The sequence below is a fragment of the Leclercia sp. UBA7405 genome, assembly GCF_037152215.1.
Taxonomy (GTDB): Bacteria; Pseudomonadota; Gammaproteobacteria; order Enterobacterales; family Enterobacteriaceae; genus Enterobacter; species Enterobacter pneumoniae.
Window position 1 is genome coordinate 397,651 of sequence record NZ_JBBCMR010000003.1, and the last position, 56,518, is coordinate 454,168.

Annotated in this window: 56 protein-coding genes and 1 other RNA gene (2 of these 57 running past the window's edge); 28 read left to right on the top strand and 29 right to left on the bottom strand. The window is 55.4% G+C overall.

Going from position 1 to position 56,518, the window contains the following annotated elements; all coding sequences use genetic code 11:
• Both lsrK and WFN75_RS17230 read left to right on the top strand, forming a co-directional pair.
• Positions 1-537, top strand: partial view of an autoinducer-2 kinase gene (gene lsrK / locus WFN75_RS17225; RefSeq protein WP_336996581.1) — the final stretch only. The gene continues 1,098 nt to the left of window position 1, outside the view; 537 of the gene's 1,635 nt are visible here — the last part of the coding sequence; the start codon falls outside the window, past its left edge; the stop codon is at positions 535-537.
• 166 nt (positions 538-703) lie between these two features.
• Entirely contained in the window at positions 704-2,725 is a 2,022-nt protein-coding gene (locus tag WFN75_RS17230) for an NADPH-dependent 2,4-dienoyl-CoA reductase (protein ID WP_336996582.1), read from the top strand.
• A 96-nt stretch (positions 2,726-2,821) separates the two neighbouring features.
• On the opposite strand, the gene rlmG is transcribed toward WFN75_RS17230, so the two are convergent.
• On the bottom strand, positions 2,822-3,958 hold the full coding sequence (gene rlmG, locus WFN75_RS17235) for a 23S rRNA (guanine(1835)-N(2))-methyltransferase RlmG (protein WP_040073942.1): 1,137 nt from the start codon (positions 3,956-3,958) through the stop codon (positions 2,822-2,824).
• 83 nt (positions 3,959-4,041) lie between these two features.
• On the opposite strand from rlmG, the gene WFN75_RS17240 reads away from it, so the two are divergent.
• The 4 genes from WFN75_RS17240 to sstT all read left to right on the top strand — a co-directional run bounded on the left by WFN75_RS17240 (position 4,042) and on the right by sstT (position 8,341).
• Entirely contained in the window at positions 4,042-4,545 is a 504-nt protein-coding gene (locus WFN75_RS17240; RefSeq protein ID WP_046885815.1) for a YgjP-like metallopeptidase domain-containing protein, read from the top strand.
• Positions 4,546-4,615: 70 nt separating this feature from the next.
• Positions 4,616-5,614 (top strand): Gfo/Idh/MocA family protein, encoded by a 999-nt coding sequence (locus tag WFN75_RS17245; RefSeq protein ID WP_207292441.1) that lies wholly within the window; start codon positions 4,616-4,618, stop codon positions 5,612-5,614.
• Between the two features lie 252 nt (positions 5,615-5,866).
• Positions 5,867-6,835 carry a TerC family protein gene (locus WFN75_RS17250; RefSeq protein ID WP_207292442.1) on the top strand — a complete coding sequence of 323 codons (969 nt, stop codon included), beginning with the start codon at positions 5,867-5,869 and terminating at the stop codon, positions 6,833-6,835.
• A 264-nt stretch (positions 6,836-7,099) separates the two neighbouring features.
• Positions 7,100-8,341: a serine/threonine transporter SstT gene (gene sstT, locus WFN75_RS17255; protein WP_336996583.1), complete on the top strand. Its 1,242-nt coding sequence runs from the start codon at positions 7,100-7,102 to the stop codon at positions 8,339-8,341.
• Positions 8,342-8,357: 16 nt separating this feature from the next.
• On the opposite strand, the gene WFN75_RS17260 is transcribed toward sstT, so the two are convergent.
• From WFN75_RS17260 to uxaC, 3 genes are all read right to left on the bottom strand, one after another.
• A complete protein-coding gene (locus tag WFN75_RS17260; RefSeq protein WP_233800519.1) occupies positions 8,358-8,912 on the bottom strand; it encodes a YgjV family protein in 555 nt (184 codons plus the stop codon).
• 74 nt (positions 8,913-8,986) lie between these two features.
• The gene (locus WFN75_RS17265; RefSeq protein ID WP_046885810.1) at positions 8,987-10,474 is read right to left on the bottom strand and encodes a UxaA family hydrolase; all 1,488 of its coding nucleotides are present in this window, start codon (positions 10,472-10,474) and stop codon (positions 8,987-8,989) included.
• A gap of 17 nt (positions 10,475-10,491) precedes the next feature.
• Positions 10,492-11,904 carry a glucuronate isomerase gene (uxaC, locus tag WFN75_RS17270; protein ID WP_207292444.1) on the bottom strand — a complete coding sequence of 471 codons (1,413 nt, stop codon included), beginning with the start codon at positions 11,902-11,904 and terminating at the stop codon, positions 10,492-10,494.
• A gap of 475 nt (positions 11,905-12,379) precedes the next feature.
• On the opposite strand from uxaC, the gene WFN75_RS17275 reads away from it, so the two are divergent.
• The 11 genes from WFN75_RS17275 to WFN75_RS17325 all read left to right on the top strand — a co-directional run bounded on the left by WFN75_RS17275 (position 12,380) and on the right by WFN75_RS17325 (position 19,647).
• The gene (locus tag WFN75_RS17275) at positions 12,380-13,678 is read left to right on the top strand and encodes an MFS transporter (RefSeq protein ID WP_046885808.1); all 1,299 of its coding nucleotides are present in this window, start codon (positions 12,380-12,382) and stop codon (positions 13,676-13,678) included.
• 120 nt (positions 13,679-13,798) lie between these two features.
• Positions 13,799-14,575: a transcriptional regulator ExuR gene (exuR, locus tag WFN75_RS17280; RefSeq protein WP_336996584.1), complete on the top strand. Its 777-nt coding sequence runs from the start codon at positions 13,799-13,801 to the stop codon at positions 14,573-14,575.
• Positions 14,576-14,923: 348 nt separating this feature from the next.
• On the top strand, positions 14,924-15,586 hold the full coding sequence (gene yqjA / locus WFN75_RS17285) for a DedA family general envelope maintenance protein YqjA (RefSeq protein WP_336996585.1): 663 nt from the start codon (positions 14,924-14,926) through the stop codon (positions 15,584-15,586).
• Positions 15,570-15,962, top strand: a complete 393-nt coding sequence (mzrA, locus tag WFN75_RS17290; protein ID WP_336996586.1) for an EnvZ/OmpR regulon moderator MzrA — start codon at positions 15,570-15,572, stop codon at positions 15,960-15,962. Before yqjA ends, mzrA begins: the two co-directional genes overlap by 17 nt.
• A 154-nt stretch (positions 15,963-16,116) precedes the next feature.
• Positions 16,117-16,485, top strand: coding sequence for a DUF1090 domain-containing protein (locus tag WFN75_RS17295; RefSeq protein WP_040073930.1), 369 nt, complete (start codon positions 16,117-16,119; stop codon positions 16,483-16,485).
• A 29-nt stretch (positions 16,486-16,514) separates the two neighbouring features.
• The gene (locus WFN75_RS17300; RefSeq protein ID WP_040073929.1) at positions 16,515-16,820 is read left to right on the top strand and encodes a DUF883 family protein; all 306 of its coding nucleotides are present in this window, start codon (positions 16,515-16,517) and stop codon (positions 16,818-16,820) included.
• Positions 16,821-16,822: 2 nt separating this feature from the next.
• Positions 16,823-17,221, top strand: coding sequence for a phage holin family protein (locus tag WFN75_RS17305; protein WP_040073928.1), 399 nt, complete (start codon positions 16,823-16,825; stop codon positions 17,219-17,221).
• Positions 17,218-17,517, top strand: a complete 300-nt coding sequence (locus WFN75_RS17310; RefSeq protein WP_046885805.1) for a YqjK-like family protein — start codon at positions 17,218-17,220, stop codon at positions 17,515-17,517. The genes WFN75_RS17305 and WFN75_RS17310 overlap by 4 nt, the downstream gene beginning before the upstream one ends.
• A 210-nt stretch (positions 17,518-17,727) precedes the next feature.
• Positions 17,728-18,120: a DoxX family protein gene (locus tag WFN75_RS17315; RefSeq protein WP_040073926.1), complete on the top strand. Its 393-nt coding sequence runs from the start codon at positions 17,728-17,730 to the stop codon at positions 18,118-18,120.
• 68 nt (positions 18,121-18,188) lie between these two features.
• Complete coding sequence (locus WFN75_RS17320) at positions 18,189-19,175, top strand: glutathione S-transferase family protein (protein WP_336996587.1); 987 nt, start codon at positions 18,189-18,191, stop codon at positions 19,173-19,175.
• A gap of 106 nt (positions 19,176-19,281) precedes the next feature.
• Positions 19,282-19,647 carry a DUF805 domain-containing protein gene (locus WFN75_RS17325; protein WP_046885802.1) on the top strand — a complete coding sequence of 122 codons (366 nt, stop codon included), beginning with the start codon at positions 19,282-19,284 and terminating at the stop codon, positions 19,645-19,647.
• A gap of 37 nt (positions 19,648-19,684) precedes the next feature.
• On the opposite strand, the gene WFN75_RS17330 is transcribed toward WFN75_RS17325, so the two are convergent.
• Positions 19,685-20,581, bottom strand: coding sequence for a LysR family transcriptional regulator (locus WFN75_RS17330; protein ID WP_040073923.1), 897 nt, complete (start codon positions 20,579-20,581; stop codon positions 19,685-19,687).
• Positions 20,582-20,686: 105 nt separating this feature from the next.
• On the opposite strand from WFN75_RS17330, the gene WFN75_RS17335 reads away from it, so the two are divergent.
• Entirely contained in the window at positions 20,687-21,388 is a 702-nt protein-coding gene (locus WFN75_RS17335) for a pirin family protein (RefSeq protein WP_046885801.1), read from the top strand.
• A gap of 49 nt (positions 21,389-21,437) precedes the next feature.
• Here WFN75_RS17335 and WFN75_RS17340 read toward each other — a convergent pair whose 3' ends face one another.
• The 7 genes from WFN75_RS17340 to garP form a co-directional block, all read right to left on the bottom strand.
• Complete coding sequence (locus WFN75_RS17340; RefSeq protein ID WP_336996588.1) at positions 21,438-22,739, bottom strand: L-cysteine desulfidase family protein; 1,302 nt, start codon at positions 22,737-22,739, stop codon at positions 21,438-21,440.
• 20 nt (positions 22,740-22,759) lie between these two features.
• Positions 22,760-24,091 (bottom strand): amino acid permease, encoded by a 1,332-nt coding sequence (locus WFN75_RS17345; RefSeq protein ID WP_046885800.1) that lies wholly within the window; start codon positions 24,089-24,091, stop codon positions 22,760-22,762.
• 322 nt (positions 24,092-24,413) lie between these two features.
• An RNA gene (gene rnpB, locus WFN75_RS17350) (RNase P RNA component class A) lies at positions 24,414-24,791 on the bottom strand.
• 32 nt (positions 24,792-24,823) lie between these two features.
• Positions 24,824-25,969 (bottom strand): glycerate 2-kinase, encoded by a 1,146-nt coding sequence (gene garK / locus WFN75_RS17355; protein WP_212476736.1) that lies wholly within the window; start codon positions 25,967-25,969, stop codon positions 24,824-24,826.
• Between the two features lie 60 nt (positions 25,970-26,029).
• A complete protein-coding gene (gene garR / locus WFN75_RS17360) occupies positions 26,030-26,920 on the bottom strand; it encodes a 2-hydroxy-3-oxopropionate reductase (RefSeq protein ID WP_336996589.1) in 891 nt (296 codons plus the stop codon).
• Between the two features lie 31 nt (positions 26,921-26,951).
• Positions 26,952-27,722 carry a 2-dehydro-3-deoxyglucarate aldolase gene (garL, locus tag WFN75_RS17365; protein ID WP_336996590.1) on the bottom strand — a complete coding sequence of 257 codons (771 nt, stop codon included), beginning with the start codon at positions 27,720-27,722 and terminating at the stop codon, positions 26,952-26,954.
• Between the two features lie 15 nt (positions 27,723-27,737).
• Positions 27,738-29,072 (bottom strand): galactarate/glucarate/glycerate transporter GarP, encoded by a 1,335-nt coding sequence (gene garP, locus WFN75_RS17370; RefSeq protein WP_040073917.1) that lies wholly within the window; start codon positions 29,070-29,072, stop codon positions 27,738-27,740.
• A 410-nt stretch (positions 29,073-29,482) separates the two neighbouring features.
• On the opposite strand from garP, the gene garD reads away from it, so the two are divergent.
• Positions 29,483-31,054 carry a galactarate dehydratase gene (garD, locus tag WFN75_RS17375; RefSeq protein ID WP_040073916.1) on the top strand — a complete coding sequence of 524 codons (1,572 nt, stop codon included), beginning with the start codon at positions 29,483-29,485 and terminating at the stop codon, positions 31,052-31,054.
• 143 nt (positions 31,055-31,197) lie between these two features.
• On the opposite strand, the gene rsmI is transcribed toward garD, so the two are convergent.
• Positions 31,198-32,061 carry a 16S rRNA (cytidine(1402)-2'-O)-methyltransferase gene (rsmI, locus tag WFN75_RS17380; RefSeq protein WP_046885796.1) on the bottom strand — a complete coding sequence of 288 codons (864 nt, stop codon included), beginning with the start codon at positions 32,059-32,061 and terminating at the stop codon, positions 31,198-31,200.
• A 62-nt stretch (positions 32,062-32,123) separates the two neighbouring features.
• Between rsmI and WFN75_RS17385 the strand changes: the two genes are divergently transcribed.
• From WFN75_RS17385 to dolP, 4 genes are read left to right on the top strand one after another with little or no spacing between them, the layout of a single operon-like run.
• Complete coding sequence (locus tag WFN75_RS17385; RefSeq protein ID WP_212476743.1) at positions 32,124-34,289, top strand: penicillin-binding protein activator; 2,166 nt, start codon at positions 32,124-32,126, stop codon at positions 34,287-34,289.
• Positions 34,247-34,642 (top strand): YraN family protein, encoded by a 396-nt coding sequence (locus tag WFN75_RS17390; RefSeq protein WP_263617558.1) that lies wholly within the window; start codon positions 34,247-34,249, stop codon positions 34,640-34,642. The genes WFN75_RS17385 and WFN75_RS17390 overlap by 43 nt, the downstream gene beginning before the upstream one ends.
• Before the next feature lie 21 nt (positions 34,643-34,663).
• The gene (gene diaA, locus WFN75_RS17395; protein ID WP_003861754.1) at positions 34,664-35,254 is read left to right on the top strand and encodes a DnaA initiator-associating protein DiaA; all 591 of its coding nucleotides are present in this window, start codon (positions 34,664-34,666) and stop codon (positions 35,252-35,254) included.
• Positions 35,255-35,263: 9 nt separating this feature from the next.
• Positions 35,264-35,839 (top strand): division/outer membrane stress-associated lipid-binding lipoprotein, encoded by a 576-nt coding sequence (dolP, locus tag WFN75_RS17400; protein WP_040073912.1) that lies wholly within the window; start codon positions 35,264-35,266, stop codon positions 35,837-35,839.
• A 62-nt stretch (positions 35,840-35,901) separates the two neighbouring features.
• On the opposite strand, the gene WFN75_RS17405 is transcribed toward dolP, so the two are convergent.
• Complete coding sequence (locus WFN75_RS17405) at positions 35,902-36,939, bottom strand: permease (RefSeq protein WP_046885794.1); 1,038 nt, start codon at positions 36,937-36,939, stop codon at positions 35,902-35,904.
• A gap of 40 nt (positions 36,940-36,979) precedes the next feature.
• A complete protein-coding gene (locus WFN75_RS17410; RefSeq protein ID WP_046885793.1) occupies positions 36,980-37,624 on the bottom strand; it encodes an NAD(P)H-binding protein in 645 nt (214 codons plus the stop codon).
• A gap of 127 nt (positions 37,625-37,751) precedes the next feature.
• On the opposite strand from WFN75_RS17410, the gene WFN75_RS17415 reads away from it, so the two are divergent.
• Complete coding sequence (locus tag WFN75_RS17415) at positions 37,752-38,270, top strand: type 1 glutamine amidotransferase domain-containing protein (RefSeq protein WP_040073909.1); 519 nt, start codon at positions 37,752-37,754, stop codon at positions 38,268-38,270.
• Here WFN75_RS17415 and WFN75_RS17420 read toward each other — a convergent pair.
• On the bottom strand, positions 38,250-38,684 hold the full coding sequence (locus WFN75_RS17420) for a YhbP family protein (protein ID WP_336996591.1): 435 nt from the start codon (positions 38,682-38,684) through the stop codon (positions 38,250-38,252). The genes WFN75_RS17415 and WFN75_RS17420 overlap by 21 nt on opposite strands.
• Positions 38,685-38,737: 53 nt before the next feature.
• On the opposite strand from WFN75_RS17420, the gene WFN75_RS17425 reads away from it, so the two are divergent.
• Entirely contained in the window at positions 38,738-39,022 is a 285-nt protein-coding gene (locus WFN75_RS17425; RefSeq protein ID WP_040073907.1) for a GIY-YIG nuclease family protein, read from the top strand.
• Position 39,023: 1 nt separating this feature from the next.
• On the opposite strand, the gene WFN75_RS17430 is transcribed toward WFN75_RS17425, so the two are convergent.
• Entirely contained in the window at positions 39,024-39,527 is a 504-nt protein-coding gene (locus tag WFN75_RS17430) for a GNAT family N-acetyltransferase (protein ID WP_046885792.1), read from the bottom strand.
• A complete protein-coding gene (gene ubiT, locus WFN75_RS17435) occupies positions 39,521-40,045 on the bottom strand; it encodes a ubiquinone anaerobic biosynthesis accessory factor UbiT (protein ID WP_212476752.1) in 525 nt (174 codons plus the stop codon). Before ubiT ends, WFN75_RS17430 begins: the two co-directional genes overlap by 7 nt.
• Positions 40,046-40,264: 219 nt before the next feature.
• On the opposite strand from ubiT, the gene ubiU reads away from it, so the two are divergent.
• The 3 genes from ubiU (at position 40,265) to WFN75_RS17450 (ending at position 43,234) form a co-directional block, all read left to right on the top strand.
• On the top strand, positions 40,265-41,260 hold the full coding sequence (gene ubiU, locus WFN75_RS17440) for a ubiquinone anaerobic biosynthesis protein UbiU (RefSeq protein WP_336996592.1): 996 nt from the start codon (positions 40,265-40,267) through the stop codon (positions 41,258-41,260).
• A gap of 7 nt (positions 41,261-41,267) precedes the next feature.
• Positions 41,268-42,146 (top strand): U32 family peptidase, encoded by an 879-nt coding sequence (locus WFN75_RS17445; protein ID WP_336996593.1) that lies wholly within the window; start codon positions 41,268-41,270, stop codon positions 42,144-42,146.
• A gap of 80 nt (positions 42,147-42,226) precedes the next feature.
• Positions 42,227-43,234 carry a luciferase-like monooxygenase gene (locus tag WFN75_RS17450; protein WP_336996594.1) on the top strand — a complete coding sequence of 336 codons (1,008 nt, stop codon included), beginning with the start codon at positions 42,227-42,229 and terminating at the stop codon, positions 43,232-43,234.
• Between the two features lie 46 nt (positions 43,235-43,280).
• On the opposite strand, the gene mtr is transcribed toward WFN75_RS17450, so the two are convergent.
• From mtr to rimP, 11 genes are all read right to left on the bottom strand, one after another.
• Positions 43,281-44,525, bottom strand: a complete 1,245-nt coding sequence (gene mtr, locus WFN75_RS17455) for a tryptophan permease (RefSeq protein WP_207292464.1) — start codon at positions 44,523-44,525, stop codon at positions 43,281-43,283.
• A gap of 143 nt (positions 44,526-44,668) precedes the next feature.
• Positions 44,669-46,597 (bottom strand): DEAD/DEAH family ATP-dependent RNA helicase, encoded by a 1,929-nt coding sequence (locus WFN75_RS17460; protein WP_040073900.1) that lies wholly within the window; start codon positions 46,595-46,597, stop codon positions 44,669-44,671.
• The gene (yrbN, locus tag WFN75_RS17465; RefSeq protein ID WP_097397692.1) at positions 46,590-46,670 is read right to left on the bottom strand and encodes a protein YrbN; all 81 of its coding nucleotides are present in this window, start codon (positions 46,668-46,670) and stop codon (positions 46,590-46,592) included. Before yrbN ends, WFN75_RS17460 begins: the two co-directional genes overlap by 8 nt.
• A 107-nt stretch (positions 46,671-46,777) precedes the next feature.
• The gene (gene nlpI, locus WFN75_RS17470) at positions 46,778-47,662 is read right to left on the bottom strand and encodes a lipoprotein NlpI (RefSeq protein WP_336996595.1); all 885 of its coding nucleotides are present in this window, start codon (positions 47,660-47,662) and stop codon (positions 46,778-46,780) included.
• Positions 47,663-47,772: 110 nt separating this feature from the next.
• Positions 47,773-49,908 carry a polyribonucleotide nucleotidyltransferase gene (gene pnp, locus WFN75_RS17475; protein WP_336996596.1) on the bottom strand — a complete coding sequence of 712 codons (2,136 nt, stop codon included), beginning with the start codon at positions 49,906-49,908 and terminating at the stop codon, positions 47,773-47,775.
• A gap of 241 nt (positions 49,909-50,149) precedes the next feature.
• Positions 50,150-50,419 (bottom strand): 30S ribosomal protein S15, encoded by a 270-nt coding sequence (gene rpsO / locus WFN75_RS17480; protein ID WP_032614416.1) that lies wholly within the window; start codon positions 50,417-50,419, stop codon positions 50,150-50,152.
• A gap of 152 nt (positions 50,420-50,571) precedes the next feature.
• Entirely contained in the window at positions 50,572-51,516 is a 945-nt protein-coding gene (truB, locus tag WFN75_RS17485; RefSeq protein WP_286932042.1) for a tRNA pseudouridine(55) synthase TruB, read from the bottom strand.
• A complete protein-coding gene (gene rbfA, locus WFN75_RS17490) occupies positions 51,516-51,917 on the bottom strand; it encodes a 30S ribosome-binding factor RbfA (protein WP_040073896.1) in 402 nt (133 codons plus the stop codon). Before rbfA ends, truB begins: the two co-directional genes overlap by 1 nt.
• Before the next feature lie 146 nt (positions 51,918-52,063).
• Positions 52,064-54,754, bottom strand: a complete 2,691-nt coding sequence (infB, locus tag WFN75_RS17495; protein WP_040073895.1) for a translation initiation factor IF-2 — start codon at positions 54,752-54,754, stop codon at positions 52,064-52,066.
• Positions 54,755-54,778: 24 nt separating this feature from the next.
• Positions 54,779-56,281: a transcription termination factor NusA gene (nusA, locus tag WFN75_RS17500; protein WP_040073894.1), complete on the bottom strand. Its 1,503-nt coding sequence runs from the start codon at positions 56,279-56,281 to the stop codon at positions 54,779-54,781.
• Positions 56,282-56,309: 28 nt separating this feature from the next.
• Positions 56,310-56,518, bottom strand: the 3' end of a protein-coding gene (gene rimP / locus WFN75_RS17505) for a ribosome maturation factor RimP (RefSeq protein WP_040078388.1). The gene runs 244 nt beyond the window's last position; 209 of the gene's 453 nt are visible here — the last part of the coding sequence; its start codon lies off the right edge, out of view; it ends in the stop codon at positions 56,310-56,312.

Below are 56,518 nucleotides of genomic sequence, written 5' to 3' on the forward strand. Positions count from 1 at the left end.
TCGTTTATCAATCTCTCCATCGACCCGGAAAAGTGCAACAAAGCCACGCTATTCCGCGCGCTGGAAGAGAACGCGGCGATTGTCTCCGCCTGCAACCTGACGCAAATTTCGCACTTTTCCGGGGTGACGTTTGAGAGCCTGGTCTTTGCGGGCGGCGGAGCGAAAGGCGCCTTATGGAGCCAGATTTTAAGTGACGTCACTGGCCTGCCGGTGCGTGTACCCGAGGTAAAAGAGGCGACGGCGCTCGGCTGTGCAATTGCGGCGGGTACTGGCGCCGGGCTGTTTGCGGATATGGCCTCAACGGGGGAGCGGCTGGTGAAATGGAGCCGCGAATTTACGCCGAACCCGGAACACCGGGAGCTGTACGACGGCATGATGCAGAAATGGCAGACGGTGTACGCCGATCAGCTTGGGCTGGTGGATAGCGGGTTGACCACGTCAATGTGGCAGGCGCCTGGGCTGGTGCGGGTATCCCCCTCACCGCGGCCCTCTCCCCAAAGGGGCGAGGGGGAAAACCACATTGAGCCAACACTTTAGGACCGCACCGGTCAGTCCCCTCTCCCCTGTGGGGAGAGGGTTAGGGTGAGGGGGAATATTTGAATCCCATCACAATCACCGCATTCCCCTTTTCCCTTTTACTCTCCGCTGGCTAAATTAGTAACTCATCCGACCACATAACAATAAATTAACACTGGAAGAAAGTATGAGCCGCTACCCGTCGTTATTCGCCCCGCTCGACCTGGGGTTCACCACCCTCAAAAACCGTGTACTGATGGGATCGATGCACACCGGTCTGGAGGAGCGTCCGGACGGCGCTGAGCGCCTGGCGGCTTTCTACGCCGAGCGCGCCCGCCACGGCGTGGCGTTGATTGTGACCGGCGGCGTGGCCCCCGCCCTTTCTGGCGTTACGATGGAGGGCGGCGCGGTACTGAATGACGCCAGCCAGCTTCACCATCACCGCCTCGTGACCGACGCCGTCCATCGTGAGGGGGGCAAAATCGCGCTGCAGATCCTGCATACCGGCCGTTACAGCTATCAGCCGCATCTGGTGGCGCCCTCTGCCATTCAGGCACCGATTAACCGCTTCAAACCGCAGGCGCTCAGCCACGACCAGATCCTGGCGCTGATTGACGACTTCGCCCGTTGCGCCGCACTGGCGCGGGAAGCAGGATATGATGGCGTAGAGGTCATGGGGTCGGAAGGCTACCTGATTAACGAATTTCTTGCCGCCCGCACCAACCAGCGCGACGACGAATGGGGCGGCGATTATGCCCGCCGCATGCGTTTTGCCGTCGAGGTGGTGCGCGCCGTACGGGAACGGGCGGGTGCGGATTTTATTATCGTCTACCGTCTCTCGATGCTCGACCTGGTGGAGGGCGGCGGCACCTTCGACGAAACCGTCCAGCTGGCCCAGGCAATAGAGGCCGCCGGGGCCACGATCATCAACACCGGCATCGGCTGGCACGAGGCGCGCATCCCGACCATCGCTACCCCGGTGCCGCGCGCCGCGTTCAGTTGGGTGACGCGTAAGCTGAAAGGCAAAGTCTCTATTCCGCTGGTGACCACCAACCGTATTAACGATCCGCAGGTGGCGGACGATGTGCTTTCACGCGGTGATGCCGATATGGTCTCCATGGCACGCCCGTTCCTCGCCGATGCAGAGATCCTTTCTAAAGCGCAGAGCGGCCGCGCAGATGAGATCAACACCTGCATCGGCTGTAACCAGGCCTGTCTGGATCAGATCTTTGTGGGCAAAGTCACCTCCTGCCTGGTCAACCCGCGCGCCTGCCACGAAACCAAACTGCCGGTGATCCCGGCGATCGTTAAAAAACGTCTTGCCGTGGTCGGTGCAGGGCCGGCAGGGTTAGCATTTGCGGTTAATGCCGCCGCGCGAGGGCACAGCGTCACGCTGTTTGACGCGGCGGCCGAGATTGGCGGGCAGTTTAATATCGCCAAACAGATCCCCGGCAAAGAGGAGTTTTACGAGACGCTGCGCTACTACCGCCGGATGATCGAGGTCACGGGCGTCGATCTGCAGCTCAACCAGAGAGTGAATGCGCCCGATCTGATCGGTTTCGACGAGGTGATCCTCGCCAGCGGGATTGCCCCGCGTACCCCGGCGATCGCGGGTATCGATCATCCGAAGGTGCTGAGCTATCTCGACGTGCTACGCGATAAAGTGCCGGTGGGCGAAAAGGTGGCGATTATCGGCTGCGGCGGAATCGGCTTTGATACCGCCATGTACCTGAGTCAGCCAGGGGAGGCCACCAGCCAGAACATTGCCGAATTTTGTGTGGAATGGGGAATCGATACCAGCCTGAACCAGTCCGGTGGGTTACGCCCGGAAGGGCCGCAACTGCCGCGAAGCCCGCGCCAGATTGTGATGCTGCAGCGTAAAGCCAGCAAACCGGGTGAAGGGCTGGGTAAAACCACGGGCTGGATCCACCGCGCCACCCTGCTCTCACGCGGGGTGAAGATGATCCCGGCGGTGAGTTACCAGAAGATCGACGACGACGGTCTGCATGTGACGATCGGCGGAGAGTCGCAGCTGCTGGCGGTGGATCAGGTGATTTTATGTGCCGGGCAGGAGCCGAAACGCGATCTGGCAGATCCGCTGCGCGATGCCGGCAAAACGGTGCATCTGATTGGTGGGTGTGATGTGGCGATGGAGCTGGATGCCCGACGGGCGATTGCGCAGGGGACGATGCTGGCATTAAGCATTTAATTTTTCCCCTCACCCCGGCCCTCTCCCCACAGGGGCGAGGGTGTATTCGTCCCCTCTCCCCCGTGGGGAGAGGGGACGGGTGAGGGGGTAATCATCTTACCGACGACGTCCCAGCTTAACCGCTTTCAGCACCACAAACTTATTGTTCGTCGCGATGGTGACGCAGTTACCGAAAATCTTCTTCAGCTTGTGGAAGTAGTCCAGGTGGCGGTTCGCCACGATGTACAGCTCGCCGTTAATTTTCAGGCAGCGGCGGGCGTGGTGGAACATCTCCCACGCAACGTTATCCGTCAGGGCGTGCTTCTGGTGGAACGGCGGGTTACAGAAGACGGCGTTGAAGCGGAAAGGCTCCACGCCCGACAGCGCGTTGTTGATCATAAACTCGCAGCGATCCAGCGCGTCCGGCATGTTGGTTTCGACGTTCAGACGGCTTGATGCCACCGCCATTGGCGACTCATCGCTAAACACTACGCTGGCGTCCGGGTTCTTCGCCAGCAGCGTCAGGCCAATCACGCCGTTACCACAGCCCAGGTCAACGATCTCCCCTTCGAGGTTCTCCGGCAGGTGCTCCATAAAGAAACGCGCCCCAATATCCAGCCCGGTGCGGGAGAAGACGTTCGCATGGTTGTGGATGGTCCAGTCGGTACCCTCCAGCTTCCAGCTCAGGGTTTCGGGTGCGTCAGCCAGTTCCGGTGCGCTGAAGGTGCAGTTGATCAGGCGCGCCTTTTTCCAGGCCAGCGTGGTGGTGGTTGGGCCGAGCACTTTCTCGAACAGTTCCAGCGTCGAGGTGTGGATATCGCGCGCCTTGGCACCGGCGATGATACGCGTTTGCGGGGTGACAACCTTACGCAGCGCGCGCAGCTGCTGCTCCAGCAGCGCCATGGTTTTTGGCACTTTAATCAGCACCACGCCCGGCGCCTGCGGGTAGTCCGCGGTGCTGTCGAGGAACTTCACGCTGCCTTCATCGATATCGTTATGGCGCAGGTTCTCACGCGTTGCCAGCTCGCTCAGGTAAGAGTCGCCGATGCTGTAGGGCGTGTGCTCTGCCAGCGCGCAGGCCAGCGCGCCAAAGGCGTCATTCAGGATCAGAACCGGGCCGCTGATTTCAGTGTCATCCAACTGCTGCAGCAGATAGTCATCCGCCGCTTCCCACGCCTGAAGCGGGTTAACGTCATCCGTTTCCGGGAAACGTTTAAGGTTGAGTGAACGGAAACCGTTGTCTAAGTGGCTCATCGGCCCTCCTGAATGGTAAAATTTGGCGTATCCCTGAAAAGGGTGCGTGAGTATACCCGTTTTATTGTCGATTTGGGGCGTTGATGAACCAACTTACTTATCTCCAGGGCTACCCGGAGAACTTACTGACTCAGGTTCGCAGCCTGATTGCCGAGCAAAAGCTGGGCGCGGTGCTGGAAAAACGCTACCCCGGCACGCACGATTTCGCGACCGATAAGGCGCTCTGGCAGTATACGCAGGATCTGAAAAACCGGTATCTGAAGAGCGCGCCGCCGATCAATAAGGTGATGTACGACAACAAGATCCACGTACTGAAAAATGCTCTCGGCCTGCATACCGCCATCTCTCGCGTGCAGGGCGGCAAGCTAAAAGCCAAAGCCGAGATCCGCGTAGCGACGGTGTTTCGCAACGCCCCCGAGGCGTTTTTGCGAATGATCGTGGTGCATGAGCTGGCGCACCTGAAAGAGAAAGAGCACGACAAAGCGTTCTACTCCCTGTGCTGCCATATGGAACCGCAATACCACCAGCTGGAGTTTGATACCCGGTTATGGCTTACGCATTTATCGTTAAAAGGTAATGCGGAATAGCGCACTCATTTTGTCACGCGGCCGTGCTACAGTGGCTAAAGGTTCCCAGCTACGGAGTACGTAAACGTTTATGATACGTTTCGCAGTCATTGGAACGAACTGGATCACCCGTCAGTTCGTTGACGCCGCCCACGAGACCGGCAAATTCAAACTCACCGCAGTCTTTTCCCGTAGCCTTGAACAGGCCCAGACTTTTGCCGGTGATTATCTCGTCGAACACCTGTTTACCTCTCTGGAAGAGATGGCTCAAAGCGATGCCATTGATGCTGTCTATATCGCCAGCCCAAACTCTCTGCACTTTACGCAAACGGCACTGTTCCTCAGCCATAAAAAACATGTCATTTGCGAAAAGCCGCTGGCCTCGAATATTCAGGAAGTAGAAGCCGCCATTGCGCTTGCCCGCGAAAACCAGGTGGTGCTGTTCGAAGCCTTCAAAACCGCCAGCCTGCCAAACTTCCTGCTGTTGCAGCAGTCCCTGCCGAAAATTGGCAAGGTGCGTAAAGCCTTTATCAACTACTGCCAGTATTCGTCGCGCTATCAGCGCTATCTTGACGGCGAAAACCCAAACACCTTTAATCCGGCTTTCTCTAACGGCTCGATTATGGATATTGGGTTCTACTGCCTCGCCAGTGCCGTGGCGCTATGGGGCGAACCGCACGGTGTAACCGCCACCGCCAGTCTGCTGGAGAGCGGCGTCGATGCCCATGGGTTAGTAGTACTGGATTACGGTGATTTCAGCGTCACGCTGCAACACTCCAAAGTGAGTGATTCGGTGCTGCCAAGCGAAATTCAGGGCGAAAACGGCTCGCTGGTGATTGAAAAAATCTCTGAGTGCCAGAAACTGAGCTTCGTGCCGCGCGGCGGCAAAGCGCAGGAGCTGACGCAGCCTCAGCATATTAACACTATGCTTTATGAGGCAGAGGTATTCGCGCGACTGGTTGAAGACAATGAAGTGAATCACCCGGGCCTCGCGGTCAGCCGCACCACGGCGAAACTGCAGACGGAAATCCGCCGTCAGACCGGTGTGGTCTTCCCCGCTGACGGTCTGAGCGCTGAAGTTACCGCGTAAAGCTATGTAATAAAGCCTGGCAGGAGATTGACGAAATCATTGACCTGACATATTTTGTTACGTGCAAAGGGGAGTAACTTCCTTGCCGGTGGATCGTCATTACGATGCGTGCAAAACCGCATCCGGTCGCCGGGCAACCTTCATGGTTGTAAGTGAGACCTTGCCGAAAGGCGAGGTCTATGCATAAAAAGCTAACGGCTATCGTCTTTCGACCATAGCCGTTTTTGTTTTTTATGTGCGAGGAAAAAAATTATGCACTCTGTCGGCACTCCAATGTTGTGGGGCGGATTCGCGGTTGTCGTGCTCATCATGCTGGCGATAGACCTCTTTTTGCAGGGTCGTCGCGGCGAACACGGCATGACCATGAAGCAAGCCGCCGCCTGGTCCCTGGTGTGGGTCACCCTCTCTCTGCTCTTCTGCGCCGCTTTCTGGTGGTACCTGGCGACAACCCAGGGCCGCGCTGTCGCCGATCCGCAGGCGCTCGCCTTCCTCACCGGTTATCTGATTGAAAAAGCGCTGGCGGTGGATAACGTCTTCGTCTGGCTGATGCTGTTCAGTTACTTCGCGGTACCGGCGGCGTTGCAGCGCCGGGTGCTGGTTTATGGGGTACTGGGTGCCATTGTCCTGCGTACCATCATGATCTTCGCCGGTAGCTGGCTGATTACGCAGTTCGAATGGCTGCTGTATGTCTTTGGCGCGTTCCTGCTCTTCACCGGGGTCAAAATGGCGCTGGCGAAAGAGGACGAAACCGGCATCGGCGAAAAGCCGATGGTCAAGTGGCTTCGCGGCCATCTGCGCATGACCGATACCATCGAGAGCGAGCACTTCTTTGTGCGCAAAAATGGCCTGCTGTTTGCCACGCCGCTGCTGCTGGTGCTGATTCTGGTTGAGCTGAGTGATGTGATCTTCGCGGTGGACAGCATTCCGGCGATCTTCGCGGTGACCACCGACCCGTTCATCGTCCTGACCTCAAACCTGTTTGCGATTCTGGGCCTGCGTGCCATGTACTTCCTGCTGGCGGGCGTCGCGGAGCGCTTCTCAATGCTGAAGTATGGCCTGTCGGTTATCCTGGTCTTTATCGGTATTAAGATGCTGATTGTCGACTTCTATCATATTCCGATCGCCATCTCGCTGGGCATAGTGTTTGGCATTCTGGCGCTGACCTTAATCATCAACGCCTGGGTGAACCATCAGAACGATAAAAAGCAGCAGACGCAGTAAGGTCGGATATCGCCTCCTGACGCGTTAAATTCGACTGAAAACGGTAACCTCCGGGTTGCCGTTTTTTTTGGATATTGCTCTGCTCCGCAAAAATGTAAACAGACAGTTAAAAAACATGACGCAGTGCGTAAATTCCAGCATTTTGCGCTTCCCCCTTACCGCACATTCTTTATACTCAACCAGGCAAACATTTAGTTACATCCAGACACAAACGTGACTGAGATCACGGCCAGGATGGAACGCAATTTCACTTTAGGAATTTCTATGACGACACAATCTTCGGGTCTGCTTCAACGCCTCGTGCATGGCAGCCTGGTAAAACAAATCCTGGTGGGCCTGGTGCTGGGTATCTTATTGGCACTGGTCTCTAAACCTGCGGCAATTGCCACCGGTCTGCTCGGTACACTGTTTGTTGGCGCGCTGAAAGCGGTGGCGCCGGTGCTGGTGTTAATGCTTGTGATGGCCTCTATTGCTAATCACCAGCACGGCCAGAAAACCAATATCCGCCCTATCCTGTTCCTTTACCTGTTAGGCACATTTTCTGCTGCGCTGACGGCGGTCATTTTTAGCTTCCTCTTCCCTTCAACGCTGCATCTGACCAGCGCTGCGGGAGACATTACCCCACCATCCGGCATCGTTGAGGTGCTGCGTGGCCTGCTGATGAGCATGGTCTCTAACCCGGTGGATGCCCTGCTGAATGCGAACTATATCGGCATCCTGGTGTGGGCAATTGGCCTGGGCTTCGCGCTGCGTCACGGTAACGAAACGACGAAAAACCTGGTCAACGATATGTCCAATGCCGTGACCTTTATGGTGAAAATCGTGATTCGCTTCGCCCCTATCGGTATCTTCGGCCTGGTCTCTTCCACGTTAGCAACCACCGGCTTCGACACCCTGTGGGGTTATGCCCAGCTGCTGATGGTATTGATTGGCTGCATGCTGCTGGTCGCGCTGGTGATTAATCCGCTGCTGGTCTTCTGGCAAATCCGTCGTAATCCGTACCCGCTGGTACTGATGTGCCTGCGCGAAAGCGGCGTATATGCCTTCTTTACCCGCAGCTCCGCAGCGAACATTCCGGTGAATATGGCTCTGGCCGAGAAGCTGAACCTGGATCGCGATACCTATTCGGTGTCGATTCCGTTAGGCGCAACCGTGAATATGGCCGGCGCGGCGATTACCATTACCGTACTGACTCTGGCGGCCGTACATACGCTGGGTATTCCGGTTGACCTGCCAACGGCGCTGCTGTTGAGCGTGGTGGCTTCACTGTGCGCCTGTGGTGCATCCGGCGTGGCGGGCGGCTCGCTGCTGCTGATCCCACTGGCGTGTAATATGTTTGGCATTCCAAACGAGATCGCCATGCAGGTGGTGGCGGTGGGCTTCATTATCGGCGTATTGCAGGACTCCTGCGAAACGGCGCTGAACTCATCGACCGATGTACTGTTCACCGCAGCAGCCTGCCAGGCAGAAGAGGCGCGTCTGGCGAAAAACGCCCTGCGCAGTTAACACTCAAGCCCTTCCGTCAACGGACGGAGGGGCGCTCTTCCCGCAAGTCTTTCTCTACTTTAAACGGATCGATTCCCCTGCGCTGCATGCGCCAGAAACGGATGATGTTCAGCCCGTTCATGACCAGAAAACTCCCTTCGATTAAGGTCCCGCCAATCGACCCCAACCAGAAGTTATGAATCACCCAACAGAGCGTGGAGCACCAGATAATGCAGCGCATCGTCAGCCCTTTGCTGCGAAACAGCGCCCAGGTGCTAACGATGGTACTGGCAACCGGCAGCAACTCCATGGGGTGATGGAATTTAGCCAGCCCGATGCCGCCCGTCAGGACAATAAACACCGTCATCACCCACAGACTGCGGGTGCGCAGGGTAATAAGCGTGCGCACGGTATTGAGCATGGCGCTGGAGCCAGCCGGAAAGGCTCCCATCAGAAAGAAATGGATCCCAATAACGGCGCTGTAGAGGGAGAGCTGGATTTTGAATTTCCGCTCGTCGCGGTTGAGGAAGGTGGTAATGCCGATCAGAAAGGCGAAGACACCAACGCCCTGGGCAAGCCAATACGCGGTCATGAAAGTTTCCTGTGGTCAGGCAAAAAGAAACGGCGCTTCCTTAAGAAACGCCGCTTTAATTCGATCCCTGTGATTTACAACGTCACGCCGCTTTTGAAGATCGCCAGCTCACGGAAGTCGTTTTTCTCGTTACAGGTAGATTTGCCGTTTGCAATATCAACAATCAGATCAACAAACTCATCCAGCACCTGGGGCATCCCTTTGCCGTGGATCAACTGGCCTGCGTCGAAATCGATCCAGTGCTTCTTCTTCGCCGCCAGCTCGCTGTTGGTGGCAATTTTCACCGTAGGGACAAAGCCGCCGTACGGCGTACCGCGCCCGGTACTGAACAGCACCATATGACAGCCTGCTCCCGCCAGGGCGCTGGTGGCGACCGCGTCGTTGCCCGGCGCGCTCAGCAAGTTCAGGCCGTGCGTCTTCAGGCGTTCGCCGTAGCGCAGCACATCAACCACCTGGCTGGCCCCTGCTTTCTGCGTACAGCCGAGGGATTTCTCCTCCAGGGTGGTGATCCCGCCCGCTTTGTTGCCCGGCGACGGGTTTTCATAGATGGGCTGGTTGTGGGCGATAAAATACTGTTTGAAGTCGTTGACCATGGTCACGGTCTTTTCAAAGGTCGCTTCATCGCGGCAGTGGCTCATCAGAATACGCTCTGCGCCGAACATCTCCGGCACTTCAGTCAGCACGGTGGTGCCGCCGTTGCCAATCACGTAATCAGAGAAACGTCCCAACATCGGGTTAGCGGTGATGCCGGACAGACCGTCAGAACCGCCGCACTCGAGGCCGAATTTTAGCTCGCTCAGCTTACCTGGCTCGCGTTTATCGTGGCGCATCGCCTCATACAGCTGGTGCAGCTGCTCAAGCCCCGCTTCCACTTCATCATCCTGATGCTGACAGACCATAAAGTGCACGCGATCGGGATCATACTCCCCCAGGGTCTCGCGGAAGGCATCCACCTGATTGTTTTCACAGCCGAGACCTACCACCAGCACTGCACCGGCATTCGGGTGACGCACCATATTTTGCAGCATGGTCCGGGTATTAATGTGGTCGTCGCCCAGCTGCGAGCAGCCGTAGGTATGGCTAAACAGGTGAACGCCGTCGATACCTTCGGCGTTGTTCGTCTCTTTCAGGAAACGGTTCTGCATCTGACGGGCCATGGCGTTCACGCAGCCGACGGTCGGCAGGATCCACAGCTCGTTGCGGATCCCCACCTCACCGCTGGCGCGGCGGTAGATCTCCACGTCGCGATCCGCGGCCTGCTGCTCCCCGGCCTGGAAATCGGGTTGATAGCTGTACTCGTCCAGATCGCTCAGATTGGTGCGGGTATTGTGGGAGTGAATGAATTCACCCGGCGCAATGTCTGCCAGCGCATGGCCGATAGGCAGGCCGTATTTGACGACATTCTCCCCTTTGGCAATCAGGCGCAGGGCAAACTTATGTCCGCGCGAAACAGCCTGACGAAGCGTGACGCTCTGGTTATCAAAAGTCACTTCCGTGCCTTCGGCCAGATCCGCCAGCGCTACCGCAACGTTATCCAGCGAATGGATCTTGATGTATTGCATATCAACCCCTAACGGCCTTAGTTCAGTTCAATGGCGAAGTAGTCACGCGCATTGTTAAAGCAGATATTTTTCACCATTTCGCCCAGCAGCTGGATATCTGCCGGTGCTTCGCCCGCGGCGACCCAGCGGCCGATCATCTGGCAGAGAATGCGGCGGAAATATTCATGGCGTGTATAAGACAGGAAGCTACGACTATCGGTCAGCATCCCGACGAAGCGGCTTAACAGACCCAGCTGCGCCAGCTGCGTCATCTGACGCTCCATGCCGTCTTTCTGATCGTTGAACCACCAGCCGGAGCCAAACTGCATCTTGCCTGGCATCCCTTCGCCCTGGAAGTTACCGATCATGGTGCCCAGCACTTCGTTATCGCGTGGGTTCAGGCAGTAGAGGATGGTTTTTGGCAGCAGGTTCTCTTCGTTTTGCTTGCTCAGCAGTTTAGAGAGCTCTTCCGCCAGCGGGCGGTCGTTAATGGAGTCAAAGCCCACGTCCGGTCCCAGCAGTTTGAACTGACGCAGGTTGTTATTACGCAGCGCGCCAATGTGGTACTGCTGAACCCAGCCGCGACGGGCATATTCCGCGCCCAGCCAGACCAGTACGGCGGTTTTAAACTGCGCCACTTCGTGTTCGCTTAGGGTTTGACCTGCCAGGCGACGGGCCAGAATGCTGTCCAGCTCGGCTTCACTGGAATCGGCAAACAGCACCACGTCCAGCGCATGGTCAGACACTTTACAGCCGTGCGCCGCGAAGTGATCCAGACGTTTTGTCAGAGCCGTTTGCAGGTCAGTAAAGCGACGAATCTCGGTATCAGAGACGTCGCCAAGCTTCGCCATGTAATCGTTAAAGGTGGCCAGTTCAATATTGAAGGCTTTATCCGGGCGCCAGCTTGGCAGCACTTTCACATCAAAGCTGCTGTCTTGTGCAACGATGGCGTGGTGCTCCAGTGAGTCAATCGGATCGTCGGTGGTGCCGACCATCTTCACGTTCATCTGCTTCATGATGCCGCGGGCAGAGAATTTGTCCTGCGCCAGCAGCGCGTTGCACTCATCCCAGATCTCGTCTGCCGTGGTCGGGGACAGCAGTTTGCCTGTGATACCAAACGGACGACGCAATTCCAGGTGCGTCCAGTGGTACAGCGGGTTACCGATGGTGTGCGGCACGGTTGCCGCCCAGGCATCAAATTTCTCGCGGTCTGACGCATCACCGGTGCAGAGGCGCTCGGCTACGCCGTTAGTGCGCATGGCGCGCCACTTGTAATGGTCACCTTTCAGCCAGATGTCATACAGGTTTTTGAAGCGATAATTTTCGGCAACCTGCTGCGGCGGCAGATGGCAGTGGTAGTCGAAAATCGGCTGGTCTTTTGCATAGTCATGATACAGGCGGCGGGCAAATTCGGTATCTAACAGGAAATCGTCGGTCATAAACGCGGTCATATCGTCATCCTCATTACGAGTGCGTCAGAAAGCTTATGTTCAGATGCTGCAAAGTTATCACACCAATTTCCAGAGCCAGAAGATTTTTTCGTGAGTTAGATCAATAAACGCCCACAAAAAAATTACCTCCAAAGGGGCAGAGGCCGCTGGAAGCCGCGCCAGCACTGGCTTAGCTCGCCGCAGATAATGACCTTACAAAGATTCACACTTTTGTGATGTCACTCACCTTTTAAAGTTGTATGACAAGTTATCTTCTCGCCGTCGCAATTTATAAGCCGACGGAATGATTTACCGGTTTCTATCACAACCGGAATACACGGTACGGATACCGACTTATGCACGATTCACTTATGGCAAGGTTCGGGCCGTTCCGGGAGACACTCCCGGTTACGCCCTCCCGTTAAAGAAGCCGCTCAGGTTTACCGAGAGAGGCGCTGCGCCAGAGCGCAGATATAACATAACGATGAGGTTTTACATGCGTAAAATTAAAGGGTTACGTTGGTACATGATCGCACTGGTGACGCTTGGCACCGTGCTGGGCTACCTGACGCGTAACACTGTGGCGGCTGCGGCGCCAACGTTAATGGAAGAGCTGCACATTTCGACCCAGCAATACTCTTACATCATCGCCGCTTACTCTGCGGCATACACCATCATGCAGCCCGTTGCCGGCTATGTGCTGGATATTCTCGGCACCAAAATTGGCTACGCCTTCTTCGCCGTCACCTGGGCAGTATTCTGCGGCGCGACCGCGCTGGCGGGCAGCTGGGGTGGACTGGCGCTGGCACGTGGCGCAGTAGGTGCTGCAGAAGCCGCTATGATCCCGGCCGGCCTGAAAGCCAGCTCTGAATGGTTCCCGGCGAAAGAGCGCTCCATCGCCGTTGGCTATTTCAACGTGGGTTCTTCTATTGGTGCGATGATTGCCCCGCCGCTGGTGGTATGGGCTATCGTGATGCACAGCTGGCAGATGGCATTCATCATCTCTGGCGTGCTGAGCTTTGCATGGGCAATGGCGTGGCTGGTCTTCTATAAACACCCGCGCGATCAGAAAAAACTCTCTGAAGAAGAACGTGAATACATCATTGGTGGTCAGGAAGCACAGCACCAGACCAACAACGGTAAAAAGATGTCTGTCTGGCAGATTCTGGGTACCCGTCAATTCTGGGGTATCGCCCTGCCACGCTTCCTGGCAGAACCGGCCTGGGGTACCTTCAACGCCTGGATCCCGCTGTTCATGTTTAAAGTTTACGGCTTTAACCTGAAAGAGATCGCCATGTTTGCCTGGATGCCAATGCTGTTTGCTGACCTGGGCTGCATCGTAGGGGGTTACCTGCCGCCACTGTTCCAGCGCTGGTTTGGTGTTAACCTGATTGTGTCACGTAAGATGGTTGTGACCATGGGCGCACTGCTGATGATTGGCCCAGGCATGATCGGCCTCTTCACCAGCCCGTACGTGGCGATTGGCCTGCTGTGCATCGGTGGTTTTGCTCACCAGTCTCTGTCTGGCGCGCTGATTACCCTCTCTTCCGACGTCTTTGGGCGTAACGAAGTGGCAACCGCCAACGGCCTGACCGGTATGGCGGCCTGGACCGCCAGCACCCTGTTTGCACTGGTTGTGGGCGCACTGGCAGATACTATCGGCTTTAGCCCGCTGTTCGCGGTACTGGCGGTGTTCGACGTGCTGGGGGCCATCGTTATCTGGACGGTACTGAAAAACCAGTCAGCCGAGGAGCTGGCAAAGAGCACGATAGGCGGCCCCGCCGCCCAGAGTTAGCGAAGAAAAGTGTGAACTAAAGCCGCCTGTCAGGGCGGCTTTTTTGATGGCGAAATCTGGTGGGGGTTTAGCAAAAGTGGTATAACAAATATCATCTGCCGTACCCTGCCTGGAGCGCATATGGAAATCAACGAACCCCGTCGTCTTTATCAGCAACTTGCTGCCGAGCTGAAAGATCGCATCGAGCAAGGCGTCTATCTGGTGGGCGATAAACTGCCTGCGGAGCGTTTCATTGCCGATGAGAAGAGCGTCAGCCGCACCGTGGTTCGTGAAGCTATCATTATGCTGGAGGTCGAAGGTTACGTCGAAGTGCGTAAAGGTTCAGGCATTCATGTTATCTCCAGCCAGGCAAAACACTCCCCGGCACCGGACGAAAGTCTGGAATTTGCCAGTTACGGCCCCTTTGAGCTTCTGCAGGCGCGTCAGCTTATTGAAAGTAATATCGCCGAGTTTGCCGCCACCCAGGTGACCAAACAGGACATCATGAAGCTGATGGAGATCCAGGATAAAGCGCGACAGGAAAAATGTTTCCGCGATTCCGAATGGGATTTGCAATTCCATGTCCAGGTGGCGCTCGCAACGCAAAACACGGCGCTGGCGGCGATTGTTGAAAAAATGTGGACTCAGCGCGTTCATAACCCGTACTGGAAAAAACTGCACGATCATATCGATTTACGCACTGTGGATAACTGGTGTGACGATCATGACCAGATCCTTAAAGCCTTGATTCGAAAAGATCCGTATGCGGCGAAGCTGGCCATGTGGCAGCACCTCGAGAACACTAAACAGATGCTGTTTAACGAAACGAGTGATGACTTCGAATTTAACGCTGACCGTTACCTTTTTGCCGAAAATCCGGTTGTTCACCTTGATACTGCCGCAAGCGGCACAAAATAGTTTTCTTCTCTGCTGGCGGGCGCATCATTGCGCCTTCTGGCGTCTGTGGGTAAGCAAACCTCTATAGTGTCAGCCTTTGTAAATACCCTCGCGTCCCCTCCCTGGGTTAAGCCAAAATCACATCATTATCCTCGCGAAATTCTGTGACGCAGAACCGCGGGGTTTGTTACAATTAGATGCAATTTGCATTTCTGTAAGTTAGTGCTTGCTTACCCAGCCATTTAACAGGGAACAGTTCTGGCCACACAATGTGTCCGCGAGCGATCATAATGTCTTTATAAAAACTATCGCCGTGCTGTTTTGACCCGGTTGACGGGCATGACGTTAACCGATTTCCAGGAACACTGAATGGAACTTTTTACCCAATTACTTAATGCCTTATGGGCCCAGGATTTCGAAACCCTGGCCAATCCTTCCATGATTGGCATGCTCTATTTTGTCCTGTTTATGATTCTGTTTCTTGAAAACGGCCTGCTACCCGCCGCGTTTTTGCCGGGCGATAGCTTGCTGGTGCTGGTAGGGGTGCTCTGCGCAAAGGGGGCGATGGCCTTCCCGCAAACGGTAGTGTTACTGACCATTGCCGCCAGCCTGGGCTGTTGGTTGAGCTACATTCAGGGGCGATGGCTGGGCAATACGCGTATTGTGCAGAACTGGCTTTCGCATCTTCCGGCGCACTACCATCAGCGTGCGCACCATCTGTTCCATAAGCATGGTCTTTCCGCCCTGCTGCTTGGCCGTTTCATCGCGTTCGTCCGTACCCTTTTACCTACCATAGCAGGCCTCTCCGGCCTGAACAGCGCCCGTTTTCAGTTCTTCAACTGGATGAGCGGCCTGCTGTGGGTACTGATTCTGACCACCCTGGGCTATGCGCTCGGCAAGACGCCCGTGTTCCTTAAATATGAAGACGCACTAATGTCGTGCCTGATGTTGCTTCCGGTGGTGCTGCTGGTGTTTGGCCTGATTGGCTCGCTGGTTGTTTTGTGGAAGAAAAAACATGGGAGTCGAGGTTAACGTGCGCCTCTCAATGCGACAGTTTACTTACGCCATGATGGCGCTGTGTATGCTCAGCGCCATGCTGCTGGTCTGGAAAGCGCTCCAGACCCACGAGTCTACGCTGGCGATTCGCCCGGTGATTCAGGGTTCGAGCGTGCCAGATGGCTTTTCCATCTGGCACCATCTGGACGCTAATGGCATTCGATTTAAAAGCATTACGCCTCAGAATGACGTGCTGTTAATCACCTTCGACTCCAGCGCCCAAAGCGCTGAAGCGAAAAAGGTGCTCGACCGTACGCTGCCGCAGGGTTATATCATCGCGCAACAGGATGATCCTAACCAGGCTGCACTCTGGCTAACTCGCCTGCGTGATACCTCTCGCCTGGCGGGCTAAACTTCCAGGATTCTGAATCTTTTCACCCACTTTGGTGATATCGCCGTTTACTTACTATGCTTAAGTACGCGGAGCACCTCTCGATGTACTCCGCAGCACTCTGGAAAATCGGCATTTCGTTAGGATTTGCCGTTAACAATGGAAGGTTTCAATCATGAATTACCGCATCGTTCTGGGTCTTGCCCTTTTTTCAATTAGCACAGCGTCTTTCGCCACTTCCCTGTGTCAGGAGAAGGAACAGGATATCAAGCGTGAGATCAGTTACGCCGAAAAGCATAACAATCAGAGCCGCATCAGTGGTCTGAAAAAAGCGCTGAGTGAAGTACAGGCGAACTGTACGGACAGTAAGCTGCGTGCTGAACACCAGAAAGATATTGCTGAGCAGAAAGAAGAGATTGCCGAACGCCGTCAGGATCTGGTGGAAGCAAAAGCGAAAGGCGATGCGGATAAGATCGAAAAGCGTGAAAAGAAACTGAAAGAAGCGCAGGAAGAGCTGCATGCGCTGGAGTCTCGCGATTATTAAGCCAACGGAAGTCTTAACAGGAGAGAATCATGTCCAAAGATACCACATCGGAACATCTGCGCGCTGAACTGAAATCCCTGGCGGATACCCTGGAAGAGGTGCTGAATACCTCTTCAGACAAATCAAAGGAAGAGCTGAGCAAACTGCGCAGTAAAGCCGAAAGCGCCCTGAAAGACAGCCGTTATCGCCTGGGTGAGACAGGTGACGCGCTGGCCAAACAGACCCGTGAAGCAGCCGCTCGCGCGGATGAATATGTACGTGATAACCCGTGGACCGGAGTGGGCATTGGCGCCGCTATCGGTGTCGTTCTGGGTGTCCTGCTGACGCGTCGTTGATTATGGAAGATCCTCGTCAAGCACAAGGCCCTGCAAAAAACGTCCTCGGCATTGGGCAGCGTATTTTAACCACTCTGGTTGGCATCGTGGAGACACGCGTCAGGCTGGCTGTGGTTGAACTTGAAGAGGAGAAGGCCAACCTCTTCCAGATGCTGCTTATGCTGGGGCTGACCATGCTCTTCGCCGCCTTTGGCCTGATGAGCCTGATGGTGCTGATTATCTGGGCGATTGATCCGCAGTATCGTCTGAACGCCATGATCGCGACTACCGTAGTATTGCTGGTGGCAGCCCTGATTGGCGGGATTTGGACGATGCGCAAAGCGCGTCAGTCAAGCCTGCTCCGTCATACTCGTCATGAACTGGCCAACGACCGGTCTCTGCTGGAGGATGACAAGTCGTGAGTGACAAATCAGATCGTCAACAGCGAAAGGCGTTTCTGCTGAGCCAGATCCAACAGCAGCGGTTGGATCTGTCCGCCAGCCGTCGCGACTGGCTAGCCGTAACGCGTTCGTACGATCGCGGCTGGAATACCTTTCTGAGCTTACGCTCATGGGCGCTGGTTGGCAGCAGCGTGATGGCTATCTGGACGGTACGCCATCCCAATCTTCTGGTTCGCTGGGCACGTCGCGGTTTTGGCGCATGGACCGCATGGCGACTGGTTAAGTCGACACTTCGCCAGCAACAGCTAGGTAATTAGCCCCACTCCGCAGGCCGGGTTAGTCCTTATCCGGCCTGCGCACCCCTTTCTGATTGCTCAATATCTTTGATTAAGATTGACAGTTTTCCTTGCTAACAATTGCCAATCGCCCCATTTAATATCCTCTCCATCGACAGCAAATGCGCGGCAGGTGCCCGGATTTGCGGAAAAATAAAAATCAACAGCCCTTGTGGTTTCGTGGAGAGTAAAATGAAAAAATTAGAAGATGTTGGTGTACTGGTTGCGCGTATTCTGATGCCGATTCTGTTTATTACAGCAGGCTGGGGCAAAATCACCGGTTACGCAGGAACGCAACAGTATATGGAAGCCATGGGCGTACCGGGGTTCCTGCTGCCTCTGACCATCCTGCTTGAGTTTGGCGGCGGCCTGGCAATTCTGTTCGGTTTCCTGACCCGTACCACCGCGCTGTTCACCGCAGGCTTTACTCTGCTGACGGCATTCATCTTCCACAGTAATTTTGCAGAAGGCGTGAACTCTCTAATGTTCATGAAAAACCTGACTATCGCAGGCGGTTTCCTGCTGCTGGGTATCACCGGTCCAGGCGCATTCAGCATCGACCGTGTGCTGAATAAAAAGTGGTAAGCCGATTACCCGAGTAAACTTGAAGCGAGGAGATATCTCCTCGCTTTGGCTATCTGAAGGAGGAAAAAATGGGACAACTTGTTGACGGCGTCTGGCAGGATACCTGGTACGACACCAAATCTACCGGAGGACGTTTTAAGCGTTCTGTTTCTGCCTTCCGCAACTGGCTCACCGCCGACGGCTCCGCCGGCCCGAGCGGTGAAGGCGGCTTCGCGGCGGAGAAAGACCGTTATCATCTCTACGTTTCACTCGCCTGTCCGTGGGCGCATCGCACACTGATTGTCCGCACGCTGAAAGGGCTGGAATCGCTGATCCCCGTTTCGGTCGTTAACCCGCTGATGCTGGAAAACGGCTGGACCTTCGACAAGGATTTCCCGGCCGCCACGGGCGATGACCTCTATCACCACGATTTTCTCTATCAGCTCTACCTGCGCGCCGATCCGCATTACACTGGACGCGTCACCGTTCCGGTACTGTGGGATAAGAAAAACCAGACCATCGTCAGCAATGAATCGGCTGAAATTATCCGCATGTTCAATACCGCTTTTGATGCTCACGGCGCGCGGGCGGGCGATTATTATCCCACTGAACTGCGGGAAAAAATTGATGAGCTGAATAGCTGGATTTACGACAACGTCAATAACGGTGTTTACAAGGCCGGGTTTGCCACCAGCCAGGAAGCTTATGACGAGGCGGTCGAGAAAGTCTTTGAGTCGCTGGAGCGCATTGAGCAGATCCTTGGCCAGCATCGCTACCTCACCGGCGATCGGCTGACAGAAGCCGATATTCGTCTGTGGACAACGCTGGTACGTTTCGATCCGGTCTATGTCACCCACTTCAAATGCGATAAGCATCGCATCAGCGATTATCTGAACCTGTATGGTTTCCTGCGCGACATCTACCAGATGCCGGGGATTGCCGAAACGGTCGATTTTAACCACATCCGCACCCACTATTACCGCAGCCATAAAACCATCAACCCAACGGGTATTATCTCCATTGGTCCATGGCAGGATCTGAACGAACCGCATGGCCGTGACGCCCGTTTCGGCTAAATATTCAGGGCATCAATTGATGCCCTTTTTTTATTCACAATCTCCGTCTATTCTTACCTCGATCGCTTAGAAAACAAGTGATTGACTGATTATTGAGGCAAGATATATGGACTGGTATCTCAAAGTACTGCGCAACTACATTGGATTTGGTGGCCGCGCCCGCCGCAAAGAGTACTGGATGTTTGTTCTGGTGAACTTCATCCTTATCCTCGTGCTGGGCATCCTCGATAAAATGCTCGGCTGGGAGCGCGCCGGGGGCGAAGGGGTGCTGACGACGATTTATGGTCTGCTGGTTCTGCTGCCGTCCTGGGCCGTTCTGTTCCGGCGCCTGCACGACACTGACCGATCGGCGTGGTGGCTGTTGCTGGTGCTTATTCCTATCGTCGGCTGGCTAATTATTCTGATCTTCAACTGCCAGGCTGGCACGCCGGGTGAAAACCGTTTCGGGCCGGATCCTAAACGGCAAGCCTGATACCTTGCCCGGCGGCATTGCGCCACCGGGCATGCACTTATTTGACGGTAAACAGCTTCTGGATCTCGCGCAGGCACCAGGATTTGGCCTCGCCCATGCTGTCCCGACGCCACGCCATAATGATATCCACTTCGCTGGTGTACTCCGGGCTGACCACGCGCAGGCGCCCTTCAGCAATATCTTTTTCCACAAACGGATAAGGCATAGTGGCGACGCCCAGCCCGGCCAACAGCGCCTGGCGTTTATCTTCCAGCGTACTGACGGTGAGACGCGGCTGCTTATCCAGCAGCTGCACGGTCAGTACCGGACGTTCACGGGCGGTATCGGCCACCGCCACACCACGGTACTTCACGCGGGTAACTTCTGAGAGCGGCTCGGGCTCGTCATGAATCGGATGATCCGGGGCAGCAACATAGACATTCATTACGCTATAGAGCTTACGGGAGTTGATCTCAGACGAGGATCGGAAGTGCATGTCCGGCGCAATGACAATATCCGCCCTGCCCGTTTCAAGACGCTCCCACGCCCCTGCCAGCACCTCGGTGATAATCGACAGCTGCGTATTGGCTTTATCCGCCAGTCTTTCTACCAGCGGGAAGAGCGCGTGCGTCGGGACGAGTGCTTCTGTTACCAGAGTGAGATGAGTCTCCCAGCCGCGAGCCAGAGCCTCTGCATCGGTAGTGAGTTTATCAGCCGCCTCCAGCAGTACACGCCCGCGCTCAAGCAACATGCGGCCAACATTGGTGAATTTTGTTCGATGACCGGAGCGGTCAAATAACACCACATCCAGCTCTTCTTCCAGCTTCTGCATGGTGTAACTCAGGGCTGACGGCACGCGCCCCAGCTCGTCTGCAGCCGCAGCAAAGCTGCCACGTCTGTCAATCGCGTCCATGACGCGCAGCGCTTCAAGCGTCAGTGCTCTCTCTTTAGCCATAACGTTATCATTCAGGAAATTTGAACATAGTGGGCAGAATATCTGGCTAACAATGCAGCGTCCATACCTTTACCATTGTTTTAGTGTAAAGAGAGGTCAAGCATTATGATTACTACAAGAACTGCAAAGCAGTGTGGACAAGCCGACTTCGGTTGGTTACAGGCCCGCTATACCTTTTCCTTTGGACACTACTTTGACCCGAAACTGTTGGGCTACGCCTCACTGCGCGTGCTGAATCAGGAAGTGCTTGCACCAGGCGCCTCCTTCCAGCCACGTACCTATCCTAAAGTGGATATCCTTAATGTGATTCTGGAAGGCGAAGCCGAGTACCGCGACAGCGAAGGCAATCATGTCCAGGCGAAGGCCGGTGAAGCGCTGTTGATTGCCACCCAACCAGGCACAAGTTATAGCGAGCATAATCTCAGCAAAGACAAAACGCTGACCCGCCTGCAGCTGTGGCTGGACGCATGCCCGGAGCGTGAAAATGCACCGGTTCAGAAGATGGTATTGCAGGACGGTAAGCAGCAACTGCTCGCTTCGCCGGACGGCAGCCAGGGTAGCCTGCAACTGCGCCAGCAGATTTGGCTGCATCATATTGAGCTGAAGAAAGGCGAGGAGCTTAGCTTCCAGCTGCATGGCCCGCGCGCCTATCTGCAGTCGATTCACGGCACGGTACATGCCGTCACGCATGCGCAAGGGAAAGAAGCGCTGACCTGTGGTGACGGGGCGTTTATTCGTGATGAAGCGAATATTACCCTGGTCGCCGATTCACCGCTGCGGGCATTGCTGATTGATTTGCCGGTGTGACGATAATCCTTGCTGACCCTCTCAGAAAGAGAGGGTCAGGGGAAAGGCGTTACACTTTGCTCATCATAATCTCAATGATCTGCTTATCCGTGGCCTGCATTGAGCGGCATGCCAGTGCGCACAGATTTGCGATCGACTGTTCCACATCCTGCGCAACTATCCCTTCATTGCCAGTCACGGCAGACTCCTCCAGTGCCATCATCACCGCTTTCCAGGCACTGGATACGCTGGTAGAGACCTTCATGGCGCAGCTGTTCGCCGCCCCGTCACAGATGATGCCACTGACATCCCCGATCATACTGCCAATCGCCATCGCCATCGTCTGGTAGTTGCCGCCCATCAACCAGGCCATGCCTGCTGCTGCCCCCATTGCTGCCGTCGTGGCGGCACACAGTGCCGACAATCGCGGAAGCTGGTTATGGATGTAGATGGCCACCAGATGAGATAGCATTAACGCCCGTGCCAGCATGTTCTCATCGGCCTGAACATATTCAGCAACGACCACGACCGGCATAGTGGCAGCGATCCCCTGGTTGCCAGAGCCTGAGTTACTCATCGCCGGCAGTGTCGCTCCGCCCATGCGTGCGTCCGAGGCGGCGCTGGTGCGAATAACAATCTCCGACGCAAGATCCTGCGCCATCCAGCCACGCTCGCGCTGTTTTTGCAGCGTAGCGCCGATATGGAGACCCCATTTCCCGCTCAGCCCCTCGCGGGAAAGCGCATCGTTGAGCCGGGCGGCCTCCAGGATGAAGCGGATATCCGCAAAGGGAACGTGCCCGGCAAACTCAAAGATCTGCGACAGCGTAGCCGTGGAAAGTACAGCCAGGGGATCACCGTCGTTGTGCTCTATCTTCTCATTGCGATGAAAACATGTTTTTCCGCCGCAGGTAATCTCGATCACACGCGTATGTTCACCGGCAATGGTCACCGAGGCTGACTCATCCTCTGCATAGACGCAGGCGCGGGAATAGAGGATCTCATCGCACGGCACCTGCAAGTTTATCTGTACTTTACCGGCATCCAGCAATGCTTTAGCCCTGGTGAGCGCCTCGGCTGAGGCCTCTTTGAGCACTTCCAGCCCGCCCTGCGGATTGCCCCCCAGCGCCCCCAGCGCCGCGGCAACAGGCAGCCCGACCATCCCGGTTCCTGGTACCGTTACCCCCAGCCCGTTTTTCATCAGATTTGGCGATACCCACGCTTCAATGTGCGTTACCGGCTTCGTGAGTTGCCCGGCGGCAATAGCGCAGGCCAGTGCCAGAGAGATGGGTTCGGTACATCCAAGGGCAGGTTTTACTTCCGCCCGGACAGCGCGAATAAAAGGGTTCCATAAAGGATTCGTGAACTCAGACATCTTAACCACCTAAATGATCCTCAGGAGAAGGCGAGGAAAGGAGAAACGCAAAGCAGCACGCCGGTAATAATAATGATCATCAGCGATACGCCTTTGTATTTATGCAGTGCGGGGACTTTATAGACCAGCCAGGCGGGAATTAAGCACCCCACCATGCCAAAGATAGGACTGCAAATAGAGGTGAAGCTCAGTACCGGCGCATTTAAGACAATGGCGCTCCAGGCCAGTAAAATGGCGAAAAGCATGATGCCGCGCTGTACCAGGGATTCATTAATTTTTTCTGCCGGCATCCTGCGGCGCAGAATATTCATCACGATGCCCTGTGTGGCTTCGCGAAAGCCGAGATACACACCGAAGAACGCGGTCATAACGGCAAAAATATTGAGGATGACGCTGACAATTTTGACCCAGCTCGCCCCCTCGCCGCTAATAAATTGTGCCGCAATCGCCAGCGCGGAAATATTCTGTTCATACGCTTTTACCGCATCGTCATGCCCCATCGCCAGCGTGAAAGAGACCGCGTAAAAGAAGACCGTGACAAACAGAATGCCGAAGGCGATATTCATCGCCCGCAGCGCTTTATAGCGCGCGACTTCTACCGACTTTTCTCGCGAGCGATAAGAGATCACCATCGGGCTTAACGTCTGAATAAAAAGAATCGAAGTGAGCGTAAAGGGCAGCGTGATAATGGCGTTTTTAATCAGCAGTCCGACGGGCGGCAGCATACCCACGTTGGCTAAGTGCCAGAGCCCAATCATCGACAGCCCCAGCGCCGCGACGACAAACAGCTTTGTAAGCACCATCAGGCTTGAAACCTTAAATAAGAGCTTTTCACCGCGCGATGAGATCGCCACCAAAATACAGATCAGCAGCAAGCCGTAGAAGGGATTTTCCGAAAGCAGGCCGTCGGTAATGCCAAAGGTGTGTAAATAAGAGGCGCTGTCATTGGTGATCGCGGTGGAGTAGACAAACATCCAGATCACCAGCATCACGAAATAGAGCGCGCCCAATAAAATCCCCCAGTTCTTGCCCAGGTAGCCGCTAATAACGCTCGGATAATCTTTGCATTCTGGTGATTCCGCCAGCGTATTAATAAAGAGACGCTGGAAGAGATACATCGCCGGATAACCGATTATCGAGGAGAGCAGGAATACCCACAGGCCCATTAATCCCACCTGGACCGGGAGAAAAACTATTCCCGCACCTATCGCCATGCCGATACTCATAATGATCCAACCGGTATCGGTACTGTCGAATTTAATGGCTTCTTGCCATTCACTTTCACGCATTCCCGCTCGCATTGCCGCAGGGGAATCCGTGACCATCACGCTGCTATTTTTCGCCGTATCCATAAGGCTCTCGCTTATTGTGTAGGGTATAGAGTTCTCATTTTTGGGTCTGTGCTCATCAGCGATAATGAGCCAGAGATGTGCAGGCGCGAATTATTGGAATGGGGAAAATCATACCCGCAGGTGAAGAGAAAAAAGTCACAATATTAATAAGGCTTTTCGAAAATTAGAGCAAAAATTGCTCCTGATTGTGTGACTAACGGAATGATTTTCTTGGTATTAGCGTTGCACGTTAAAAAACATGCCAAAGCAAAAACCCCGCCGAGGCGGGGTTTTCTTGAAGTATAAAAGCAAAAAACCCCGCCGTAGCGGGGTTTTATTGAAGAGTTGAAGCTGACCGATAAGCCGGGTTCTGTCGTTGGACAGTCATTCATCTAGGCCAGCAATCGCTCACTGGCTCAAGCAGCCTACCCGGGTTCAGTACGGGCCGTACCATGTGAACCCCTATTTGGCCTTGCTCCGGGTGGAGTTTACCGTGCCACGGACTGTTACCAGCCGCGCGGTGCGCTCTTACCGCACCCTTTCACCCTTACCTGATCCCACTTGCGCGGGCCATCGGCGGTTTGCTCTCTGTTGCACTGGTCGTGGGTTTCCCCCCCAGGCGTTACCTGGCACCCTGCCCTATGGAGCCCGGACTTTCCTCCCCTCCGCCCGTCTCCCCCGAAAGGGACGACGACGAAGCGGCGACTGTCTGGTCAGCTTCGGCGCGAAGTATAGAGGGTTTGCGCCCCGCTGTCACCCTCGCGTGTGCATCCCCACCCTTAAGGTGGCGGCAACATTGCGCGAAGCGCGATAAATATTATCCGATGCGTTACGGAAGGCCTCTTCCAGCGTCCCAATACTGTTCAGCACGCTGAATACGGCATCGATACCATACTGATGCACCACCGCTACGTCGCGGGTCAGACTGCCGGCGATACCAATCACCGGTTTATGATATTTTTTGGCTACGCTTGCCACGCCCACCGGCACTTTGCCGTGAATACTCTGGCTGTCGAGGCGCCCTTCCCCTGTGACTACCAGCGTACAATCGTGGATATGTTCTTCCAGATGCAGGGCCTGGGTGACAATTTCGATACCGCTACGCAGTTCCGCACCAAGGAAGGCGGTCAGCGCCGCGCCCATACCGCCTGCCGCGCCGGCACCTGGCATATTTTTCACGTCGATACGCAGCGATGCTTTAATCACGTCGGCGAAGTGCCCAAGATTGGTATCCAGCTCGACAATCATCGCCTCCGTCGCCCCTTTCTGTGGGCCGAAAATCCTCGAGGCGCCCGTCTCCCCCACCAGCGGGTTGGTCACGTCACAGGCCACGCGAATAGCGCAATGCTTCAGGCGCGGGTCGAGGCCGCTGGTATCAATATGATTCAGCGCCACCAGGCTTCCGCCGCCATAACCAATGTCGGTGCCATTAGCATCCACCAGCCGGGCCCCCAGTGCCTGGACCATGCCCGCGCCGCCGTCGTTAGTGGCACTGCCACCGATGCCAATAATGATATTACGCGCCCCTTTATCCAGCGCAGCGAGGATCAGCTCCCCGGTGCCGCGAGAGGTGGTTGTTAAGGGGTTACGTTGTGCCGGAGGCACCAGCGCGAGGCCGCTGGCCGCCGCCATCTCGATAAAAGCCGTGGTGCCATCGCCAGAGATACCCCAGCAGGCATTCACCGTTTCACCCAGTGGCCCGGTGACGGCAGCATGCTGTAGCGCGCCGTTTGTGGCGGCGATCATCGCTTCGACCGTGCCTTCGCCGCCGTCGGCAACCGGAACAGAGACATATTCTGCGTCGGGGAAAATTTCCCGAAATCCTTTTTCTATTGCCTGCGCTACCTCGGTAGCGGAGAGACTTTCTTTGTAAGAGTCAGGGGCAATTACGATTTTCATAGTTATAGCCTGTTACCGCTCGAGGCAGAAATACCGGGCGCGTCCCCGCGCCCTTCTTCGTTAGCGCGTGATTTCCACTTTCGCCAGTTTTTCGTAATAGCATGCAATTGCGCTGTGATCCGCCGTGCCCAGTCCATCTGCACGCAGCGCCTGCATCATCTCCATAACCGCTGCGGTGAGCGGCAGCTGCGCCCCTACGCCATGAGAGGTATCCAGCGCGTTCGCCAGATCTTTGATATGCAGATCGATACGGAAGCCAGGCTTGAAGTTACGATCCATCACCATAGGTGCCTTCGCATCCAGCACGGTACTGCCCGCCAGGCCGCCACGAATTGCCTGATAGACCAGGTCCGGGTTAACACCTGCTTTGGTTGCCAGGCTCAGCGCTTCGGACATCGCGGCGATGTTCAGCGCGACGATCACCTGGTTCGCCAGCTTGGTCACGTTACCGGCACCGATTTCGCCGGTATGAACCACGGAGCCTGCCATCGCTTTCATCAGGTCATAATATTTGTCGAAGATCGCTTTATCGCCGCCCACCATCACGGACAGGGTGCCGTCGATCGCTTTCGGTTCACCGCCGCTGACCGGCGCATCCAGCATATCTACGCCTTTCGCCTTCAGCGCTTCGCTGATTTCGCGGCTCGCCAGCGGGGCGATAGAACTCATATCAATGACCACCAGGCCCGGCTTCGCCCCTTCAATAATGCCGCCTTCACCCAGCGCCACCTCTTTTACGTGCGGGGAGTTTGGCAGCATCGTGATAATCACTTCGCACTGCTCTGCAATGGCTTTCGCAGAGGCGGCTGTTTCTGCCCCGGCGGCAATCACATCCGCAATAGCGTCGGGATTACGGTCAGCAACCACCAGTGAGTAACCTGCTTTGATGAGGTTTTTACTCATTGGTTTACCCATGATACCCAGGCCAATAAAACCAACTTTCATCGTCATAATTGCGTCTCTCTCTTTCTCTCAGTGGTGATTATTTTTTAAAGGAATCCGCTAATTTCTGCGTGGCGGAACGGAATACGCCCAGGTCACTGCCTACGGCGACAAAGGTTGCGCCCCACTCCAGATAGCGACGGGCATCAGCCTCAACCGGCGCCAAAATGCCGCACGGCTTACCGTGTGCCTTGGCGCGGGCAAAAATATCCTGAATAGCACGCTGTACGTCCGGGTGGTTGGCATTACCCAGGTGACCAAAAGCGGCGGCCAGATCGCTTGGCCCGACAAAGATACCGTCTACACCGTCGGTGGCGGCGATAGCGTCCAGGTTATCCACCCCCTGCTGGCTTTCAATCTGTACCAGGATGGTGATGTTTTTGTTGGACTGCGCTAAGTAGTCCGGCACGGTGCCAAACATGTTGGCGCGATGAGAAACCGATACGCCACGGATCCCCTCCGGCGGGTAACGGGTAGAGGCCACCGCCTGCACCGCCTCTTCTTCGCTCTCCACAAACGGAATCAGGAAGTTGTAAAACCCGATATCCAGTAGGCGCTTGATGATCACAGGCTCGTTGGTCGGCACGCGCACGACCGGTGCACTGTGGCTTCCCTTCAGCGCCATCAGCTGAGGAATAAAGGTGGTGATATCGTTCGGGGCATGTTCGCCGTCCAGTACCAGCCAGTCGAAACCTGCCAGGCCCAGCACTTCGGTGCTGATGGGGCTCGCCAGGGCAGACCAGCAGCCGATTTGGATCTCTTTTGCCGCCAGCGCAGCTTTGAATTTGTTCGGGAAGATATCGTTACTCATCGCTTATACCTTTGCTTATTTCTGCAATTCCATACGTTTGATGTCGCCTACCACGAACAGGTAGCAGACCATCGCCATCAGCGCCGAACAGCCTACGAAGACCAGCGCCGCGTTAAACGAATGCAGCTCACTTACCAGATAGCCAATCACCAGCGGAGTGACGATTGACGCTACGTTACCGAATACGTTGAATACCCCACCGCACAGGCCGACAATCTCTTTCGGCGCGGTATCGGAGATAACGGGCCAGCCCAGCGCGCCAAAGCCTTTTCCAAAGAATGCCAGCGCCATCAGCATCACCACCAGCGTGGTGTTATTGGTGTAGTTACACAGAATGATGGTCGAGGCCAGCAGCATCCCGAGCACGATAGGTAATTTACGTGCCAGCGTCAGTGACATACCGCGTTTAATCAGGTGATCCGAGAACACACCGCCCAGAACACCACCGGCAAAACCACACAGCGCAGGGATGGAGGCGACCAGGCCCACCTTCAGAATCGACATCCCCTTCTCCTGCACCAGGTAGATAGGGAACCAGGTGAGGAAGAACCAGGTAATGGTGTTGATAAAGTATTGACCAAAAAAGACGCCCAGCATCATGCGGTTAGTCAATAACTGCTTGATATAATGCAGCTTTGGACCATTCGCTGCTTTGTCGCCGGGCTTTTTGTGATCCATATCGACCACGGCGCCATTCTCAGAGATGAATTTCAGCTCTTCAGCAGACATGCGCGGATGGTCGGTCGGGTTGTGAATGAACTTCACCCACATGCCGGTCAGCACAAAGCCAATGACACCCATAACGGTAAAGACATGTTCCCAGCCCCAGGCAAAGGTCAACCAGCCCAGCAGCGGGGAGAACAGCGCCAGCGAGAAGTACTGCGCAGAGTTAAAGATCGCCGATGCGGTGCCACGCTCTTTGGTCGGGAACCAGGCAGCCACGATACGGGCGTTTGCCGGGAAGGAGGGCGCTTCCGAGAAGCCGAGCATAAAGCGCATGAAGAACATCGACACACCGGCCCAGGCCAGCGGGAACATATCGACAAAGCCCTGCAGGAAGGTAAACAGGGACCAGAAGAACAGACTGTAGGTATAGACTTTTTTGGAGCCAAACTTATCCAGCAGCCAGCCGCCCGGGATCTGCATCAGCAGATAAGCCCAGCCGAATGCGGAGAAGATGTATCCCATCGACACGGCACTTAACTGCAGCTCCTTTGCCACTTCCGTCCCGGCAATCGATAAGGTCGCGCGGTCAGCGTAGTTAACCGCAGTCACAATAAAAATAATCAGCAATATTAAATGGCGGGTATGAATACCCTTTTTCGTTTCTACAGCAGTATCCAGGCTCATATATAATTCCTCGGGCACATCGCTATACTTTTTATTATTTTAAGAAGAAGTTTCCCTGGTTATTTTAGACAGCAGGTAATATCAATTAATTAACCAGATACAATGAAATCGAGAATAAGTATAAACATCAGACTCAACCTGCACATTGTGTTAAAGCTCAATTATCACGCCAATAACGAATAATATCTTGAGCATATGCACAACACCCTGGGCGCTGATGCACAGATTTACGCATAAGCCGCCAGTCGCGGCGCTCTCTCTCCCCGATGAGTGATCATGATCACATTTTTATTCCCGGAGTCCTGACATTCTTTATTCAACAAGACCGAGACTTTATTTCTGACAATAAGAAAATAAGCATCCTCTTATCGACTTTTAATATCTAAAACTTCGCTGGAGAATACTGAACAATGGCCGACATCGAAATTCGTCAAGAGTCGCCGACGGCGTTTTATATAAAGGTGCATGACACCGATAACGTGGCGATTATTGTTAACGATTATGGGTTAAAAGCAGGAACCCGCTTCCCGGACGGACTGGAGCTGATTGAGCATATCCCGCAGGGACATAAGGTGGCGCTGGTGGATATCCCGGCGAAAGGCGAAATTGTTCGTTACGGTGAAGTTATTGGCTACGCGGTGCGTGCTATTCCACAGGGCAGCTGGATCGATGAATCACTGGTCGAACTGCCAAAAGCTCCACCGCTGAATACCCTGCCGCTGGCGACCCGCGTGCCGGAGCCGCTGCCGCCGCTCGAAGGCTACACCTTTGAAGGCTACCGCAACGCAGACGGCAGCGTAGGTACAAAAAATCTGCTCGGCATTAGCACCAGCGTACACTGCGTGGCAGGCGTGGTGGATTATGTGGTGAAAATCATTGAGCGTGATCTCCTGCCTAAATACCCGAACGTCGACGGCGTGGTAGGACTTAACCACCTGTACGGCTGCGGCGTGGCGATCAACGCCCCGGCGGCCATCGTCCCCATCCGGACGATTCATAACATCGCCCTGAACCCCAACTTCGGCGGCGAGGTGATGGTCATCGGGCTCGGCTGTGAAAAACTGCAGCCAGAAAAACTGCTGATGGGCACCGAAGATGTGCAGGCTATTCCGGTGGATGACGCCAGTATCGTGCGTCTGCAGGACGAGCAGCACGTAGGCTTCCGTTCGATGGTCGACGACATTTTACAGGTGGCCGAACGCCATCTGGCGAAACTTAATCAACGCCAGCGTGAAACCTGTCCGGCTTCCGAGCTGGTTGTGGGTACCCAGTGCGGCGGCAGCGATGCGTTTTCAGGCGTGACCGCGAACCCGGCGGTCGGCTACGCCTCGGACCTGTTTGTACGCTGCGGCGCCACGGTAATGTTCTCTGAGGTCACGGAAGTGCGTGACGCAATCCATCTGCTGACCCCGCGCGCCGTCAATGAAGAGGTGGGTAAACGTCTGCTGGAAGAGATGGCCTGGTACGACAACTATCTTGATATGGGTAAAACCGACCGCAGCGCTAACCCCTCTCCGGGCAACAAAAAGGGCGGCCTGGCAAACGTGGTGGAGAAAGCCCTCGGCTCGATTGCCAAATCTGGCCAGAGCGCCATTGTGGAAGTGTTGTCCCCGGGTCAGCGCCCAACCAAACGTGGCCTGATCTACGCGGCGACCCCGGCGAGCGACTTCGTCTGCGGCACCCAGCAGGTGGCCTCCGGTATCACCGTACAGGTATTCACCACCGGACGCGGCACCCCGTACGGCCTGATGGCGGTTCCGGTGATCAAGATGGCCACCCGCACCGAGTTAGCAAACCGCTGGTTTGACTTAATGGATATCAACGCTGGCACCATCGCCACCGGTGAAGAGAGCATTGAGGATGTGGGCTGGAAACTGTTCCACTTTATTCTGGATGTGGCGAGCGGCCGTAAGAAAACCTTCTCTGACCAGTGGGGCTTGCACAATCAACTGGCGGTGTTTAACCCGGCGCCGGTTACCTGAGTTGGCAGTAAACCTTGCTTAGCATGGCTTCAGCCATGCTTTTTTTATTCTGCATTCAGCGCAGGATGCCGGCCGAAGGTGTCTGCCGTTAAGCGATCTCAACGGCCAGATTGAGGCTGGCCGGTGTGATACCGGCTCACCGCTTACTCCCCTTGCTGCTCCAGGGCGTATTTATACAGCGCATTCTTTTTCACACCGTGGATTTCGGCGGCCAGCGCGGCGGCTTTCTTCAGGGGAAGCTCGGCCTGCAACAGCGCCAGGGTGCGTAGCGCATCGGCAGGCAGCGCGTCCTCTTCGGCTTTGTGGCCTTCCACAATCAGCACCATCTCGCCCTTACGACGGTTCTCGTCCGCTTTAACCCACGCCAGCAGATCGCCGACGGGCAAGCCATGGATCGTCTCCCAGGTTTTGGTGAGCTCGCGTGCCAGCACCACGTAGCGCGACGTTCCCCAGACGGCGACCATATCTTCTAAGCTCTCCAGCAGGCGGTGGGTGGATTCATAGAAAATAAGCGTGCGCGGCTCGGCTTCCAGCGCTTTAAGTACGTCGCGACGGCCTTTGGATTTTGCCGGTAAGAAACCTTCATAGCAGAAACGATCGGAAGGCAGACCCGCAGCGCTTAAGGCCGCGATGGCGGCACAGGGGCCAGGCAGTGGCACGACGCGGATGCCCGCTTCCCGGCAGGTACGCACCAGGTGGTATCCAGGATCGTTGATGAGCGGCGTGCCGGCATCTGATACCAGGGCAATGTTCTGCCCCTCTTTCAGCTTCGCGACCAGCGTCTCTGCCTTTTGCTGCTCATTATGGTCGTGCAGCGCGAACAACCGCGCGCTGATAGCGAAATGCTGTAGCAGTAATCCCGTATGGCGAGTGTCTTCAGCGGCAATTAAATCAACGCTTTGCAATACGGTGAGTGCACGTTGGGTAATATCAGACAAATTCCCGATGGGAGTAGGTACAATATACAGTTGACCCTGAGAATTATCTGCCGTTTCGTGTTGTTTCATTGTTTCATCCGTATTGCCGATTTAATATTGAGCATGCGTAAAAAAATATCACTGGATACAGTATGGTACCCTTAACGTTTCTTCGTAACAAAGTCACGCGCAGCCTTCCCCTTGTGGTTGCCGCGCTGATTTTTGCAGGCTGTGGCACCCAGGCGCCCGATCAGACGACTCCTCACATGGAGGGCACTGCTCAGGCTGATTCCGGCTATTATCTGCACCAGATGGAGCAGAGCTCGAATGATACCAGGATCAACTGGCAATTACTTGCCATTCGTGCACTGCTGAAAGAAGGCCAAACCCAGCGGGCAAGCGAACTGTTTAACCAGTTGCCGCAGGATCTCACAGACAGCCAGCGTCGCGAGCAGCAGCTTCTTGCCGCTGAGCTGAAAGTGGCACAGAACGACGCTGCTGGCGCGAAAAAGATCCTTGCCGATATTGACGTCAATGCACTGGAAAACAACCAGCAGGCACGTTACTGGCAGGCCGTCATTACCACCGAGCAAGGCCGCCCTTCCCTGACGCTTCTCCGTGCTCTGATTGCGCAGGAGCCTTTGCTGGCAGGGGATCTGAAGCAAAAGAATATTGATGCCACCTGGCAGGCGCTGTCGTCCATGACGCAGGATCAGGCCAGTAAGCTGGTGATCAACGCCGATGAAAACATTCTGCAGGGCTGGCTGGATCTCCAGCGCGTCTGGTTTGATAACCGCAATGATCCCACGATGTTGAAAGCGGGTATTACCGACTGGCAGACCCGTTATCCCAACAACCCTGGTGCTAAAATGCTGCCAACGCAGCTGGTGAACGTGCAGAATTTCAAACCTGCCTCCACCAGCAAAATAGCGCTGCTGCTGCCTTTAAATGGCCAGGCAGCCGTATTTGGACGCACCATCCAGCAAGGCTTTGAAGCCGCGAAAAACGGCACCACGGCGGTGGCGGGGAGCGCAGTACCGGCGCAGACAGCTCAGGCTGCAAACGTGAATGACGTTGTTAGCCCTTCTGCGGCAGAGACCAGCGATCTGACGGCGACCCAGCCGCAGGGCACGATGCAGAACCCGGTTACCGCCCCTACCACCCCATCCGCAGCCCCGGCGACCCAGCAAGCTCCGCAATCGCAGGCCACCCCGGCGACGAATGCGGCAGCCACGGAGCAGCCGCAGACCACGGAGCCACAACAACAGGCGGCACAACCGCAGACTACTGAGCCACAACAACCGGCTGCGCAACCGCAGGCCGTAGCAGCTACCACGGCGAACCCGGGCGCTGAGCTGAAGATTTATGACACCAGCGCACAACCTTTGGATCAGGTGCTGGCTCAGGTTCAACAGGATGGCGCCAGCATCGTGGTCGGGCCGCTGTTGAAAAACAACGTGGAAGAGCTGATGAAGAGCAACACCACGTTAAACGTGCTGGCGCTTAATCAGCCAGAGCAGGTACAGAACCGCGCCAATATCTGCTATTTCGCCCTCTCTCCGGAAGACGAAGCCCGCGACGCCGCACGTCATATTCATGAGCAAGGTAAGCAGGCGCCCCTGTTGCTGACCCCACGCTCTACGCTGGGCGATCGCGTCGCGAATGCCTTTGCCCAGGAGTGGCAACAGCTGGGTGGCGGCATCGTGCTGCAGCAGAAATTCGGCTCAAGCTCAGAGCTGCGCGCCGGGATTAACGGCGGCGCAGGTATCGCGCTGAGTGGCAGCCCGGTCACCGCCAGTCTGCCGCAGCAGCAGGGTGTGACCATCGGCGGCCTGAACATACCGGCTCCACCAACGGATGCGCAAATCTCGGGTGGCGGTAAGGTCGATTCAGCGTACATTGTGGCCACGCCGGAGGAGATCGCCTTTATCAAACCGATGATTGCCATGCGCAATGGTAGCCAGAGCGGCGTGACGCTGTATGCCAGCTCCCGCAGCGCGCAGGGCACCTCTGGCCCTGACTTCCGTCTGGAGATGGAAGGTCTACAGTACAGTGAGATCCCTATGCTCGCCGGCAGTAACCCGGCGCTAATGCAGCAAGCACTCGGCAGCGTACGTAACGACTACTCGCTGGCCCGCCTGTACGCCATGGGCGTTGATGCCTGGGCGCTGGCAAACCACTTCTCTCAGATGCGTCAGGTACCCGGCTTTGAAATTAGCGGCAACACCGGCGATCTGACCGCGACTCAGGACTGCGTGATTAACAGGAAGTTATCATGGCTCAAATACCAGCAGGGGCAGATCGTCCCGGCCAGTTAAGCCGTAAACAGACCGGCGACGCATGGGAATTACAGGCGCGTCGCTGGCTGGAGAGCAAGGGACTGCGCTTTATCGCCGCGAACGTCCGCGCGCGCGGCGGTGAAATTGACCTCATCATGAAAGAGGGCCGGGTGACGGTGTTTGTCGAGGTTCGCTACCGACAAACATCCTACTTTGGCGGTGCCGCCGCCAGCGTGACCCGGGCCAAGCAACAAAAATTATTACAGACCGCCCGCGTGTGGCTTGCCCGCCATAATGGGAGTTTTGATACTGTGGATTGCCGGTTCGATGTGGTAGCCTTCACCGGAAACGCCATCGAATGGCTTAAAAACGCCTTCGGCGAAGACGCGTAAACCAGATCGTTAAGGGATATTGTGCTCGAAAGAATTAAGGTGTGCTTCACAGAAAGCATTCAGACTCAGATAGCCGCGGCAGAAGCGCTGCCGGATGCCATCTCACGCGCCGCGATGACGCTGGTGCAGTCCCTGCTCAATGGCAACAAAATTCTGTGCTGCGGTAATGGTACCTCGGCCGCCAACGCCCAACATTTCGCCGCCAGCATGATCAACCGGTTCGAAACGGAGCGTCCGAGTTTACCCGCCATTGCACTTAATACCGATAACGTGGTCTTAACAGCGATTGCTAACGATCGTCTTCACGATGAAATCTATGCCAAGCAAGTCCGTGCGTTAGGGCATGCCGGTGATGTGCTGCTGGCTATCTCTACGCGCGGTAACAGCCGCGACATCGTCAAAGCCGTAGAAGCGGCCGTCACCCGCGATATGACTATCGTAGCGCTGACGGGATACGACGGTGGCGAGCTGGCCGGGCTTTTGGGTCCGCAGGATGTGGAAATTCGCATTCCCTCTCACCGCAGTGCGCGCATCCAGGAGATGCATATGCTGACGGTGAACTGTTTATGCGATCTGATCGATAACACGCTTTTCCCTCACCAGGATGATTAAGGAGTCAACATGAAGGCATTTTCGCCCCTCGCAGTCCTTATTTCTGCGCTGCTGCTTCAGGGATGTGTCGCCGCAGCGGTCGTGGGTACTGCCGCAGTGAGCACCAAAGCCGCCACCGACCCACGCTCCGTGGGCACGCAGGTAGATGACGGCACCCTTGAGTTGCGTGTAAACAGCGCGTTGTCCAAAGACGAACAGATTAAGAAAGAAGCGCGCATCAACGTGACCGCTTATCAGGGCAAAGTTCTGCTGGCAGGCCAGGCGCCCACCACCGAACTGGCATCCCGTGCGAAGCAGATCGCCATGGGCGTTGAAGGTGCGACAGAGGTGTTCAACGAAGTGCGTCAGGGGCAGCCAATCGGTCTGACCACTGCGTCATCGGATACCTGGATCACCACCAAAGTGCGTTCGCAGCTGTTGGGTAGCGATCAGGTGAAATCTTCCAACGTAAAAGTGACCACCGAGAACGGTGAAGTCTTCCTGCTCGGTCTGGTTACCGATCGTGAAGGTAAAGCGGCAGCGGATATCGCCAGCCGGGTGAGCGGCGTGAAGCACGTCACTACCGCCTTTACCTTCATCAAATAACCTTCTTGCCCTCAAGAAGGTCTTACAACAGGCCGGATGAGCTTAACGCCATCCGGCTTTTTTTATACCAGCGCAATGCTTCCCACAATGATTCCACTCAGCGCAACCAGCATCCCCGTCAGCCACAGCGCTTTTGCCGGGAATGATTTACGCAGCATGATAAGCGATGGCAGGCTAACCGCCGGAAGCGTGATGAGTAGCGCCAGCGCCGGGGCGACGCCCATACCCGCCAGCATCATGGTTTGCACAATCGGGATCTCGGCGGCAGTAGGAATTACAAATAACATACCGGCCACGGCCAACGCGATCACCCACAGCAGCGAGTTTTCAACGGCACCGTCCGCATGCGGGAAGAGCCAGACGCGGGCTGCGCCAAGAACCAGTACCGCAAGGATATAGACCGGGATCGTGCTCCAGAAGAGCTGCCAGAGCGCTTTACCCCAGCGCGACAGGAAACTGCCCTGCGGCTCCGGGAGTTCGACCTGCAGCGGCGCAGGGGTCACGGCGGTCTCTTTCACCAGTCTCTGCACGAGGGTTGCCACCACCAGCACGGTCAACAGACCCGCGACCAGACGAATAAAGGCAAAATGCCAGCCAAGCACGAAGCCCATAAACACCAGCGTGGCGGGGTTGAGCAGCGGGTTGCCCATCCAGAATGCCAGCGCCCCGCCCATCGACACCTGCTGGCGACGCATCCCGGCGGCCACCGGCGCGGCACAGCAAGTGCACATCATGCCCGGCAATGAGAAGAGCGTACCCAGCAGCGTCCCCTGAAAACGGGGTTTCCCTAAGGTTCGCAGCAGCCAGTTACGTGGGATCAGCACCTGGATCAGCGAGCCAAGTAATACCCCTAGCACCGCAGCTTTCCATACGGCCAGGAAGTAGACCAGCGCATAGTCCCACGCCGCCTGCAGCGGGCTGCTGTTGGCGTTAGCAAGAATTGATTTACCGATCGAGTGGGTATCGGCGGCAGTAAAGGCTTTGCCGTAATAGGGCTGCCACTTCACATACCAGAGCCCAATAATAACAACGAGAAAAAAGAGAGCGGGCTTCCACCACTGCAGTGGTGTTGCCGCCTGAGATGAAGACTGACCAGTCATAGCATTCCCCGGGGAGTGTTTTTAATTTTGCCCGGGGATATTACGCCTCGCCTTTTGAAATTTCATGCAGTTTTGCTGAAGGGATAATATTTACCCCCTCTCTGGAGGGGGAAAGCCCCTCGCTCAGCATCGCTCTGGCCACTTCGCGTCCGTCGATTGATTTCCAGTTGCCCGGTAACAGTGAGAAGAGAGGGGCAAACAGCGACTCGCTAAAACGGTGCTTTTCACGCTCACCCAGGAGCATGGAAGGGCGAACGATGGTCAGCCGTTCCCACTTCTGCGCGATTAACGCCTCCTCCATCTTCCCCTTCACTTTGTTATAAAAGAAGGGAGAGCGGGCGCTGGCCCCCATTGCGCTGACGACCAGGAAGTGTTTAGCGCCCAGCTTTTTCGCCGTCAGGGCGGTATCCACGACCAGGGTGTAGTCCGCATGGATAAAAGCCTCTTTGCTGCCCGCTTCGCGCCGGGTGGTTCCCAGACAGCAAAAAGCGATATCAATCGGGTCCTGGACCTGCGCCAGCGCATCGCTCAACTGCGGATCGTGAGGGTTAAAAACGCCCGAAATATCCGCCAGCGGACGACGCGTGGGGGCGGCGATATAATTTACCCGCCGATCCTGAATTAACATCCGCAGTAGATGCCCGCCCACCAGTCCGGTGGCGCCGGTAATTAGCACCTGACTCATTTTTTTCCCCTTTGCAGAATAGTCCGTAGGCGATTTTGCCCTGCTCGACCACACTTAAAAGTCTGTGAGGTAAGTATTTACCACAAACGTAGAAAAATCTGTCTGAAGCCAAAACAACGGAGGAAACATGAGCAAGAAAATTGCGGTCCTGATTACCGACGAGTTTGAAGATTCAGAATTCACCTCACCCGCTGAGGCGTTCCGCAAAGCGGGACATGAGGTCATCACCATTGAGAAAGAGACCGGCAAAACCGTCACGGGGCATAAAGGCGAGGCGAAAGTGACCATCGATAAAAACATTGATGAGGTCAGCCCGTCAGATTTCGACGCCCTGCTGTTACCCGGTGGCCACTCCCCGGACTCGCTGCGCGGAGATGACCGTTTCGTTACCTTTACGCGCGATTTCGTTGCCAGCGGGAAACCGGTGTTCGCCATTTGCCATGGCCCCCAACTGCTGATCAGCGCGGATGTGGTGCGCGGACGTAAGCTGACCGCGGTTAAACCGATCGTCATTGATCTGAAAAATGCCGGGGCAGATTTTTATGACCAGGAAGTGGTGGTCGATAAAGACCAGCTGGTCACCAGCCGTACGCCAGACGATCTGCCTGCCTTCAACCGGGAAGCGCTACGCCTGCTCGGCGCGTAACCAGTGCAGTTTTTTACCAAAGCCCAGCGTGTTATCGGTGAACTTCAGTTCATCGAGTCGGATCTTCCATACCGGCGCTAACATCGCTGCGGCAATTGGGAAGCGGCGGATGTAATACTTACGCATCGCGTCGCTTTCCTCTCCCTCCAGGCGGCGAATTTCCCCTTTAAACTGCACACCGCGGATCAGCGCCACGCTTTTTGGCTGGCCATTGACAGTGCCTGCTACTTTCGCCTGATGCCCGGTCATTTGTGCGTGACGCGTTTTATCTTCGCTTAAGACATAGAAAGCAACAGCCTGGGGATCGTAATAATAGAAGGCATTCGCACACCACATTTCGCCCTCGTGATGTACGCACCAGGTCACGACGTGCTGCTTTGCCAGCCAGCGGTTAATGGTGGGCAGTGTTTCCATTTTGCGTCTCTCTTGCTAAGGTGCGTTCACCTTAACATAACGAATTGATAGCCGTGTGCTGGTTTCTCTATCTTATCCGTACCGCTGATAATGCACTCTACACGGGGATCACCACCGATGTGGCGCGGCGTTTCTTGCAACATCAAACCGGAAAAGGGGCAAAAGCCTTGCGGGGAAAAGGTGAGCTGCAGCTGGCGTTTGCGGCACCGGTGGGTGAGCGCTCGCTGGCGCTGCGGCTGGAATACAGGATCAAGCAGCTTACGAAGCGCCAGAAAGAGCGCCTCGTCGCCGGGGATGGATCGTTCGAGGCGCTACGCGAGAGCCTGCTAACGCCGTAAGTTAAAAACGGTTAAAGTGGTCGTGATACTCAACCAGGCCGCTTACCCCCTGCAGCGCGTCATCAGCCAGACGATGCACCTGGAACGCAGATTCCGTACCCGGCCAGCGGCAATGCAGATCGTAATGGGCTGCCTTTTCAAAGCCTAACTTGCTGTAAAAGGCAGGGTCGCCAAGAGTGACCACGGCGGCGTAGCCAAACTCGTTCAGGGAGTCCAGCCCTTCATAAACCAGCTGGCGTGCCAGCCCCTGGCCACGGTAACTTTCGTCCACCGCCAGCGGAGCCATACCGACCCACTGCAGCTCTTCACCCTGTACGGAAACCGGGCTGAACGCGACGTAACCAACGACCTGCCCCTCATCATCGGTCGCCACCAGCCCAAGGGTGATCAGGCCATCTTCACGAAGATTATGTACCAGCTGCGCTTCACCCTCACCTTCGAAAGCGCGACGTAACAAGGCATCGATGCCGGGGGCATCAATCCCAATTTCAACTCGAATCAGCATGGCTCACCTACTGAAGTGTGTTTACTCTCCGGCGGGCTTTTCAGACCTGCCTCGACAAAATCGGCCATTTGCAGCAAGGCCATACGTAACGCTTTTGGCATCTGCTCCAGCTCAATGGCATCCATCAGGTTTTTCACATACAGGCCTAGCTCGGTATCCCCTTCAATCACCAGACGGCGTTGGAAAAAGAGCGTGTCAGGATCCTGTTTACGCGCTGCGATCATCAGGAGATCGCTGGCATCTGCGCTGAAACTGACATCGGCTTCGGCAGATTCACGAACGACCAGCCGACCCTTTTCAACAGAGGTAAACCAGCAAAGACCGATATCACGAACGGTGATGCTTAACCAGCGCCCTTCCAGAAATTCCAGCTCGCCCTCTTCCAGCGCCTGGCGGAATTGCCAGCTTAGCAGTTGTTCCAGCACCTGGCGCTTCAGTGCAAAGGGGGTGAGCTTTACCGGCAAACTTAACAGTGACGGGCCTGCCTGTACGAGTCGTGAACGCAGTTTTTCCAGCACGAACTTTTCTCCCTGAGATCTATAGTCCCGATATATTGCCATATCCAGTCGTCGGTATAGCGGCGTAAATCAACAAACCAGCGACCTTCATCAGCCATTATTGGTCCCATCAATACGCGATTAACTGCCTCAAATCAAAATTTGTCCCCAGGGGGTTCATTAAAATCCCTGTTTTATAACATTTTTGCATCCCCTGGGCTGCGAACGTCAGGATACATTATGGAACTGCTCTGTCCTGCCGGAAATCTTCCGGCGCTTAAGGCGGCTATCGAAAATGGCGCCGATGCGGTTTACATCGGTCTGAAAGATGACACTAACGCCCGCCACTTCGCAGGCCTCAATTTTACCGAGAAAAAGCTGCAGGAAGCCGCCCGTTTTGTGCACCAGCATCGCCGTAAACTGCATATTGCGATTAACACCTTCGCCCACCCGGATGGCTATTCCCGCTGGGAGCGCGCGGTAGATATGGCAGCTCAGTCAGGTGCCGATGCGCTGATCCTGGCCGATCTCGCTATGCTGGAGTATGCCGCAGAACGCTATCCTCATATTGAGCGCCATGTCTCGGTACAGGCCTCGGCGACCAACGAACAAGCGATCCGTTTTTATCATCGCCACTTCGATGTTGCCCGCGTCGTATTGCCGCGGGTGCTCTCTATTCATCAGGTTAAGCAACTGGCGCGCGTCACGCCAGTTCCGCTGGAAGTTTTTGCGTTCGGCAGCCTGTGCATTATGGCCGAAGGGCGCTGCTACCTCTCCTCTTATTTAACCGGGGAATCGCCCAATACCGTTGGCGCATGTTCCCCTGCCCGCTTTGTGCGCTGGCAGCAGACACCGCAAGGGCTGGAGTCTCGCCTGAACGATGTGTTGATCGACCGCTACCAGGAGGGGGAAAACGCAGGCTACCCAACGCTGTGTAAAGGGCGCTACCTGGTGGACGGCGAGCGCTATCACGCTCTTGAAGAGCCCACCAGCCTTAACACGCTGTCGCTATTACCAGAGCTGCTGGCTGCGAATATCGCCTCGGTGAAAATTGAAGGCCGCCAGCGTAGCCCGGCCTACGTTAGCCAGGTGGCAAAAGTGTGGCGTCAGGCGATAGATCGCTGTATGGCCGATCCACAAAACTATGCGCCACAGCCCGCCTGGATGGAGACGCTCGGCGCCATGTCCGAAGGCACCCAAACTACGCTTGGCGCGTATCACCGTAAATGGCAGTGAGATAACCATGAAATATTCCTTAGGGCCGGTACTTTACTACTGGCCGAAAGAGACGCTGGAAGCGTTCTATCAGCAGGCGGCCGCCAGCAGCGCCGATGTGATCTATCTTGGCGAAGCGGTGTGCAGTAAACGCCGCACCACAAAAGTGGGTGACTGGCTGGAGATGGCGAAAAATCTGGCGGGCAGCGGCAAACAGGTCGTGCTTTCAACGCTTGCGCTGGTGCAAGCCTCCTCTGAGCTGGGCGAAATAAAACGATACGTTGATAACGGTGAGTTTTTACTCGAGGCCAGCGACCTGGGGGTGGTGAACCTGTGCGCCGAGCGCAAGCTGCCGTTTGTCGCAGGCCATGCGCTGAACTGCTATAACGCCGTAACCTTGCGTCTGCTGCTTAAACAGGGGATGACCCGCTGGTGTATGCCGGTTGAGCTGTCGCGTGACTGGCTGGTCAATTTGCTAGACCAGTGCGAAACGCTGGGGATCCGCAATCAGTTTGAAGTGGAGGTGCTGAGCTATGGTCATCTGCCGCTGGCTTACTCTGCCCGCTGCTTTACCGCCCGCTCGGAAGACCGTCCGAAGGACGAATGCGAAACCTGCTGCATCAAGTACCCGAACGGGCGCAGCATGCTGTCGCAGGAAAATCAGCAGGTGTTCGTCCTCAACGGTATTCAGACCATGAGCGGCTATGTCTACAATCTCGGTAACGAGCTGACGTCGATGGACGGGCTGGTGGATATGGTGCGCTTGTCCCCACTGGATACTAACGTGTTCGCCATGCTCGATGCGTTTCGCGCCAATCAACACGGCGAAGCTCCCCTGCCGCTGACTGCCAACAGTGACTGCAACGGCTACTGGAAACGCCTTGCCGGGCTGGAGCTGCAGGGCTGACGTAATAGCTCACTTTGTTAACAACTTTAGCTAATCTTTAATGCAGTATGGAAAGATTAACCGGAACAAAGTGAGCTCTTATGACTGATAAAACCATTCCGTTTTCGGTGCTGGATCTGGCACCGATCCCTGAAGGCTCCTCTGCCCGAGAGGCTTTTTCACACTCCCTGGATCTCGCGCGTCAGGCTGAACAGCGTGGCTATCATCGCTACTGGCTGGCGGAACATCACAATATGGTGGGCATTGCCAGTGCGGCAACCTCTGTGCTGCTGGGCTATCTGGCCGCGAATACCAACACGCTGCACCTGGGCTCAGGTGGCGTCATGCTGCCGAACCACTCTCCGCTGGTCATCGCCGAGCAGTTCGGGACCTTAAATACCCTCTACCCGGGGCGCATCGACTTAGGTCTGGGCCGTGCGCCTGGTAGCGATCAGCCCACGATGCGCGCGCTGCGCCGCCATATGAGCGGCGATGTGGACAATTTCCCCCGCGATGTGCTTGAGCTCGTCGAGTGGTTCGACGCTCGCGACCCGAATCCTCATGTCCGCCCGGTGCCGGGCTATGGCGAGAAGATCCCCGTCTGGCTGCTGGGCTCTAGCCTTTATAGCGCCCAGCTCGCAGCCCAGCTTGGCCTGCCTTTTGCCTTCGCGTCGCACTTCGCGCCAGATATGCTGCACCAGGCGCTGCATCTCTATCGTACCCAGTTCAAGCCGTCTGCGCGCCTTGAGAAGCCGTATGCGATGGTCTGCATTAACATCGTTGCTGCCGATAGCAACCGCGATGCAGAGTTCCTCTTTACCTCTATGCAGCAGGCGTTTATGAAGTTGCGTCGCGGCGAAAGCGGGCAGTTACCGCCGCCCGTCGATAATATCCATCAGCTGTGGTCGGCCTCCGAGCAGTACGGGGTTCAGCAGGCGCTGAGTATGTCGCTGGTGGGCGATAAAGCGAAAGTACGCCACGGGCTGGAAGCGGTTCTGCGTGAAACCCAGGCCGACGAGATTATGGTCAACGGCCAGATTTTCGATCATCAGGCTCGTTTACACTCGTTTGATCTGGCGATGCAGGTGAAAGAGGAATTGGTGGGTTAGTTGTGATTTTGCCCTCTCCCGTGGGGAGAGGGCAAGAGAACCCAATTTACGGATATACCGGCAACAGATTAAAGCTCGACAGGATGTGCACCAGGGCGTTGCCCACCCCGAAGACCAAAATCAGGGCAATCATCGGCTTGCCACCCCAGACTCGGAATGTTGGACTGCCGAAGCGTTGACGCGATTTACGCGCGAGCAGCGCAGGAACAATTGCCGCCCAGATGGTGGCCGCCAGCCCCGCATAGCCGATAGCATACAGGAAACCATTCGGCCACATCAGACCACCCACAATCGGGGGCAGGAAGGTCAGCAGCGCGGTTTTGAAGCGCCCCGGCGCGGAATCATCAAAGCCAAACAGATCCGCCAGGTAATCAAACAGGCCCAGCGTCACGCCGAGGAAGGAACTTGCTACCGCGAAGTTCGAGAAGATAACCAGCAGCAGATCCAGACTGCGGCTGTTCAGTACACCGCTTAACGCCTGCACCAACACATCGATGTTTCCGCCCTTCTGCGCAATGCCGATAAATTCCGGACGCGGGATGTTACCCATCGTCCCCAGCAGCCAGATGACATACAGCCCCAGCGCCAGCAGCGTGCCGTACACCAGGCACTTCACGATGGTACGCGGATCTTTGCCGTAATACTTCATCAGGCTCGGCACGTTGCCGTGATAACCGAACGACGCCAGACAGAACGGTAAGGTCATCAGCAGGTACGGCGTGTAGCTGGCATGACTTTCCGCCACGTTAAACAGCGTTGCTGGCGTCACATGCCCCAGCAGGCTGCCAAAGGTGAGGAAGAAAGTGATGACTTTGGCGCCCAGTACAATGGCCGTCATGCGGCTGACGGCCTTTGTGCTCAGCCAGACGATAAAGGCCACCGCCAGCGCAAAGCACAACCCCGCCAGACGCGCCGGCACGTCTAATGACAGTTCTGAAAAGGTGTGATGCAGAATCGAACCGCTCGCAGAAATGTAGGCGTACGTCAGGATATAAAGCACGAATGCGATGGAGAGACCGTTTACCAGGTTCCAGCCTTTGCCCAGCAAGTCTTTCGTAATGGTGTCGAAGCTGGAACCTATGCGGTAGTTCAGGTTGGCTTCCAGAATCATCAGCCCGGAGTGCAACATACAAAACCAGGTGAAGACCAGCGCTGCCAGTGACCAGAAGAACCACGCCCCGGACATGACCACAGGCAAGGAGAACATCCCCGCGCCGATAATGGTGCCGCCGATGATCACCACGCCGCCGAGCAGCGAAGGTGACGTTTGGGTGGTGGTTAGTGTCGCCATACAGCCAGATCTCCAGTCATAAATTTGGTACAGCATATCAATGCGCTGCACTGTACCAGTACAAGAGTACAAAAGGAATAAAAAAAGCCCCGATAATGATTACCGGGGCTGTATAGATTACTTTACGCTAGTTAACGCAGGGGTTACGCATCGCCACCGAAGCGGCGACGGCTGGTGCCTTCGTCACGACGTGGACCACGGTTTTCGCGACGTTCACCGCTGAAGCGACCCGCGCCTGGCGCAGCGCCTTCACGACGAGGACCACGACCGCCTTCACGACGCTCACCGCCGCCGAAGCTACGACCACCTTCACGACGCTCACCACCGCCACGACGTTCGCCGCCACGGTCAGGACGCGGCTGAGCATCGCCCAGCAACTGCATGTTCATCGGTTTGTTCAGAATGCGGGTGCGAGTAAAGTGCTGCAGAACTTCGCCCGGCATACCTTTCGGCAGTTCGATAGTCGAGTGGGTACCGAACAGCTTGATGTTACCGATGTAACGGCTGCTGATGTCGCCTTCGTTAGCGATAGCGCCAACGATATGACGAACTTCAACACCATCATCACGGCCAACTTCAATACGGTACAGTTCCATATCGCCAGCGTCACGACGCTCACGACGTGGACGGTCTTCACCACCACGCTCTGGACGATCGCCACGTGGGCCACGGTCGTTACGATCACCACGACGCTCGAAACGGTCGTCACGGTCACGGAACTCACGCTTAGGACGCATTGGCGCATCTGGCGGAACGATCAGGGTACGTTCGCCCTGAGCCATTTTCAGCAGTGCCGCAGCCAGAGCTTCCATATCCAGCTCTTCGCCTTCTTCCACCGGCTGAATCTTCGCCAGCAGACCACGGTACTGATCCAGATCGCTGCTTTCCAGCTGCTGCTGAACTTTGGCGGCGAATTTTTCCAGACGGCGTTTGCCCAGCAGCTCTGCGTTTGGCAGGTCTGCTTCTGGAATGGTCAGTTTCATGGTGCGTTCGATGTTGCGCAGCAGACGACGCTCGCGGTTCTCAACGAACAGCAGCGCACGGCCAGCACGACCCGCACGACCGGTACGACCGATACGGTGAACGTAAGACTCGGAGTCCATTGGAATGTCGTAGTTCACAACCAGGCTGATACGCTCAACGTCCAGACCACGTGCTGCCACGTCGGTTGCAATCAGGATATCCAGACGACCGTCTTTCAGACGTTCCAGCGTCTGCTCACGCAGAGCCTGGTTCATATCACCATTCAGCGCTGCGCTGTTATAGCCGTTACGCTCCAGGGCTTCAGCCACTTCCAGGGTCGCGTTTTTGGTACGCACGAAGATAATCGCCGCATCAAAATCTTCCGCTTCCAGGAAGCGTACCAGCGCTTCATTTTTACGCATGCCGTACACAGACCAGTAGCTCTGGCTGATGTCTGGACGCGTGGTCACGCTGGACTGAATACGTACTTCCTGCGGCTCTTTCATGAAGCGGCGGGTAATACGACGGATAGCTTCTGGCATGGTTGCAGAGAACAGAGCGGTCTGATGACCTTCCGGGATCTGCGCCATAATGGTTTCTACGTCTTCGATGAAGCCCATACGCAGCATTTCATCTGCTTCATCCAGTACCAGACCGCTCAGTTTAGAGAGATCAAGGGTACCGCGCTTCAGGTGATCCAGCAGACGGCCCGGCGTACCGACGACAATCTGTGGGCCCTGGCGCAGGGCGCGTAACTGCACGTCATAACGCTGGCCGCCGTACAGGGCTACCACGTTTACGCCGCGCATATGTTTAGAGAATTCAGTCATTGCTTCTGCAACCTGAACAGCCAGTTCACGGGTTGGAGCAAGAACGAGGATCTGCGGTGCACGCAGGTCCGGATCAATGTTGTTCAGCAGCGGCAGCGAGAACGCCGCAGTTTTACCGCTACCCGTCTGGGCCATGCCCAGCACGTCACGACCAGAGAGCAGATGTGGGATACACTCTGCCTGGATCGGAGATGGTTTTTCGTAACCCAGATCGTTAAGGGCTTCAAGGATAGGAGCCTTCAGGCCCAGATCTGCAAAAGTGGTTTCGAATTCAGCCATGTAGTACAAGTGCCTCGATATTAATGGCGGCCAGTCTACTTAGCTCATCGTGAAAATGATTAGCAATTTTCATTGAAAAGTGTGAACCGGCTCAAAGTAGGTGTATTGACGAACAACAACGCCCTCACCAGTGAAGGTGATGGCAATCAAAAGATTACGGGCTGATGTTTATGTCGTCAGCTATTGCTGGTCCGATTCTGCCAGGTCGTCATGCTCCTGGCCCAAGAGCGATAATTCCAACAATGCATAACGGTGCTCAACAAAGTTGTGTACGTTGTTAGCAACCGCTAATTTGAACAGTGCCGTAGCGCTGTCCATATCCCCCAGACTTAGGTAGTACTTACCTAAATAGAAGTTGGTTTCACTGAGATGTTCAGCGAGCGAGGTGTTATCCGTTGCGTCCGCCTTGAGCCGTTCCATTAGCGTTGCTTCGCTAATGTTGCCCAGGTAGAACTCGACAATATTCCATCCCCATTGTTCCTTGTCCGATTTGTCGAAGCGCTGTTTCAGTGCTTCTTTGGCCTGCTTCGCATCAAGCTTCTGCTCAACGATGTAAAGCCACAGGCTACGGAAAGGATCGTTCGGATCGTCTTGATAAAACGCCAGCAGATCATCTTGCGCTAACTTGTCACGACCGCCGTAATACAGGGCGATACCGCGATTCAAGTGCGCGTAGTTGTAAGTTGGATCAAGCTCAAGTACAGAATCAAACGCTTCATAGGCAGCATCAAAATTGCCTGCCTGCGTTAAATAAATGCCTAAGTAATTGAATACTTCAGGCATATCGGGTCGGATGGCTAACGCTTGTGAAAAATCATTTCGCGCCAGTGCCCTCAGACCGAGACTATCATACAACACTCCGCGCTCATATAAAAGCTGTGCGCGTTCGTCATCGGTTAAAGCCCGACTGGCAAGAATTTGTTCCATGCGAGCCAGAATCACTTCTTGCTGCAAAGTCGGTTGCAATGGTACCGCGAGGACTTCACTTTTACGCCAGGCAGAGTTGCTGCATCCTGCCAGCGTTAAAGCTGTCGCAACGAAACACCAGCGCAGAAAAGGCTTCATTTCCCACTCCCGAAGACAACAATTGGATGAACGTCCTGTCCCCCGGCGGCTCAACAAGGCGTCCTGCCTGATAATAAGCCCTCCGCCTGAGCGGAGGGCAAATGGCAACTTTACTCGCCTTGTTCCGCTGCCGGAGCTTCCGGCGCGGCGGCAGGCTGTGACTGCTCGGTCGCTTCTTTAATGCTCAGACGGATACGGCCCTGACGGTCAACTTCCAGAACCTTAACCGGTACTTCCTGACCCATCTGCAGGTAATCGGTCACTTTCTCAACGCGCTTGTCGGCGATCTGAGAGATGTGAACCAGACCTTCTTTACCGCCACCGATGGCAACAAATGCGCCAAAGTCAACGATACGGGTCACTTTACCATTGTAGATGCGGCCCACTTCGATTTCCGCAGTAATTTCTTCGATGCGACGGATTGCGTATTTTGCTTTCTCGCCGTCGGTTGCTGCGATCTTCACAGTACCGTCATCTTCGATTTCGATAGTGGTGCCAGTCTCTTCGGTCAGAGCACGGATAACAGAACCGCCTTTACCGATAACGTCTTTGATCTTGTCCGGGCTGATCTTAATCGTGTGGATACGCGGAGCGAACTGAGAGATGTCGCCGCGCGGCGCGTTGATCGCCTGTTCCATCACGCCCAGGATGTGCAGACGCGCACCTTTAGCCTGGTTCAGCGCAACCTGCATGATCTCTTTGGTGATACCTTCAATTTTGATATCCATCTGCAGTGCAGAGATACCGTCGCGGGAACCCGCCACTTTGAAGTCCATATCACCCAGGTGGTCTTCGTCGCCCAGGATGTCAGACAGAACAACGAAGTTGTCGCCTTCTTTCACCAGACCCATCGCAATACCCGCAACGGCGGCTTTGATTGGCACACCTGCGTCCATCAGCGCCAGGGATGCGCCACATACGGAAGCCATGGAGGAAGAACCGTTGGATTCGGTGATTTCAGAAACCACACGCACGGTGTACGGGAATTTATCAGCTTCTGGCATAACCGCCAGCACGCCACGTTTCGCCAGGCGACCGTGACCAATTTCACGACGCTTCGGCGAACCTACCATACCGGTCTCACCAACGGAGTACGGAGGGAAGTTGTAGTGGAACAGGAAGCTGTCAGTACGCTCACCCATCAGTTCGTCGATGTTCTGCGCGTCACGTGCAGTACCCAGGGTCGCGGTAACCAGCGCCTGAGTTTCGCCACGGGTGAACAGTGCTGAACCGTGAGTACGTGGCAGAACGCCAGTACGTACATCCAGACCACGGATCATGTCTTTCTCACGGCCATCGATGCGCGGCTCGCCTGCCAGTACACGGCTACGAACAACGTTTTTCTCAATAGCGTGCAGGATTTCGCTCAGCTCGTTAGCATCCAGCGTTTCGTCTTCAGCCACCAGCGTCGCAACGGTTTCAGACTTGATCACGTCAACCTGAGCATAACGCTCTTGTTTGTCAGTGATACGGTAAGCATCGCTCAGGCGAGATTCTGCCAGAGCCGCTACGCGTGCGTTCAGCGCGTCGTTTACCACTTCTGGCTGCCAGTCCCAACGTGGTTTACCGGCTTCTTTCACCAGGTCGTTGATGTTCTGGATAACGATCTGCTGCTGGTCGTGGCCATATACCACAGCACCCAGCATCTGGTCTTCGCTCAGCAGCTCAGCTTCGGATTCAACCATCAGCACTGCCGCTTCAGTACCCGCAACTACCAGGTCCAGCTTACTCTCTTTCAGCTCTTCCTGAGTTGGGTTCAGTACATACTGGTCATTGATATAACCAACACGTGCAGCACCGATTGGACCGTTGAATGGAATACCAGACAGGGAGAGCGCAGCAGATGCGCCGATCATCGCAACGATGTCCGGGTTAACCTGTGGGTTAACAGAAACAACGGTGGCGATAACCTGTACTTCGTTAACGAAGCCTTCCGGGAACAGCGGGCGAACCGGGCGGTCAATCAGACGCGCGATCAGGGTTTCGCCTTCGCTTGGACGGCCTTCACGACGGAAGAAACCACCCGGGATTTTACCGGCAGCGTAGGTACGCTCCTGGTAGTTAACGGTCAGCGGGAAAAAGTCCTGACCTGGTTTAGCTTTTTTCTGGCCGACAACGGTCACGAATACCGCGGTGTCATCCATGCTTACCATTACGGCAGCAGTCGCCTGACGCGCCATCATGCCGGTTTCCAGCGTAACGGTGTGTTGACCGTACTGGAATTTACGAACGATCGGATTCAGCAAGATTCTGTCCTTTCTTAAATAAGTGTCCGCACACCCCTGGCGTGCTGACGATTTAACCGGATCTACTCTGCATCCTCGCGACTAATGACAACCGACACCCTTATGGGTGAAGCCTCTCATTAGCCGCGCGAACCTCTGCAATGCAGATCATTTAAAGCAACAATACATTAGTTTCCAGTGAATTGCTGCGTCTGATTGAAAAAAGGGGCCATAAGGCCCCCTTTTCTGAAACTCGCAAGACTTAGCGACGCAGACCCAGACGCTCGATCAGCGCGGTGTAGCGTGCAACATCTTTACGTTTCAGGTAGTCGAGCAGTTTACGACGCTGAGAAACCATACGCAGCAGACCACGACGGCTGTGGTGATCTTTTTTGTGCTCTGCAAAGTGACCCTGCAGGTGGTTAATCTGTGCAGTCAGCAGTGCAACCTGAACTTCGGTAGAACCGCTGTCGTTAGCATCACGACCAAACTCAGAAACGATTTTAGCTTTAGCTTCAACGCTTAGAGACATTTTACAACTCCAAAGTATAAAGAATGAAAGGATGCCGATCTCTAATTCAGCTATCCCGAGTATAACGCCAGCCTATTGTTAAACAATTTGCGAGACGTTAAGCCGCAATATTCTACCCGCCTCCCCTGCTTATCGCAAGTTGAGGCGTGAGGTTATGCGGGATATTCGACCACCAGACGACGGGGTGCGACACGCCCTTCGTCATCCATTTCACCCATACCGATGAACTTACCTTCATCACCTTCCGTGACGCGAACCAGGCCACCGGCCGGTGCGCCTGAGGTGCGAACAGGGTTGCCGTTTTTAAAGTAAACGGACGATGTTAACGGCAAATTCACGACCGGATAGTCCGCGGCCGGACTGTCCATAGGCATCAAAAGCGGGTCCAGCAGCTCGGCGGCAGAGAGACCCTGCTGTTCCGCCTGCTCCACCAGCGCACCAAGCTGCTCAAGCGTTACCATCCGCTCAGCGGGATAGTTGCTGACGGCAAGGCGACGCAGGTAGATGACGTGCGCGCCGCAACCCAGTTTTTCGCCCAGGTCGTCGATAATGGTGCGGATGTAAGTGCCCTTTGAACAGTGCACTTCCAGCTCCAGCTCGTCGCCTTCGTGGCGGATAAACAGCAGCTCGTAAACGGTGATCGGGCGAGCCTCACGCGGCACCTCGATACCCTGACGCGCATACTCGTAGAGCTTCTTGCCCTGGTATTTCAGCGCCGAATACATAGAGGGCACCTGCTGAGTCTCGCCACGGAAGCTTTCCAGCGCATCAGCAAGCTGTTCTGCGCTAAAAGTGACAGGACGTTCTTCCACGACCTGACCATCAGCATCAGAGGTATCGGTACGCTGACCCAGCTTTGCGATGACGCGATAGCGCTTATCAGAATCCAGCAGATACTGAGAAAACTTTGTCGCTTCGCCAAGACAGACTGGCAGCATGCCGGTCGCCAGGGGGTCCAGCGCACCGGTATGGCCGGCTCGGTTGGCGTTATATAGACGCTTTACCTTTTGCAGAACGTCGTTGCTGGATGCCCCTTGCGGTTTATCCAGCAACAGCACGCCATGCACGTCGCGACCGCGACGACGAGGACGACTCATCAGTCCTCCTTATTGTCGTCCGGGTTTACACGACGTTCGTCGTCGTGTTTAACCACGCTGGTCACCAGGTTGGACATGCGCATACCTTCTACCAGCGAGTTGTCATAGAAGAAGGTCAGCTCAGGCACGATACGCAGGCGCATTGCTTTGCCAAGCAGGGAACGGATGAAACCCGAAGCTTCCTGCAGCGCTTTAATGCCGTTTTTTACTGCCGCTTCGTCCTGATCGTTCAGGAAGGTCACGAACACTTTGGCATAGGCCAGGTCACGGGACATTTCAACGCCGGACACTGTGGTCATCATGCCCACGCGTGGGTCTTTAATTTCGCGTTGCAGAATGAGCGCGATCTCTTTCTGCATTTCCTGCGCTACACGCTGAGGGCGACCAAATTCTTTCGCCATAATAAATTCTCCAGACAAAAAAGGGGCTAAAAGCCCCTTTTGAAATTATTGCCGGGTGGCGCTTCGCTTACCCGGCCTACGCGAATTAACCATCTAAGGATTTTGGTTTGCCGCCAACACAGTGGCGGCCCAAAAGCCGACGACGATTACGCGATGGTACGCTGAATTTCGATGATCTCGAACACTTCGATCATGTCGCCAACGCGAACATCGTTGTAGTTCTTCACGCCGATACCACATTCCATACCGTTACGGACTTCGTTAACGTCATCTTTGAAGCGGCGCAGAGATTCCAGCTCGCCTTCGTAGATAACCACGTTGTCACGCAGTACGCGGATTGGGTTGTGACGTTTGATGGTACCTTCAGTAACCATACAGCCCGCGATAGCACCAAACTTCGGTGATTTGAACACGTCACGGACTTCAGCCAGACCGATGATCTGCTGTTTCAGCTCAGGAGAGAGCATACCGCTCATCGCTGCTTTCACTTCGTCGATCAGATGATAGATGACGGAGTAGTAACGCAGATCCAGGCTTTCAGCATCAATAACTTTACGCGCGGACGCATCAGCACGAACGTTGAAGCCAACCAGGATAGCGTTGGAAGCAGCAGCCAGGGTCGCGTCGGTTTCGGTGATACCACCTACGCCTGAACCGATGATCTTCACTTTCACTTCGTCGGTAGACAGTTTCAGCAAGGAGTCGGAGATCGCTTCCACAGAACCCTGAACGTCGGCTTTCAGAACCACGTTCACTTCGTGAACTTCGCCTTCGGTCATGTTGGCAAACATGTTCTCGAGTTTAGATTTCTGCTGACGAGCCAGTTTAACTTCACGGAATTTGCCCTGACGATACAGCGCAACTTCACGTGCTTTCTTCTCGTCACGAACTACGGTCACTTCGTCACCCGCAGCCGGCACGCCGGACAGACCCAGGATTTCCACCGGAATGGACGGACCTGCTTCCATCACTTCCTGGCCCAGTTCGTCACGCATTGCACGAACACGGCCATACTCGAAGCCACACAGTACGATGTCACCCTTATTCAGGGTACCTTCGCGTACCAGTACGGTTGCAACCGGGCCACGACCTTTATCCAGGAAGGACTCGATAACCGCGCCGCTCGCCATACCTTTACGAACCGCTTTCAGCTCCAGAACTTCAGCCTGCAGCAGGATAGCGTTCAGCAGGTCGTCGATACCGGTACCCGCTTTTGCAGATACAGGGATGAACTGTGCTTCACCGCCCCACTCTTCCGGCATAACGCCGTACTGAGAGAGTTCGTTTTTAACGCGGTCCATGTCAGCTTCTGGTTTGTCGATTTTGTTGACTGCAACAACCAGTGGCACCTGCGCCGCTTTCGCGTGCTGGATAGCTTCGATGGTCTGTGGCATCACGCCGTCGTCGGCTGCAACAACCAGTACCACGATATCCGTTGCCTGCGCACCACGAGCACGCATTGAGGTAAAGGCGGCGTGGCCCGGGGTATCCAGGAAGGTGATCATGCCGTTATCGGTTTCTACGTGGTAAGCACCGATGTGCTGGGTAATACCACCCGCTTCGCCGGAGGCAACCTTAGTAGAACGAATGTAGTCGAGCAGAGAGGTTTTACCGTGGTCAACGTGACCCATGATGGTCACAACCGGTGCACGCGGTTCAGCCGCAGCGCCAGTGTCACGGTCGCTCATTACTGCTTCTTCCAGCTCGTTTTCACGACGCAGGATAACTTTGTGGCCCATCTCTTCGGCAACCAGCTGTGCGGTTTCCTGATCGATAACCTGGTTGATGGTCGCCATCGCGCCCAGCTTCATCATCGCTTTGATGACCTGAGAGCCTTTCACGGCCATCTTGTTCGCCAGATCGCCAACGGTGATGGTTTCGCCAATGATAACGTCACGGTTAACAGCCTGCGCTGGCTTCTGGAAGCCCTGCTGCAGAGCGGAACCTTTACGCTTACCGCCTTTCCCACCGCGACCCGCTGCACGCGCTTCTTCGCGATCGGCTTTGGATTCAGCGTGCTTGTTGCCTTTCTTCTGAGGACGGGCAGTCTTCGACGCGGTGCGGGTACGGCCACGACCACCTTCAACTTCACGATCGTTTTCGTCTTCTGCCTGGCGTGCATGCTGGGAAGTGGTTACGTGATAATCGCTGGTGTCTTCAGTCTGTTCAGCGGTATTCACGCCGTTTTTCTCGTTTTCTTCTGCCATACGGCGCGCTTCTTCAGCAACACGACGTGCGTCTTCTTCCAGCTTACGGCGAGCTTCTTCTTCCGCTTTACGCTTCAGTTCAGCTGCTTCATTTTCACGACGGGCTTTTTCCGTCTGGGCTGTTTTGGTCATTTCGTCAGTCTGTTGATTGCTCACTTTGTCTTTTTCCGCAGCTTCACGCTTCGCTTTATCACTGGCGTCGCGTTTCGCTTTTTCTGCGGCCTCACGTTCAGCTTTTAATTCTGCTTCACGTTTGGCAGTTGCTTCTGCCTCACGCTGAGCTTGTTCTTCCGCTTCACGCTGTGCCTGCTCTTCCGCAGCAAGGCGTTCAGCCTCTTGCGGATCACGTTTTACAAAGGTGCGCGTCTTGCGGACTTCGATTTGTACCGATTTGCTTTTACCACCGGTACCAGGGATATTCAACGTACTGCGCGTTTTGCGCTGCAGCGTTAACTTGTCAGGCGTAGAACCATGTTCACGGTTCAGGTGCGCTAACAAGGTTTGTTTCTCTTGCGCGGTTACCGAATCATCAGCGGACTTCGGGATCCCTGCATCAGCAAATTGCTGTACCAGGCGATCCACGGAGGTCTGAATCTCGGCAGCCAGCGTTTTTACAGTTACATCAGTCATGCTGTTCCTTCCTGCTACAGTTTATTACGCTTCGTCGCCAAACCAGCAAATATTACGTGCGGCCATGATGAGTTCGCCGGCTTTCTCGTCGGTTAAACCTTCGATATCGGCCAGGTCATCAACGCCTTGTTCAGCGAGATCTTCCAGCGTACAAACACCACGGGCAGCCAGCTTGAACGCAATCGCACGATCAAGACCTTCCAGATTCAGCAGGTCATCAGCCGGCTTCTTATCACCAAGGCTTTCTTCCTGAGCCAGTGCCAGGGTGGTCAGTGCGTTTTTAGCGCGTTCACGCAGGGCTTCAACGGTTGGCTCATCCAGACCGTCAATTTCCAGCAGCTCTTTCATTGGCACATAGGCCAGTTCTTCCAGCGTAGAGAAGCCTTCTTCAACCAGTACAGTGGCGAAATCTTCGTCAATGTCCAGGTACTTAGTGAAGGTATCGATCGCCGCGTGGGCTTCAGCCTGATGCTTAGCCTGCAGGTCATCAACGGTCATTACGTTGAGTTCCCAGCCGCTCAGCTGAGACGCCAGACGCACGTTTTGACCGTTACGGCCAATCGCCTGCGCCAGGTTACCCGCTTCAACAGCGATATCCATGGTGTGCTTATCTTCGTCCACAACAATGGAAGCTACGTCAGCCGGCGCCATCGCGTTGATCACGAATTGCGCCGGGTTGTCGTCCCACAGAACGATATCGATACGTTCGCCGCCCAGTTCGGTCGAGACCGCCTGCACGCGAGCACCACGCATACCTACGCATGCGCCAACCGGATCGATACGCTTGTCGTTGGTTTTTACCGCGATTTTCGCACGGGAACCAGGATCGCGAGCGGCCGCTTTGATTTCGATAACTTCTTCGCCGATTTCCGGCACTTCAATGCGGAACAGTTCAACCAGCATTTCTGGTTTAGAACGCGTCACGAACAGCTGGGCACCGCGTGCTTCTGGACGCACAGCGTAAAGTACGCCACGGATACGGTCACCCGGACGGAAGTTTTCACGCGGGAGCATGTCTTCACGCAGGATGACGGCTTCAGCGTTACCCGCCATGCCTTCAGATTTGATTTCCAGGGAAATGTTGTCGCGGTTAACTTTCTTCACCACGCCAGTAACGATTTCACCTTCCTGATCGCGGAACTGATCAACCACCATAGCGCGCTCGGCTTCACGTACTTTCTGCACGATAACCTGCTTCGCCGTCTGGGTAGTGATACGGTCGAAGGTCACAGATTCAATCTGATCTTCAACATACTCGCCAACATTCAGGCTTTCATCTTCGAAACGTGCTGCTTCCAGCGTGATCTCTTTAGTCGGCTGAGTCACTTCTTCCACGATCACCCAACGGCGGAACGTGTCGAAGTCACCGCTTCTGCGATCGATTTCAACGCGAACATCGATCTCTTGCTCGTATTTTTTCTTGGTTGCTGTAGCCAGTGCACTTTCCAGCGCTTCGAAAATCTTCTCACGCGGCAGCGCTTTCTCATTGGAAACGGCTTCAACAACAGCCAAAATTTCTTTGTTCATCGCGGGCTTTTCACCTCAATCCAGACTGTTAAAAGTGGGGAACCAGGTTCGCCTTCTGGATATTACTCAGCGCGAACACTTCATCTTTGCCTTCGACTGTCACCGTGATCATTTCACCATCAACGGCTTTGATAACGCCCTGCCATTTACGGCGGTTCTGTACAGCCATACGCAGAACGAGAGCCACTTCTTCACCGGTAAAACGCACATAGTGCTCGGCCGTGAACATTGGACGAT

Excerpts from the sequence above, each read along its gene's own strand:
- exuR (WP_336996584.1), top strand. The coding sequence starts at position 13,799 with ATGGAAATCAACGAACCCCGTCGTCTTTATCAGCAACTTGCTGCCGAG.
- rpsO (WP_032614416.1), bottom strand. The coding sequence starts at position 50,419 with ATGTCTCTAAGCGTTGAAGCTAAAGCTAAAATCGTTTCTGAGTTTGGT.
- WFN75_RS17305 (WP_040073928.1), top strand. The coding sequence starts at position 16,823 with ATGGAAGATCCTCGTCAAGCACAAGGCCCTGCAAAAAACGTCCTCGGC.
- mtr (WP_207292464.1), bottom strand. The coding sequence starts at position 44,525 with ATGGCGACACTAACCACCACCCAAACGTCACCTTCGCTGCTCGGCGGC.
- yrbN (WP_097397692.1), bottom strand. The coding sequence starts at position 46,670 with ATGAAAATTGCTAATCATTTTCACGATGAGCTAAGTAGACTGGCCGCC.
- garR (WP_336996589.1), bottom strand. The coding sequence starts at position 26,920 with ATGACGATGAAAGTTGGTTTTATTGGCCTGGGTATCATGGGTAAACCA.
- WFN75_RS17325 (WP_046885802.1), top strand. The coding sequence starts at position 19,282 with ATGGACTGGTATCTCAAAGTACTGCGCAACTACATTGGATTTGGTGGC.
- garK (WP_212476736.1), bottom strand. The coding sequence starts at position 25,969 with ATGAAAATCGTAATTGCCCCTGACTCTTACAAAGAAAGTCTCTCCGCT.
- WFN75_RS17430 (WP_046885792.1), bottom strand. The coding sequence starts at position 39,527 with ATGCTGATTCGAGTTGAAATTGGGATTGATGCCCCCGGCATCGATGCC.
- WFN75_RS17245 (WP_207292441.1), top strand. The coding sequence starts at position 4,616 with ATGATACGTTTCGCAGTCATTGGAACGAACTGGATCACCCGTCAGTTC.
- WFN75_RS17250 (WP_207292442.1), top strand. The coding sequence starts at position 5,867 with ATGCACTCTGTCGGCACTCCAATGTTGTGGGGCGGATTCGCGGTTGTC.
- WFN75_RS17385 (WP_212476743.1), top strand. The coding sequence starts at position 32,124 with ATGGTACCCTTAACGTTTCTTCGTAACAAAGTCACGCGCAGCCTTCCC.
- WFN75_RS17390 (WP_263617558.1), top strand. The coding sequence starts at position 34,247 with ATGGCTCAAATACCAGCAGGGGCAGATCGTCCCGGCCAGTTAAGCCGT.
- garP (WP_040073917.1), bottom strand. The coding sequence starts at position 29,072 with ATGAGCCTGGATACTGCTGTAGAAACGAAAAAGGGTATTCATACCCGC.
- yqjA (WP_336996585.1), top strand. The coding sequence starts at position 14,924 with ATGGAACTTTTTACCCAATTACTTAATGCCTTATGGGCCCAGGATTTC.
- garD (WP_040073916.1), top strand. The coding sequence starts at position 29,483 with ATGGCCGACATCGAAATTCGTCAAGAGTCGCCGACGGCGTTTTATATA.
- WFN75_RS17275 (WP_046885808.1), top strand. The coding sequence starts at position 12,380 with ATGCGTAAAATTAAAGGGTTACGTTGGTACATGATCGCACTGGTGACG.
- uxaC (WP_207292444.1), bottom strand. The coding sequence starts at position 11,904 with ATGACCGCGTTTATGACCGACGATTTCCTGTTAGATACCGAATTTGCC.
- WFN75_RS17335 (WP_046885801.1), top strand. The coding sequence starts at position 20,687 with ATGATTACTACAAGAACTGCAAAGCAGTGTGGACAAGCCGACTTCGGT.
- rsmI (WP_046885796.1), bottom strand. The coding sequence starts at position 32,061 with ATGAAACAACACGAAACGGCAGATAATTCTCAGGGTCAACTGTATATT.
- WFN75_RS17420 (WP_336996591.1), bottom strand. The coding sequence starts at position 38,684 with ATGGAAACACTGCCCACCATTAACCGCTGGCTGGCAAAGCAGCACGTC.
- WFN75_RS17300 (WP_040073929.1), top strand. The coding sequence starts at position 16,515 with ATGTCCAAAGATACCACATCGGAACATCTGCGCGCTGAACTGAAATCC.
- WFN75_RS17240 (WP_046885815.1), top strand. The coding sequence starts at position 4,042 with ATGAACCAACTTACTTATCTCCAGGGCTACCCGGAGAACTTACTGACT.
- WFN75_RS17260 (WP_233800519.1), bottom strand. The coding sequence starts at position 8,912 with ATGACCGCGTATTGGCTTGCCCAGGGCGTTGGTGTCTTCGCCTTTCTG.
- truB (WP_286932042.1), bottom strand. The coding sequence starts at position 51,516 with ATGAGTCGTCCTCGTCGTCGCGGTCGCGACGTGCATGGCGTGCTGTTG.
- WFN75_RS17230 (WP_336996582.1), top strand. The coding sequence starts at position 704 with ATGAGCCGCTACCCGTCGTTATTCGCCCCGCTCGACCTGGGGTTCACC.
- mzrA (WP_336996586.1), top strand. The coding sequence starts at position 15,570 with ATGGGAGTCGAGGTTAACGTGCGCCTCTCAATGCGACAGTTTACTTAC.
- WFN75_RS17460 (WP_040073900.1), bottom strand. The coding sequence starts at position 46,597 with ATGGCTGAATTCGAAACCACTTTTGCAGATCTGGGCCTGAAGGCTCCT.
- rbfA (WP_040073896.1), bottom strand. The coding sequence starts at position 51,917 with ATGGCGAAAGAATTTGGTCGCCCTCAGCGTGTAGCGCAGGAAATGCAG.
- WFN75_RS17330 (WP_040073923.1), bottom strand. The coding sequence starts at position 20,581 with ATGGCTAAAGAGAGAGCACTGACGCTTGAAGCGCTGCGCGTCATGGAC.
- WFN75_RS17340 (WP_336996588.1), bottom strand. The coding sequence starts at position 22,739 with ATGTCTGAGTTCACGAATCCTTTATGGAACCCTTTTATTCGCGCTGTC.
- WFN75_RS17315 (WP_040073926.1), top strand. The coding sequence starts at position 17,728 with ATGAAAAAATTAGAAGATGTTGGTGTACTGGTTGCGCGTATTCTGATG.
- ubiU (WP_336996592.1), top strand. The coding sequence starts at position 40,265 with ATGGAACTGCTCTGTCCTGCCGGAAATCTTCCGGCGCTTAAGGCGGCT.
- WFN75_RS17415 (WP_040073909.1), top strand. The coding sequence starts at position 37,752 with ATGAGCAAGAAAATTGCGGTCCTGATTACCGACGAGTTTGAAGATTCA.
- garL (WP_336996590.1), bottom strand. The coding sequence starts at position 27,722 with ATGAGTAACGATATCTTCCCGAACAAATTCAAAGCTGCGCTGGCGGCA.
- dolP (WP_040073912.1), top strand. The coding sequence starts at position 35,264 with ATGAAGGCATTTTCGCCCCTCGCAGTCCTTATTTCTGCGCTGCTGCTT.
- WFN75_RS17405 (WP_046885794.1), bottom strand. The coding sequence starts at position 36,939 with ATGACTGGTCAGTCTTCATCTCAGGCGGCAACACCACTGCAGTGGTGG.
- WFN75_RS17450 (WP_336996594.1), top strand. The coding sequence starts at position 42,227 with ATGACTGATAAAACCATTCCGTTTTCGGTGCTGGATCTGGCACCGATC.
- infB (WP_040073895.1), bottom strand. The coding sequence starts at position 54,754 with ATGACTGATGTAACTGTAAAAACGCTGGCTGCCGAGATTCAGACCTCC.
- nlpI (WP_336996595.1), bottom strand. The coding sequence starts at position 47,662 with ATGAAGCCTTTTCTGCGCTGGTGTTTCGTTGCGACAGCTTTAACGCTG.
- WFN75_RS17320 (WP_336996587.1), top strand. The coding sequence starts at position 18,189 with ATGGGACAACTTGTTGACGGCGTCTGGCAGGATACCTGGTACGACACC.
- WFN75_RS17265 (WP_046885810.1), bottom strand. The coding sequence starts at position 10,474 with ATGCAATACATCAAGATCCATTCGCTGGATAACGTTGCGGTAGCGCTG.
- rlmG (WP_040073942.1), bottom strand. The coding sequence starts at position 3,958 with ATGAGCCACTTAGACAACGGTTTCCGTTCACTCAACCTTAAACGTTTC.
- sstT (WP_336996583.1), top strand. The coding sequence starts at position 7,100 with ATGACGACACAATCTTCGGGTCTGCTTCAACGCCTCGTGCATGGCAGC.
- WFN75_RS17410 (WP_046885793.1), bottom strand. The coding sequence starts at position 37,624 with ATGAGTCAGGTGCTAATTACCGGCGCCACCGGACTGGTGGGCGGGCAT.
- WFN75_RS17295 (WP_040073930.1), top strand. The coding sequence starts at position 16,117 with ATGAATTACCGCATCGTTCTGGGTCTTGCCCTTTTTTCAATTAGCACA.
- nusA (WP_040073894.1), bottom strand. The coding sequence starts at position 56,281 with ATGAACAAAGAAATTTTGGCTGTTGTTGAAGCCGTTTCCAATGAGAAA.
- WFN75_RS17345 (WP_046885800.1), bottom strand. The coding sequence starts at position 24,091 with ATGGATACGGCGAAAAATAGCAGCGTGATGGTCACGGATTCCCCTGCG.
- WFN75_RS17445 (WP_336996593.1), top strand. The coding sequence starts at position 41,268 with ATGAAATATTCCTTAGGGCCGGTACTTTACTACTGGCCGAAAGAGACG.